The sequence below is a fragment of the Natrarchaeobius oligotrophus genome (genome assembly GCF_003841465.1).
Classification (GTDB): domain Archaea; phylum Halobacteriota; class Halobacteria; order Halobacteriales; family Natrialbaceae; genus Natrarchaeobius; species Natrarchaeobius oligotrophus.
In genome coordinates, this window is sequence record NZ_REFZ01000003.1 from 287,229 (window position 1) to 344,899 (window position 57,671).

51 protein-coding genes (2 of these 51 cut by a window edge) are annotated in these 57,671 nt (G+C 64.2%); 23 read left to right on the top strand and 28 right to left on the bottom strand.

Annotation, left to right across the window (positions count from 1 at the left end):
* Both EA472_RS06275 and EA472_RS06280 read left to right on the top strand, forming a co-directional pair.
* Window positions 1–342 carry the 3' portion of a methyl-accepting chemotaxis protein gene (locus EA472_RS06275; RefSeq protein WP_124190656.1) on the top strand. Its footprint begins 1,281 nt before the window's first position, so only the last 342 of its 1,623 coding nucleotides appear in the window; its start codon lies off the left edge, out of view; its stop codon occupies window positions 340–342.
* 219 nt (window positions 343–561) lie between these two features.
* Window positions 562–1,278: a DUF1405 domain-containing protein gene (locus tag EA472_RS06280; RefSeq protein WP_124190657.1), complete on the top strand. Its 717-nt coding sequence runs from the start codon at window positions 562–564 to the stop codon at window positions 1,276–1,278.
* Here EA472_RS06280 and EA472_RS06285 read toward each other — a convergent pair.
* From EA472_RS06285 to EA472_RS06305, 5 genes are all read right to left on the bottom strand, one after another.
* Window positions 1,275–1,634: a DUF7344 domain-containing protein gene (locus tag EA472_RS06285; protein WP_124190658.1), complete on the bottom strand. Its 360-nt coding sequence runs from the start codon at window positions 1,632–1,634 to the stop codon at window positions 1,275–1,277. The two genes, EA472_RS06280 and EA472_RS06285, sit on opposite strands and share 4 nt — an antisense overlap.
* 489 nt (window positions 1,635–2,123) lie before the next feature.
* On the bottom strand, window positions 2,124–4,952 hold the full coding sequence (locus EA472_RS06290; protein WP_124190659.1) for a valine--tRNA ligase: 2,829 nt from the start codon (window positions 4,950–4,952) through the stop codon (window positions 2,124–2,126).
* 282 nt (window positions 4,953–5,234) lie between these two features.
* Window positions 5,235–6,077: a pantoate kinase gene (locus EA472_RS06295; RefSeq protein ID WP_124190660.1), complete on the bottom strand. Its 843-nt coding sequence runs from the start codon at window positions 6,075–6,077 to the stop codon at window positions 5,235–5,237.
* Between the two features lie 118 nt (window positions 6,078–6,195).
* Window positions 6,196–9,357, bottom strand: a complete 3,162-nt coding sequence (locus tag EA472_RS06300) for an FAD-binding and (Fe-S)-binding domain-containing protein (protein ID WP_124190661.1) — start codon at window positions 9,355–9,357, stop codon at window positions 6,196–6,198.
* A 2-nt stretch (window positions 9,358–9,359) separates the two neighbouring features.
* Window positions 9,360–10,334, bottom strand: a complete 975-nt coding sequence (locus EA472_RS06305) for an NAD(P)-dependent oxidoreductase (RefSeq protein ID WP_124190662.1) — start codon at window positions 10,332–10,334, stop codon at window positions 9,360–9,362.
* A 100-nt stretch (window positions 10,335–10,434) separates the two neighbouring features.
* Between EA472_RS06305 and EA472_RS06310 the strand changes: the two genes are divergently transcribed.
* From EA472_RS06310 to EA472_RS06330, 5 genes are all read left to right on the top strand, one after another.
* A complete protein-coding gene (locus EA472_RS06310; protein ID WP_124190663.1) occupies window positions 10,435–11,799 on the top strand; it encodes an amidohydrolase in 1,365 nt (454 codons plus the stop codon).
* A gap of 67 nt (window positions 11,800–11,866) precedes the next feature.
* Window positions 11,867–13,126 (top strand): threonine ammonia-lyase, encoded by a 1,260-nt coding sequence (gene ilvA, locus EA472_RS06315; protein WP_124190664.1) that lies wholly within the window; start codon window positions 11,867–11,869, stop codon window positions 13,124–13,126.
* 286 nt (window positions 13,127–13,412) lie between these two features.
* Window positions 13,413–13,607: a hypothetical protein gene (locus EA472_RS06320; RefSeq protein ID WP_124190665.1), complete on the top strand. Its 195-nt coding sequence runs from the start codon at window positions 13,413–13,415 to the stop codon at window positions 13,605–13,607.
* 376 nt (window positions 13,608–13,983) lie between these two features.
* Window positions 13,984–14,343, top strand: coding sequence for a MarR family transcriptional regulator (locus EA472_RS06325; RefSeq protein ID WP_124190666.1), 360 nt, complete (start codon window positions 13,984–13,986; stop codon window positions 14,341–14,343).
* The gene (locus EA472_RS06330; protein WP_124190667.1) at window positions 14,344–14,673 is read left to right on the top strand and encodes a type II toxin-antitoxin system PemK/MazF family toxin; all 330 of its coding nucleotides are present in this window, start codon (window positions 14,344–14,346) and stop codon (window positions 14,671–14,673) included. It abuts the gene before it with no gap.
* Window positions 14,674–14,754: 81 nt separating this feature from the next.
* On the opposite strand, the gene aglF is transcribed toward EA472_RS06330, so the two are convergent.
* Window positions 14,755–15,486: a UTP--glucose-1-phosphate uridylyltransferase AglF gene (aglF, locus tag EA472_RS06335; protein WP_124190668.1), complete on the bottom strand. Its 732-nt coding sequence runs from the start codon at window positions 15,484–15,486 to the stop codon at window positions 14,755–14,757.
* A gap of 226 nt (window positions 15,487–15,712) precedes the next feature.
* Between aglF and EA472_RS06340 the strand changes: the two genes are divergently transcribed.
* A complete protein-coding gene (locus EA472_RS06340; protein ID WP_124190669.1) occupies window positions 15,713–16,675 on the top strand; it encodes an NAD-dependent epimerase/dehydratase family protein in 963 nt (320 codons plus the stop codon).
* A gap of 51 nt (window positions 16,676–16,726) precedes the next feature.
* Here EA472_RS06340 and EA472_RS06345 read toward each other — a convergent pair whose 3' ends face one another.
* Window positions 16,727–17,710, bottom strand: a complete 984-nt coding sequence (locus tag EA472_RS06345) for an SDR family oxidoreductase (protein ID WP_124190670.1) — start codon at window positions 17,708–17,710, stop codon at window positions 16,727–16,729.
* A 70-nt stretch (window positions 17,711–17,780) separates the two neighbouring features.
* On the bottom strand, window positions 17,781–19,235 hold the full coding sequence (locus EA472_RS06350; protein WP_124190671.1) for an oligosaccharide flippase family protein: 1,455 nt from the start codon (window positions 19,233–19,235) through the stop codon (window positions 17,781–17,783).
* A 120-nt stretch (window positions 19,236–19,355) separates the two neighbouring features.
* Here EA472_RS06350 and EA472_RS06355 point away from each other — a divergent pair, with 120 nt between their 5' ends.
* Both EA472_RS06355 and EA472_RS06360 read left to right on the top strand, forming a co-directional pair.
* Window positions 19,356–20,618: a hypothetical protein gene (locus EA472_RS06355; protein ID WP_124190672.1), complete on the top strand. Its 1,263-nt coding sequence runs from the start codon at window positions 19,356–19,358 to the stop codon at window positions 20,616–20,618.
* Window positions 20,619–20,744: 126 nt separating this feature from the next.
* On the top strand, window positions 20,745–21,998 hold the full coding sequence (locus EA472_RS06360) for a CDP-glycerol glycerophosphotransferase family protein (protein WP_165874834.1): 1,254 nt from the start codon (window positions 20,745–20,747) through the stop codon (window positions 21,996–21,998).
* On the opposite strand, the gene EA472_RS06365 is transcribed toward EA472_RS06360, so the two are convergent.
* Window positions 21,995–23,029 (bottom strand): sulfatase-like hydrolase/transferase, encoded by a 1,035-nt coding sequence (locus EA472_RS06365; protein ID WP_165874835.1) that lies wholly within the window; start codon window positions 23,027–23,029, stop codon window positions 21,995–21,997. The two genes, EA472_RS06360 and EA472_RS06365, sit on opposite strands and share 4 nt — an antisense overlap.
* A gap of 398 nt (window positions 23,030–23,427) precedes the next feature.
* Between EA472_RS06365 and EA472_RS06370 the strand changes: the two genes are divergently transcribed.
* Window positions 23,428–24,681 carry a CDP-glycerol glycerophosphotransferase family protein gene (locus tag EA472_RS06370; RefSeq protein WP_165874836.1) on the top strand — a complete coding sequence of 418 codons (1,254 nt, stop codon included), beginning with the start codon at window positions 23,428–23,430 and terminating at the stop codon, window positions 24,679–24,681.
* A 28-nt stretch (window positions 24,682–24,709) separates the two neighbouring features.
* Here the strand turns inward: EA472_RS06370 and EA472_RS06375 are convergent, their stop codons facing one another.
* Window positions 24,710–25,834, bottom strand: a complete 1,125-nt coding sequence (locus tag EA472_RS06375) for a glycosyltransferase family 4 protein (RefSeq protein WP_124190676.1) — start codon at window positions 25,832–25,834, stop codon at window positions 24,710–24,712.
* Window positions 25,835–25,987: 153 nt separating this feature from the next.
* On the opposite strand from EA472_RS06375, the gene EA472_RS06380 reads away from it, so the two are divergent.
* From EA472_RS06380 to EA472_RS06390, 3 genes are all read left to right on the top strand, one after another.
* On the top strand, window positions 25,988–29,071 hold the full coding sequence (locus EA472_RS06380) for a PEP-utilizing enzyme (protein WP_124190677.1): 3,084 nt from the start codon (window positions 25,988–25,990) through the stop codon (window positions 29,069–29,071).
* A 140-nt stretch (window positions 29,072–29,211) separates the two neighbouring features.
* A complete protein-coding gene (locus EA472_RS06385; protein WP_124190678.1) occupies window positions 29,212–29,853 on the top strand; it encodes a type 1 glutamine amidotransferase in 642 nt (213 codons plus the stop codon).
* On the top strand, window positions 29,853–30,614 hold the full coding sequence (locus EA472_RS06390; RefSeq protein WP_124190679.1) for a phosphocholine cytidylyltransferase family protein: 762 nt from the start codon (window positions 29,853–29,855) through the stop codon (window positions 30,612–30,614). The genes EA472_RS06385 and EA472_RS06390 overlap by 1 nt, the downstream gene beginning before the upstream one ends.
* 29 nt (window positions 30,615–30,643) lie before the next feature.
* Here the strand turns inward: EA472_RS06390 and EA472_RS06395 are convergent, their stop codons facing one another.
* Window positions 30,644–31,384, bottom strand: a complete 741-nt coding sequence (locus tag EA472_RS06395; protein WP_124190680.1) for a CDP-alcohol phosphatidyltransferase family protein — start codon at window positions 31,382–31,384, stop codon at window positions 30,644–30,646.
* A gap of 155 nt (window positions 31,385–31,539) precedes the next feature.
* The gene (locus EA472_RS06400; protein WP_165874837.1) at window positions 31,540–32,538 is read right to left on the bottom strand and encodes a CDP-glycerol glycerophosphotransferase family protein; all 999 of its coding nucleotides are present in this window, start codon (window positions 32,536–32,538) and stop codon (window positions 31,540–31,542) included.
* 433 nt (window positions 32,539–32,971) lie between these two features.
* Here EA472_RS06400 and EA472_RS06405 point away from each other — a divergent pair, with 433 nt between their 5' ends.
* A complete protein-coding gene (locus EA472_RS06405) occupies window positions 32,972–34,117 on the top strand; it encodes a glycosyltransferase (protein ID WP_124190682.1) in 1,146 nt (381 codons plus the stop codon).
* A gap of 77 nt (window positions 34,118–34,194) precedes the next feature.
* On the opposite strand, the gene EA472_RS06410 is transcribed toward EA472_RS06405, so the two are convergent.
* Window positions 34,195–35,439 (bottom strand): RNA-guided endonuclease InsQ/TnpB family protein, encoded by a 1,245-nt coding sequence (locus tag EA472_RS06410; protein WP_124190683.1) that lies wholly within the window; start codon window positions 35,437–35,439, stop codon window positions 34,195–34,197.
* A 255-nt stretch (window positions 35,440–35,694) separates the two neighbouring features.
* On the bottom strand, window positions 35,695–36,834 hold the full coding sequence (locus EA472_RS06415; RefSeq protein ID WP_124190684.1) for a glycosyltransferase family 4 protein: 1,140 nt from the start codon (window positions 36,832–36,834) through the stop codon (window positions 35,695–35,697).
* Between the two features lie 264 nt (window positions 36,835–37,098).
* Here EA472_RS06415 and EA472_RS06420 point away from each other — a divergent pair, with 264 nt between their 5' ends.
* Window positions 37,099–40,071, top strand: coding sequence for an oligosaccharyl transferase, archaeosortase A system-associated (locus EA472_RS06420; RefSeq protein WP_124190685.1), 2,973 nt, complete (start codon window positions 37,099–37,101; stop codon window positions 40,069–40,071).
* Between the two features lie 134 nt (window positions 40,072–40,205).
* On the top strand, window positions 40,206–40,550 hold the full coding sequence (locus EA472_RS06425; RefSeq protein ID WP_124190686.1) for a DUF7471 family protein: 345 nt from the start codon (window positions 40,206–40,208) through the stop codon (window positions 40,548–40,550).
* 35 nt (window positions 40,551–40,585) lie between these two features.
* Here the strand turns inward: EA472_RS06425 and EA472_RS06430 are convergent, their stop codons facing one another.
* The 7 genes from EA472_RS06430 to EA472_RS06460 all read right to left on the bottom strand — a co-directional run bounded on the left by EA472_RS06430 (window position 40,586) and on the right by EA472_RS06460 (window position 46,199).
* The gene (locus EA472_RS06430) at window positions 40,586–40,987 is read right to left on the bottom strand and encodes a hypothetical protein (protein ID WP_124190687.1); all 402 of its coding nucleotides are present in this window, start codon (window positions 40,985–40,987) and stop codon (window positions 40,586–40,588) included.
* A 93-nt stretch (window positions 40,988–41,080) separates the two neighbouring features.
* Window positions 41,081–41,818 carry a 3,4-dihydroxy-2-butanone-4-phosphate synthase gene (gene ribB / locus EA472_RS06435; RefSeq protein ID WP_124190688.1) on the bottom strand — a complete coding sequence of 246 codons (738 nt, stop codon included), beginning with the start codon at window positions 41,816–41,818 and terminating at the stop codon, window positions 41,081–41,083.
* Entirely contained in the window at window positions 41,815–42,522 is a 708-nt protein-coding gene (locus EA472_RS06440; protein WP_124190689.1) for a DUF120 domain-containing protein, read from the bottom strand. The genes ribB and EA472_RS06440 overlap by 4 nt, the downstream gene beginning before the upstream one ends.
* A 305-nt stretch (window positions 42,523–42,827) precedes the next feature.
* Window positions 42,828–43,655 carry a histidine kinase gene (locus EA472_RS06445; protein WP_124190690.1) on the bottom strand — a complete coding sequence of 276 codons (828 nt, stop codon included), beginning with the start codon at window positions 43,653–43,655 and terminating at the stop codon, window positions 42,828–42,830.
* Window positions 43,656–43,902: 247 nt separating this feature from the next.
* Window positions 43,903–44,946 (bottom strand): 4-demethylwyosine synthase TYW1, encoded by a 1,044-nt coding sequence (twy1, locus tag EA472_RS06450; RefSeq protein ID WP_124190691.1) that lies wholly within the window; start codon window positions 44,944–44,946, stop codon window positions 43,903–43,905.
* A 183-nt stretch (window positions 44,947–45,129) separates the two neighbouring features.
* Window positions 45,130–45,429 carry a hypothetical protein gene (locus EA472_RS06455; protein WP_124190692.1) on the bottom strand — a complete coding sequence of 100 codons (300 nt, stop codon included), beginning with the start codon at window positions 45,427–45,429 and terminating at the stop codon, window positions 45,130–45,132.
* An 86-nt stretch (window positions 45,430–45,515) separates the two neighbouring features.
* Window positions 45,516–46,199: a hypothetical protein gene (locus EA472_RS06460; RefSeq protein WP_124190693.1), complete on the bottom strand. Its 684-nt coding sequence runs from the start codon at window positions 46,197–46,199 to the stop codon at window positions 45,516–45,518.
* Between the two features lie 130 nt (window positions 46,200–46,329).
* Here EA472_RS06460 and EA472_RS06465 point away from each other — a divergent pair, with 130 nt between their 5' ends.
* Window positions 46,330–47,010, top strand: a complete 681-nt coding sequence (locus tag EA472_RS06465) for a VOC family protein (RefSeq protein WP_124190746.1) — start codon at window positions 46,330–46,332, stop codon at window positions 47,008–47,010.
* A gap of 7 nt (window positions 47,011–47,017) precedes the next feature.
* Here the strand turns inward: EA472_RS06465 and EA472_RS06470 are convergent, their stop codons facing one another.
* Entirely contained in the window at window positions 47,018–47,197 is a 180-nt protein-coding gene (locus EA472_RS06470; RefSeq protein ID WP_124190694.1) for a DUF7470 family protein, read from the bottom strand.
* Window positions 47,198–47,351: 154 nt separating this feature from the next.
* Between EA472_RS06470 and eif1A the strand changes: the two genes are divergently transcribed.
* Window positions 47,352–47,642: a translation initiation factor eIF-1A gene (gene eif1A, locus EA472_RS06475; protein ID WP_124190695.1), complete on the top strand. Its 291-nt coding sequence runs from the start codon at window positions 47,352–47,354 to the stop codon at window positions 47,640–47,642.
* Between the two features lie 272 nt (window positions 47,643–47,914).
* Here eif1A and EA472_RS06480 read toward each other — a convergent pair whose 3' ends face one another.
* A complete protein-coding gene (locus EA472_RS06480; protein WP_124190696.1) occupies window positions 47,915–48,661 on the bottom strand; it encodes a CPBP family intramembrane glutamic endopeptidase in 747 nt (248 codons plus the stop codon).
* Window positions 48,662–49,585: 924 nt separating this feature from the next.
* Here EA472_RS06480 and EA472_RS06485 point away from each other — a divergent pair.
* The gene (locus EA472_RS06485) at window positions 49,586–49,828 is read left to right on the top strand and encodes a hypothetical protein (protein WP_124190697.1); all 243 of its coding nucleotides are present in this window, start codon (window positions 49,586–49,588) and stop codon (window positions 49,826–49,828) included.
* 59 nt (window positions 49,829–49,887) lie between these two features.
* Here the strand turns inward: EA472_RS06485 and EA472_RS06490 are convergent, their stop codons facing one another.
* Complete coding sequence (locus EA472_RS06490; RefSeq protein WP_207891130.1) at window positions 49,888–50,052, bottom strand: HVO_A0114 family putative DNA-binding protein; 165 nt, start codon at window positions 50,050–50,052, stop codon at window positions 49,888–49,890.
* A 75-nt stretch (window positions 50,053–50,127) separates the two neighbouring features.
* Complete coding sequence (locus tag EA472_RS06495; RefSeq protein WP_124190698.1) at window positions 50,128–50,385, bottom strand: hypothetical protein; 258 nt, start codon at window positions 50,383–50,385, stop codon at window positions 50,128–50,130.
* A 153-nt stretch (window positions 50,386–50,538) separates the two neighbouring features.
* Here EA472_RS06495 and EA472_RS06500 point away from each other — a divergent pair, with 153 nt between their 5' ends.
* Together EA472_RS06500 and EA472_RS06505 are read left to right on the top strand one after the other, a co-directional pair.
* Entirely contained in the window at window positions 50,539–50,811 is a 273-nt protein-coding gene (locus EA472_RS06500) for a hypothetical protein (RefSeq protein WP_124190699.1), read from the top strand.
* 153 nt (window positions 50,812–50,964) lie between these two features.
* On the top strand, window positions 50,965–52,152 hold the full coding sequence (locus tag EA472_RS06505; protein ID WP_394341338.1) for an MFS transporter: 1,188 nt from the start codon (window positions 50,965–50,967) through the stop codon (window positions 52,150–52,152).
* Between the two features lie 39 nt (window positions 52,153–52,191).
* Here EA472_RS06505 and EA472_RS06510 read toward each other — a convergent pair whose 3' ends face one another.
* The 3 genes from EA472_RS06510 to EA472_RS06520 form a co-directional block, all read right to left on the bottom strand.
* Window positions 52,192–53,304 (bottom strand): pyridoxal-phosphate-dependent aminotransferase family protein, encoded by a 1,113-nt coding sequence (locus EA472_RS06510; protein ID WP_124190700.1) that lies wholly within the window; start codon window positions 53,302–53,304, stop codon window positions 52,192–52,194.
* A gap of 198 nt (window positions 53,305–53,502) precedes the next feature.
* A complete protein-coding gene (locus tag EA472_RS06515) occupies window positions 53,503–54,525 on the bottom strand; it encodes a DMT family transporter (protein WP_124190701.1) in 1,023 nt (340 codons plus the stop codon).
* Window positions 54,526–54,866: 341 nt separating this feature from the next.
* Window positions 54,867–55,340 carry a plastocyanin/azurin family copper-binding protein gene (locus EA472_RS06520; RefSeq protein WP_124190702.1) on the bottom strand — a complete coding sequence of 158 codons (474 nt, stop codon included), beginning with the start codon at window positions 55,338–55,340 and terminating at the stop codon, window positions 54,867–54,869.
* Window positions 55,341–56,094: 754 nt separating this feature from the next.
* Between EA472_RS06520 and EA472_RS06525 the strand changes: the two genes are divergently transcribed.
* Window positions 56,095–57,671: the 5' portion of a right-handed parallel beta-helix repeat-containing protein gene (locus tag EA472_RS06525; protein WP_124190703.1), read on the top strand. 238 nt of this gene lie beyond the right edge of the window; the window shows 1,577 of its 1,815 coding nt (coding positions 1–1,577); its start codon is at window positions 56,095–56,097; the stop codon falls past the right edge of the window.

Genomic DNA, 57,671 nt, shown 5'->3' on the forward strand with positions numbered 1-57,671 from the left:
GACGCCGTCGAGACGGTCGTCGACCGCCTCGAGGAGATCAAGACGGCCATCGACGAGACGAGTTCGGGAACGGCGGACGTCTCCGCGACCGTCGAGACGCAGGCGAGGGACGTCCAGCGGGTCAGCACCCTCGTCGAACGGACCACCGAACAGTGCGACGAGTTCGACGCGAGCGCCCAGCAGATCGTCGCCGCCATCGAACAGCAGTCGCTGGCGATGGATCAGGTCACCGAGATCTCGAGCGCGCTCAGTCAACGCGTCGACGCGCTCAACGACCAGATCGAACGGTTCAAACTCGAACGCGGCGAGACGGCAACCGTCGGCGCCGTCGGTGACGACTAGCCGGTCCGGACCTTTTCCGCCCGCGCAGGTCCGGATTTCAGGACTGAAGTTTTCCAGAAACGTCTCGAGTCGACGGCCCTCCGACAGACGCCGTTCGACGTCCTCGAGCGGAATCCGGGGGTGTCGCGCTCGCCAAGGTCGGCCGCCACTCGACGCAAACGGACCACGGCGACAACCGCTACTGTTTTGCGGGTGACGTTCGTCACGCCGGACGAGACGATGTCCGAGACGTCGCGGCTGCCCGAGCGCGACCCGCTGCCGAGATACCTCGCGCCCGTCCCGAAGCGACTCGAGGACCTCGGGTTGCGGTTCGCGTGGCTCGTCGTGGCGATCAACCTCGCGGGGACCGCCTTCGGCTTCTGGTACTACTCCGGCCAGTTCGCCCGGACGCCGGCCGTGATGTGGCCCTGGGTCCCAGACAGCCCGGTGGCAACGCTGTTGATCGCGCTCGCCATCGCCTGCTGGAAGCTGGGCTACGAACAGCCCTGGCTGACGGCGCTTGCCTTTTTCGGAAACATTATTCTGGGCCTCTGGACGCCGTACACCCTGCTGGTCTTTCACGAAACGTACGCGGCCCAGACCCACCCGCTCATGTACCAGTTCCTCTTTTGGAGCCACCTCGGGATGGTCGTCCAGGCGTTCGTCCTCCATCGCATCACCGACTTTCCCGTCCGGGGGGTCGCCGTCGCGCTCGCGTGGTACGCGAGCAACCTGGTCGTCGACTACTTCGTCCCCGTCGTCGGCGACCTCCACCACACGACGATTCCCGTCGCACGCGAGACGCCGATGTTTCTCGGCGCGGACGCGCTGGGCGTGGTCGCCGCCGGTGAAGTAACGTTCACGCTGCTGGCGGTGTTTCTCGCGCTCGCGACGCGGGTCAAAAAGTGCGAACGAACCCTGGATCGAGTCGAACCGACGGGTCGGAACGGGGGTTAACGGTTGATGTCCTCGACGAACGCCAGCTCGAGGTGCGGATCGAGCGACCGGGCGGCCGGTTTGCGTTCGACGGTGTCGGTCGCGGGGTCGTATCGCAGGACGTCCGAGTCGACGAGTTTCCAGAGGTGGTTGTGCTGGAACTCGAGGCGGATCTCCGCCGCGCGGATCGACGTCGGCGCCTCCTCCCTGTCGGCGACGTACTCGGCCAGTTCGTCCAGACTCACCGGGCCGACCTTGTGCGACAGGTAGTACAGGACGCGTCGCCGTCGCTCGTCGGCCAGGAGGTCGAACACCACGTTCGACGAGAGTGTGGCATCGCGCTGTGTGGGGTTTCCGTTTGTAGTGTCGGTCTTCATAGTGCTCTGTACTCGGCTTACACGACGACGAACGACAGCACGGCTCGAGACGACTTCAGCAGAGCACGACTATCAATAGGTCACTACCAGCATAAACATTCTCTTAAATGCGGGCAACATTGCGTATTCATCCAGTAAGTACTGCAAAAGATTGTATTTTATTCAGTACAGTAGCGATTTCCGTGATTGATCGGAAACTCGGACGGACGGGACCGGCGGACGGCGCAGGCGATCGGCTGCCCGACGGTTCGGACGAACTAGTACTCCGCCAAGCGTCGACTGCAGAGTCGAACCGGCCTGCGGCGACGGATTCGACCCTGCAGATCAGGCTTGCCAAAGCACTAGTGGCCGTCAGTTCCGGTGCAACTCGCCGTCTGCGGGCACGCCGACGCGGGGGCGACGGCCCCGCTATAGGTCTGTTGTAACGGTGTACCGGTGGAACCGCAGGACGGTCACGATCCCGCCGGTTACGACGGGCTGTTGTCCGTGTCAGTCGTCCTCGAGGACGACGACCGCCGACTCGGTCTCGATCATTCGGCCGTCGCCGGAGTACGTCCGCTCGAGGTCGACCTCGAAGAGCTCGTCGGCGAGTTCTTCGCCGGCGACGCGCAGGACGCCGGCGTCGTCGTCGATCTCGTACTCGCCGGCCTCGATGCCGGCGTCGATCTCGCCGACTTTCGCGCCGTACTCCGGCCCGAGCGTCGCGTAGTCGAGGTCGATCGAGGCGACCTCGGTCGTCACCTCGGGTTCCTCCTCGAGGACCTCGAGCGTTCGAACGTGCATGACGTTCTGGATCGCGTCCTCGAAGCCCTCGACGGAGCCGTAGACCGACACCGACTCGAGGGCTTCGTTCAGCGGAAGCTGGTTCTCGCTTTTGTACCGGCGCAGCGCGGAGATAACCTCCATCGCGGTCTCGCCCGCCTCGAGGTCGGCCTCGTAGCCCCGCGGCACCGGCCAGTCGCGCGTGTGGATGCTCTCGAGAGCGTCTCGGGGCTGGCCGTCCGCGTAGAGGGCCTGCCAGATCTCCTCGGTGACGTGCGGGAGAAACGGCGCCCACAGCTCGAGGAACGTCCGGTGTGCAGTCCGCAGCGCGTACCCCGTCGAGGGGTTGTCCTCGCGACCCTTGGCGATCTCGAGGTAGTCGTCGCAGAAGGTGTTCCAGAAGAACGTCCGCAGCCGGTCGCGGGCCTTCGCGAACTCGTAGTTCTCGAAGTAGTCGGTGAGTTCCGCGATCGCGTCGTCGAGTTCCGCCAGCAGCCAGCGGTCGATCGCCTCGAGTTCGTCGGGCTCGTCGGGATCGGCAGGTGCGAGCGTATCGACCAGCTTCGAGGCGTTCCAGAGCTTGCGCAGCAGCTTCTCGCCGGCGCGGAGGTCTTTCTCCTGGTACGGGAAGTCGTCGCCGACGGCGGCGCTGGCCGCCCAGAAGCGGACGGCGTCGACGGGGTACTCCGCGAGCACGTCGTCAGGCTCGACGACGTTCCCCCTCGATTTGGACATCTTCTCGCGATTTTCGTCGAGGACGTGGCCGTTGATCAGCGTCGCGTCGAAGGGCACCTCGCCGGTGTGTTCGTAGCACTTGACGATCGTGTGGAACAGCCAGAACGAGATGATGTCGTGGCCCTGCGGCCGGAGGTCGAACGGGTAGAGTTCGGGGTGGTCCATGACGAACTCCTCGCTCTCGTCGTCCCAGTCCCAGCCGGCGTTGATCAACGGGGTCAGCGAGGAGGTCGCCCAGGTGTCGAAGACGTCCTCTTCGGCCTCGAAGGCGTCGTGGCCGCACTCCGGACAGGCGTCAACCGGCGGCTCGTCGCTCAGGGGATCGACCGGGAGGTCCTCGCGTTCGGCCATCACCGGATGATCGCACTCCTCGCAGTACCAGACCGGGAACGGGATGCCCGAGTCGCGCTGGCGGGAGATGAGCCAGTCCCACTCGAGGCCCTCGATCCAGTGGCGGTACCTGGTAAACATCTTCTCGGGGTACCACTCCATCTCCCGGCCGGCCTCGAGGTACTCCTCCTTGTGATCGAGGATTTCGACGTACCACTGCTTGGAGACGCGGAACTCGACGGGCGTGTCACAGCGCTCGTGGACGCCGACGGCGTGGGTGATCTCCCAGCGGTCGCGGAGGTAACCCTCCTCGTCCAGGTCCTCGACGATGGCCTCGCGGGCCTCCTCGGTGGAGAGGCCCTCGTACTTCCCGGCGAGTTCGGTCATCGTCGCGGACTCGTCGATGGCGACGCGAAGCGGCAGGTCGTGGGCCTGGTACCACTCGATGTCCTTCTGGTCGCCGAAGGTACAGCACATGACGATGCCGCTTCCCTTCTCCATGTCGACGCGGTCGTCCGCGATGATCGGCACCTCGTGTCCGAAGATCGGAATCCTCGCGCTCTCGCCGACGAGATCCTGATTCTCGTCGTCGTCGGGGTGGACGAAGACGGAGACGCAGGCGGGGATCAGTTCGGGTCGCGTCGTGGAGATGACGAACTCCTCGCGCGGCGGGTCTCGCGGATTCTCCGCTCGACCGTCCGAGGAACGTCGTTCCTCGCTCTCTCCCCCGACGACCTCGAACGCGATGTCGTTGAAGTGGCTGTGGCGCTCGTCGTCTTCCATCTCGACCTGCGAAATGGCCGTCTCGCACTCCGGACACCAGATCGCGGGCGCTTTCTTGCGGTACTCCCGGCCCTGCTCGTAGAGGTCGAGAAACGAGAGCTGGGAGATGCGCTGGACCCGCGGCTCGATCGTCTTGTACGTGTTCGACCAGTCGATCGAACAGCCCAGATCCTGCATCTTGTCGGTGAACTCGGCCTCGTACTCGGTACAGACCTCGCGACACAGTTCCTGGAACTCCCGTCGCTCGTAGTCCTGGTGGCGGATGTCGAGTTCCTGCTCGGTCAGCCGTTCGCTCGCGATCCCGTTGTCGTCGTAGCCGAACGGAAAGAGGACGTCGCCGTCGGCCATCCGCTGGAAGCGCGCGGCGAAGTCCTGGAGGGTGTGGCCGTAGAGGTGGCCCATGTGCAGGCTGCCCGAGACCGTCGGCGGCGGCGTGTCGATCGCGTAGACGGTGTTCGGGTCGCGCTCGGGATCGCTCTCGTAGGCGTAGGTCCCCTCGTCGACCCAGCGGCGCTGCCAGCGGGACTCGATCTCCGTGGGATCGTACGAGCCCTCGAGCGTCGGGTCGTCGCTCGCTCGCTCGGGTGTCTCGGTGCTCATGCTCTCACCGCCCTGGACGGGCGTCGTCGGTGCGTCGGTCGCCGGAGTCGAGTTCGGTCGATCATGGCTGCGACTGGTCGTTGCTCGGTGAATACTGGTCGGTGACAATACATCCGTCGAAACGGGGTTGGTGGTGTGGGCCTAGGAGGCCCCTACGAAAACGGCGTCGGGCGACCCCGCCTCCCGGCCGGAGACGACGACGGCGTCACTCATACGACGAGATACTGGCGGCAGCGGTGTTAGGTGTTTCGTCGGCGGTCGGCGGCTCGGGGCCTCCGCTCGCGATCGGCAGCGCTCGCCTTCGTCGGAGTGGACGGGTCCGCTCGCCGGGCGGCGTGGTCAGCACGCGTCAAAAGAGCCGACGTCTTTCGCCGTCAGGACGTGACCCTGCTACCGCAACATCGCGCCCGCGGGGTGGGTCGCGCAGACGGCGGGGTCGTAGCCCGCGTCCGAGAGTCCCGTGCCGAGCGCGAAGACCGTGTCGCCGAGCATCGCCATCGACGCCTGGCCGCCGGCGTCGGCGACGTCCTCGATCGCCGCCGCGACCCGGTCGGTCAACAGTCCCGCCTCACGGGCGAACGCCCGTGAAGCGTAGACGAACGAGAGCAGCGTCGGCTCCTCGACGACCCTGCTGAGGGCGGTCGTTCCCGCCTCGGTCAGCCGATCCGTGTCGCCCGACAGCACCGCCGCCGTCGAGAGTTCGCCGAACGCGACGTACTCGACGCGCGCTCGAGCGGGGATCGCGTCCAGCTCGTTCACCTGGGGTCCGCCCGGCTCGAGCCTGATGGGCACGCCGCCCTGGGCCTGGGCGACGACGTCGCCGAGTCCCGTCTCCGCTCGGACCTCGGCGCCGTGGGCGATCGTGACGAGTTCGTTCTGGGAGAGTTTTCGGTCGAACGCGCGGTTGGCCGCCAGCGCGGTGCCAAGCGCCATCGCGCCCGAGACGCCGAAGCCGGCGCCGAGCGGGAGGTCGGCGTCGGCCTCGACGCGGGCGGAGACGCCGAGCGCCTCGAGGACGGTCGCCACGGGCTCGACGGCCGTCTCCTCGCCGTCCAGGACGATCGTCGGCGGTTCGTCGGCCGACTCGGAAACCGGTCGGACGGTCACCTCGACGCCGTCGGTGAGCGTCAGTCCCGCACCTCGAGAGCCGGCTTTCGTCGGATCCTCGTGGGGGTGGGCGCTGAAGAACCCGGTGACGTGACCGGGAACGAACGCCGTCGCCTCCTCGCGCATTGCCCACCCTTGCGACTCGGCCGGTATAACGTTGAAGATTCGCGAGTCCGCGCGAGAGGCGTCGTGTCAGCGGTCGAAGGGGCTCCGGGGTGTGGAACCGGTGTTCGATCGGCGCGCGTCAGCGCCCGAGCGCGGCGGCCACCGCCTCGATCGGATGGGGCGGCTCGGCCACGCCCTCGGAGTCCGCCAGCTGCGTCCGACAGGACGCGCCGGGGGCGACGACGCGCTCACCGTCGCTGTCGTCGATCTGCTCGAGGAGGATGGCGGCGACGTTCCGACTCATCGAGTAGTGTTCGGCCTCGTAGCCGAACGAGCCGGCCATCCCGCAACAGCCCGAGTCGAGCGCGTCGACCTCGTAGCCGACCGCCTCGAGCACCGACGCGGCGTGGCCGTCTTTCTTGGTGGCCTTCTGGTGGCAGTGACCGTGGTAGGTCAGACGCTCGTCGGGTTCGGCGGCCGGCAGTCCCGCGGCGAGGTCGAACCGGTCGAGATACTCGCAGACGCCGTAGGTGTTGGCGGCGACGCGTTCGACGTCCTCGCCGGCGAGCAGGTCCAGGTAGTCCGACTGGAGCATGACCGCGTCGGAGGGTTCGACGAGCACGACGTCCCAGCCCGCCTCGACCCGCGGTGCCAGCGCCTCGACGTTCGTCCGCGCCCGATCGCGCGAGACGTCGAGAAAGCCCTTCGAGTGCGCCGGCCGTCCCGTCGACGTCACGCCCTCGGGGAGCCGGACGTGAACCCCCGCCGTCTCGAGCACCTGGACGGCCGCCTTCCCCGCCCGCGGGTGGTTGTAGTTCGTGTGCGTGTCCGGAAAGAGCAGCACGTTCCGCTCGGCGTCCGCGAGCGGAACTCGCGGTCCGCGGGAATCGAACCAGTCCGCGAAGCTCTCGGCGGCGAACGGCGGCAGATCGCGCTCGCGGGCGATGCCCAGCGTCTTCTCGGCGAGCAGGCCCGACCCCGGCAGGGAGGTCAGCCAGTTCGAGACCGGCGCGAGCGCCGAGCCGACGGCGTTCAGTCGGTCGACGTTCGCGAACAGCCGATCGCGCGGGCTCGCGCCGACGTCTCGATGGCGGGCGTGTTCGACCTCGGCTTTCAGTTTGGCGACGTCCACCTCGCTCGGACAGTCGCGCGCACAGCCCTTGCAGCCGATACAGAGGTCGAGCACCTCCGCCATGAACTCCGGGTCGGTCGCGTCGACCTCGAGGTCGCCGGCCATCGCGGCCCGGAGTGCGTTCGCCCGCCCGCGGGTGGTCGCACTCTCCTCGCCCGCCGCCCGGTAGGTCGGACACATCACGCCGCCGGTCGTCTCCTGGCCGCCCCGACAGCCGCCACAGCCGTGACAGAGTTCGACCATCCCCTGGAACCCGTTCTCGCACTCCCACTCGAGGGCGGGCTCGAAGCTCGGGTCGTGATCGTAGTCGGGATCGAACCGCAGGTGCTCGGTCATCTCGTGGTCGCCGCAGACGGTTCCGGGGTTGAGCAGCCAGTCCGGATCGAACGCGCTCTTCAGGTCGCGAAAGAGCGTCCAGACCTCCTCGCCGTACAGTTTCCGGTTCCACTGCGTTCGCGCGCGGCCGTCGCCGTGCTCGCCGGAGACGGAGCCGCCGTACTCGACGACGAGGTCGGTGACCGCGTCGGCGATCCCCTCGAACGTCTCGAGGCCGTCGACCGTCTTCGTCTCGACCAGCGGCCGCATGTGCATACAGCCCGGCCCCGCGTGGGCGTAGAAGCTCGCGAACGTGTCGTAGGACTCGAGGACGTCCCGGAAGTCGGCGACGTACGCCGCCAGGTTCTCCGTGGGAACGGCGGTGTCCTCGATGAACGAGACGTGTTTCGCGTCGCTGGTCCGCGAGAGCAAAATCGGCGCGGCGCTCTTTCGCAGCTTCCAGAGGCGCGCCCGCTCGTCCGGGTCGTACGCCTCGAGAGCGTCGAACGCGCGCACCGGTTCGTCGGGTTCGCCTTCGACCGAGTCGCCGCTCGAGCCGTCTCGACCCGAGTCGCCGGTCGAAACGTCACTCGAGTCGGGAAGCCGATCGGCCAGCAGGTGGTCGACCTGCCGTCTCGCGTCGGCGTCGCTCTCCGCGTAGAACTCGACCAGCAGCGCCGTCTCGGTCTCCTCGGGGAGCAGCGCCGCGACGTCCGCGAACTCCTCGGTGTCCCGGGCCAGCGCCAGCAGGACGTCGTCGATCGCCTCGATCGCCGCCGGCTCGTGGCGGCGGACGATCGCGTCGACGTCGGCCATCGCCTCGAGCAGGTCGTCGTACGCGAGCATGGCGACCGCCTTCGTCTCCGGGACGGGCTCGAGCGACACCGTGGCCTCGGTGACGATGCCGAGGGTGCCCTCGCTGCCGGCGAGGGCGCGCGCCAGGTTGACCGTCGCGTCGGGGTCGATCTCGAGGTCGCCCGCGTCGGCGCGCTCGTCGAAGGCGTCCGGCTCGCCCGCCGCCTCCGCGACCAGCCGATCGAGGTTGTAGCCGGAGACGTTGCGCTTCAGCTGCGGGTAGGCCCCGCGGATCGCGTCGGCCTCCTCGTCGATCACCCGCCACAGGGCGTCGTAACTCCGCTCGAGGCGGTCACCGTCGGGGTCGGCGCGCTCGCGCAGGTCGGCGACAGTCACTTCGCCGAACTCGGCGACGGTGCCGTCGGCGAGGACGACCTCGCAGGAGTCGACGTAGGCGTCCGTCTTGCCGTAGGCCAGCGAGTGCGCGCCCGTCGAGTTGTTGCCGATCGCGCCGCCGACGGTGCTACGGTCGCCCGCCGCGGGATCGGGCGCGAACTTCAGCCCGTGGGGGGCGGCCGCCCCGTTCAACTCCGCGAGAACCGTCCCGGCCTGGACGGTCGCGAGCCGGTCGTCGGGGTCGATCGCGAGGACGTCGTCCATGTGAGCGGTGAAATCGAGAACGACGGCCTCGTTGACCGCCTGACCCGCCAGGCTCGTCCCGCCACCGCGGGGCAACACCGGAATCTCGCGTTCGGCGCAGTACCTGACGACGCTCGCGACGTCGGCCGTCGAGCGCGGGAGGACGACGCCGATCGGCGTCACCTCGTAGGCGCTGGCGTCCGTCGCGTACAGCTGTCGCGAGTAGGCGTCGAAGCGGACCTCGCCGTCGATCCGCTCGCGGAGGTCGTCGACGAGCGCCGGTCGCTCGACGTCGCCGCCGACGTAGTCGTAGTCAGCCCGCGGGTCGGCCGCGGGATCAGCGTCGTCGGTCGCGGAGTCCTCGGCGTCGTCGGTGGCGGAATCGGCGTCGTCGGTGGTGGGATCGTCGCTCGTCGCCATCCTCACTCCCCGCTCGAGTCGGGCGCGAGCACGACGTTCTCGAGGTCGTCGCCGGTCTCGAGCGCCGCGAGGTTGCGGGCGACGACATCGGCCAGCCGGTCCCAGTGTTTCGGCGTGTGCCCGCCCGTGTGGGGCGTGATCAGGCAGTTCTCGAGGTCCCAGAGGGGGTGGTCGCCCGGCAGCGGTTCGGGGTCGGTGACGTCCAGGGCGGCCCCGCGGATGCCCTCGGTCTGCAGCGCCGACACCAGCGCGTCGGTGTCGACGATGCCGCCGCGGGCGGCGTTGACGACCACCGCGTTCGGCGGCAGCGTCGCCAGCTCTTGCTCGCCGACGAGCCCCCGGGTCAGGTCGTTCAGCGGACACGCCAGCACGACGTAGTCGCTGCGGGCGAACGCCTCGTGGACGTCGTCGTCGTCGAAGCCGAGCACCTCGTCGGTCGGCCCGCCTTTCGACGGCGTGTACCGGATGCCGATCGTCTCCACCTCGAACCCCTCGAGGCGCTGGGCGATCGCGCGCCCGATCGAGCCGAGGCCGACGATCGTCACCGTGCTGTCGGTAAACTCGAACGACTGGAAGTGTCGCCACTCGCCGTTTCGCTTCCTGCGCCAGCCCTCGTGGAGGCGACGCGCGAAGACGAGCACGTTCCCGATCGCCTGCTCGGCGATACCCGGCGCGTGGATGCCGCCCGCGTTCGTCACCGCGACCCCGTGGTCTTCGAGGGCGTCCATCGGGACGTGGTCCGTGCCGGCGAACGTACAGGCGAACAGCTCGAGGCGCTCGGCGCGCTCGAGCAGCTCCTCCTCGATCGTGATGCCGGTGACGACCCGCGCCCGCGGGACGAGGTCGCGCTCCTCGCGGGGCGTCCGCGCCAGCGCGACGGTCGCCTCGGGCAGGCGCTCGCCCAGCGCCTCGGCGTACGATTCCATCGACAGCCCTTCCGTCCCCTCCCGCAGGACGACGACGTCTGGATCGGTCATCTCACTCGAGGATTGTCACGGGTCGACTTATCCCTTTTGTGTACCCAGTGTAAACGGCAATTGTGTACAGTTAAGTCGCTGGACCGCGTCACTTACTCGCATGACCGAACCGATCCGCGATCGACTCTCCACGGTTCGCAGACACTTTCACCGCCACCCGGAGCCGGCGTGGCGGGAGTTCTACACGACGGCCCGGCTCGTCGAGGAGATCCGGGCGATCGGCGTCGACGAACTCGCCGTCGGTCCCGACGCGTACGATCCGGGCGACCGCATGGCGGTCCCCGACGACGACGAGATCGAGCCCTGGCTCGAGCGCGCCCGCGAACGCGGTGCGGACGACGCCCTGCTCGAGCGGATGGCCGGCGGCAACACGGGAGCCGTCGCCGTCGTCAACCGGGGCGAGGGGCCGGCGATCGGGCTGCGGGTCGACGTCGACGGGCTGTTCGTCGAGGAGGCGACGGGCGACGGCCACGTCCCCGACGCGGAGGGGTTCCGGTCGGAGATCGACGGGACGATGCACGCCTGCGGCCACGACGTCCACATGACCTGGGGGCTGGCCGTCCTCGAGGCCATCGCCGACAGCGGTGCGGGACGCCACGAGTCGCGGTCCTCGTCGGAACGGGGGTCCGACGGAGCGTTCGGAGGCCGGCTGGTGGTCTTCTTCCAGCCCGCAGAGGAGGTCAGCGGCGGCGGCTGTCCGATGGCGAAGAGTCGGTTCGTCGACGACCTCGACTACCTGCTCGCGGTCCACGTCGGCCTCGACCACCCGACCGGCGAGGTCGTCGCCGGCATCGAGAAGCCCCTGGCGATGTGCCACGTCGACGTGACCATCGAGGGGACCTCCGCCCACGCGGGCAAGGCCCCGAACGAGGGGGCGAACGCCATGCACGCGATGGGGACGGCGATCGAGAACGCCTACGGCATCCCCCGCCACGGCGACGGGATGACCCGGGTAAACGTCGGCCGCGCGGAGGCCGGCACCGCGAGCAACGTCATCGCAGAGCGCGCGCACATGGAAGCCGAAGCCCGCGGCGAGACGACTCACCTGATGGAGTACGTGAAAGCGCGCCTCGAGCGCGTCGTCCGGTCGGCCGCGCGGATGCACGACTGCGAGGCGACGTTCGACGTCGTCAGCGAGTCGCCCCGCGCCGACAGCGATCCGGCGCTGGTCGAGGTCGTCGCGGACGTCGCGAGGGAGGTGCGCGGAACCGAGCGCGTCGTCCCGACCGCCGACTTCGGCGCGAGCGAGGACGCGACGTTCCTGATGGAGCGCGTCCAGGAGACGGGCGGCCTCGCCTCCTACCTGATCGTCGGCACCGACCACCCGACCAGCCACCACACGCCGACGTTCGACGTCGACGAGGCGAGCATCGAACACGGCGTATCGGTGCTCGTGGAGACGATCCGGGAACTCGAGCGCCGCCACCCGGTTCCGCGAAGGGACGGCGCGGAGGCGGACGGATGAGCGGGGACGTGTGCGGAACGCGCGGGCGCGGAGGGGGATCGACGAACGAAATCGCGGGGAGCGAAGAATGAGCGGGGAGCCGCCGGTCACCGCGGCGGACGTCGAGGCGGCCCGCGAGCGCATCGGGGGCGTCGTCCACCGGACGCCGCTCGACACCTCCCGGACGTTCGCCGACCTCTCCGGCGCGGCGTCGGTCGGGCTCAAACTCGAGAACGTCCAGCGGACGGGCTCGTTCAAGATCCGCGGCGCGTACAACCGGATGGCCCAGCTCTCGCCGGCCGAGCGCGAGGCGGGCGTCATCGCCTCGAGCGCGGGCAACCACGCCCAGGGCGTCGCGCTGGCCGGCCGGCTGCTGGACGTCGAGACGACGATCGTCGTCCCCGAGGTGACGCCCGCGGCGAAGATCGAGGCCACCCGCGGCTACGGGGCCGACGTCGTCGTCGAGGGCGACATCTACGAGCGATCCTACGAGCACGCACTCGAGCGCGCCGACGAGACCGGCGAAACGTTCGTCCACCCGTTCGACGACGAGGCGATCGTCGCCGGCCAGGGGACCGTCGGCCTCGAGCTGCTCGAGCAGTTCCCCGACGTCGACACCGTCCTCGTCGCGATCGGCGGCGGCGGGCTGATCTCCGGCATCGGCACCGCGGTGAAGGCCCACGAGCCCGATACTCGCGTGATCGGGGTTCAGCCGGAGGGCGCGCTGCACGCGAAGCCGTCGCTCGAGCGCGGCGAGATCCACGAACTGCCGGACGTCGACACCGTCGCCGAGGGCATCGCCGACACGCGGCTGCTCGAGACGACGTTCGCGGTGGCCCGCGAGGTGGTCGACGACGTCGTCGGGGTGACCGACCGGGAGCTCGCGACGGCCGTGACCCTGCTGGCCGAGCGCGCGAAGACCGTCGCCGAGAGCGCGGGCGCGGCCCCGCTCGCCGCGGCGCTCTCCGACGAGGTGGACCTCTCGGACGAGCGCGTCGCCGTCGTGATCTCCGGGGGCAACGTCGACCTCACCGAGCACGCGGAGCTCACCCGGACCGGCCTTTCGGAACTCGGGCGGTACGCCGAGGCCCGACTGGCGCTCGAGGGGTGGCCGACGACGGTCGGGGACGTCGTCGAGGCCGTCGAGCGTGAGGGCGCGAAACTCGACGTCCTCGAGCGGGCGCGCCGCGGCCCCCGCGACCCGCCCAACCGAACGCCCGTGACGGTCGGCCTCGAGGGAAGCGGCCCGGACCACCTCGCGTCGGTGCTCGAAACGATCGGCGGGCTGTCCGGGGTCGAGGTGCTCGAGTCGCCCGGCGGCAACAATATCCACTCGGAAATACAGTAGATATAAATATCTATTCGACGAATTGATCTCTGGAAGCTAGCTCCAAGAAGGCGCGGGGGCGTGCGCTGAAACGCCCCGGGTGCTGGAACACCCGAAGCTGGCTTCCAACCCATTACGGCTATAAAGCCACGGAAGCCATGTTTGCATTCCTGCCCGCGAGATATAAACGTCTCGCACGACCACAGTACCGTTCACGAGCCAGAAGCGACCGCCAGCGGGCCGGAACGGCCTCTCGACCGACGGGATCGCAGCCGCCTCGAGCGGCCGGCCGAGTCGAGGGGCGGCGATGACGGGCTGTTTCTGGGCGGACGACCCGTTCGAGTCCGTCGACCCCGACGGCGACGACGACGCCCCGACGCGCTGTCCGCGCTGTGGCACTCCCATCGCCATCGTCTCGAGCACCGGCCCGACCACCCACGTCGCCACCCCCTGTGGCTGTCGAGTTCCCGGCGACGTCCTCGAGCGCGACGGCTCGCGGTGAGGGTTCGGGAGCGGCCGCGAAATCCAGTTTTTCGGGTCGAAATCGCGGCGCGTGCGGTACCGGCGTCTCGAGTGCGAGGTACCGGTATCGCGAGTGAGAGGGACCGGCGTTTCGAGTGCCGGGCGCTCAAGTCGAACGTGAGGCACGCTCGAGGTCGTCGGTGGATCACGACCGCTCGAGATCAACGGGTCGACGCGTTGCAGTTCTCGAACGGAAGGGAACGGCGTCTCGAGCGGGACGATCGGTTCGTCGACCGCGGTTGCAACGCCGGAGGCCGGTATGGAATCGTTCGTCTGGGAACCCATCACTGGAGTCGTTCTCGGTATGTCGATTACATTCGATTACGCTTATTACACTAGATTACATAGCGTCGGGTATGCCCATCGACATCGAGCGTTTCGAGGAAGACCCGGTCCGGGAACTTCGAGCAAGCGGGCAAACGAACGCGGAAGAAATCCTCTCCTTCCTGGCATCATCGCCAGATCGTGCGTTCACACCGAAGGAAATTCACGAAGCGACCGACGTCGCACGCGGTAGCGTCGGCGTCGTCCTGTCTCGGTTAGAAGACCGCGGACTCGTCCGTCACCGCGGAGAATACTGGGCAATTGCCGACGTCGACGATATCGAGAAGACACTCAACGCGATGGCGACCGCGCGTGCGGCGACCGATCGACTCGGTCCGGAAGATCCCGATGAGTGGGGTCCCGGTATAGAGACGACCACCGAGGACGAGTAAATGGCCGGAAAGCAAGGGGAGGTCTGGTGGGGTCCAGCGCCACACAAAGCTAATTCTGCCTATCGGCCGTGGCTCGTCGTAAGCGATACGTCACACCCGTTTGGATCCGAAGAGTGTATCGCCATCGGGATGACGACACAGGATCATCCAGACGGAATCGCCGTTCCCGACGAGGCGTGGGTTCGGGGCGGATCAAAGAAGGACGCATTCGTTTCTCCCTGGTACGTGACGACGATCAAGCAAAGAGACCTCGACAACCAACAAGGAACGCTCGCGAACTCACTCGTCGCAGACGCTATCGAAGCTCTGCACGGGTACACGTCGCTCTGACGAACGCCGACGTCGTTCTCGGATGAGCGATAGAATCGGACGAGACCGCGATCGCTATCGTCGGTGAGCGAGTCGAGACGGTCACTCGACCGTCGCCGCCGCCCTCTCCTCGAGTCGATCTTCGGCGCGCTCGCGGTCCGCCGGGTAGCCGACGTCCACCCGCCAGCCGTCCATCCGGATCGCGTCGATCGTCCGCCCGGACTGGATGAGCAGGTCGATCGCGTCGGGCAGTTCGTACTCGCCGCGGTCGGAGGGCTGGACCAAGTGGCAGGCGTGGAAGATCGCCGGCGTGAACGTGTAAAAGCCGGTCATGACCAGGTTGGAGGGCGGGTCGTCGGGCTTTTCGGTCACCTCGACGATCTCGCCGTACTCGTTCGTGTCGAGGACGCCGTAGCGCGACGCCTCCTCGTAGGGCACCTCCTCGACGAGGAAGGCGGCGTCCGCGCGCTCTTCGCGCTGGCGGTTGATGACGTCCGCGAGGTTGGCCCGGAAGATATTGTCCCCGAGCATGAGGACGAAGTCCTCCTCGACGTGCGGTTCGGCCTGGAGGATCGCGTGGGCGAGCCCCAGTTGCTCTCGCTGGTGGGTGTAGGTGATCGGCACGCCCTCGTAGGCGTCGCCGTAGCGCTCGATGATCTGTTCCTTGCGGTAGCCGACGACGACGATCAGCTCCGTGACGCCGATCTCGAGGAGGTTGTCGAAGACGTCCTCGAGGAGCGGTTTGCCGTCGACCTCCACGAGGACCTTCGGCTTGTCCTCGGTGAGCGGCCGGAGGCGGGTGCCCTCGCCCGCGGCCAGCACGACTGCTTGCATAGCAGTAGTGCGGCGCGTGGATCATATAGGTTTTCGGGCACGAAGCCGTGACATCGACGGTTGCGGGTCGCGTGTGCGCGGCTTCGGCGGTCGCGGGTCGCGTGTGGCTTCGACGGTTGCGGGTCGTGCGATTGGAGAAGACGACCGGCCGAGGAACCACGGAGACGGCGACCGAGTCGGCGGGGCGACCAGAAGACCTTTTTCGGCGACTGCCAACGTGAACCGTATGAATCTCGGCGGGAAACGCGCCCTCGTGACCGGCGGCGCGGGCTTCATCGGCTCGCACCTCTCGGCGCACCTCCTCGAAACCGGTACCGAAGTCGTCGTCGCCGACGACTACTCGAACGGACGCGACGAGTGGATCCCCGACGGCGCCGAGCGGATCGAAGGCGACCTCACCGATCGCGAGGTCGTCGCGGACGCCGTCGGCTCCGACGTCGACCTCGTCTTTCACCTCGCCGCGCGAAAGGACCCCAACGACCAGGACCCGCGCGGGCAGTTCAGCGAGAACACGACGATGACCCACCTGCTGCTCGAGGAGTCGCTGGCGGCCGGCGTCGAGGGGTTCGCGTTCGCGTCGTCGTCGACGGTCTACGGCGAAGCGCCCCGGCCGACGCCCGAGGACCACGCGCCGCTCGAGCCGATCAGCGTCTACGGGGCCGGCAAGCTCGGCGAGGAGGGTCTCGTCTCCACGTACGCACACTCCCACGGCCTCCCCGCGTGGACGTTCCGCTTTGCGAACGTCGTCGGGCCGCGGCTGCGCGGGGCCGTCGTCCCCGACTTCGTCGAGAAGCTGGTCGACGATCCGGAGCGGTTGACCATCCTCGGAGACGGCCGACAGGAGAAGTCCTACGTCCACGTCACCGACTGCGTCGACGCGATGTGTCACGTCGTCGAGCGCGCCGAAGAGGAGAATCCGGACCGGCCGATGCACACCTACAACCTCGGAACGTGGACGACGACCTCGGTCGACCGGATCGCCGACGTCGTCTGCGACGTCCTCGGCGTCGATCCCGACTACGAGTACACCGGCGGCGACCGCGGCTGGACCGGCGACGTGCCCCGAATGCGCCTCTCGATCGACAAACTCGACGCGCTGGGCTGGGAGCCGACCCTCGAGAGCGACGAGGCGGTTCGACGCGTCGCCCGCGAGGTCGCCGACGAGATCGCTTCCGAGACGTCGCTCTGAGCGTGGGGTGGTCCCCGGTCGACCAGAAAAGAGCGGCGTAGCGCCGCGATCTCACGACCGACGAACCAGCGGCTCGTACCACTCGCGGTTGTCCCGGTACCAGTCGACGAACCGCGAGACGCCAGCGCGGATCTCGGTCGTCGGCTCGTATCCGATCAGTTCGCGCGCCTTCGAGACGTCGGCGTGGGTGTGGCGGGCGTCCGCCGCTCGAGCGTCCTCGTGGACGGGCTCGACGTCGGCGTCGGTCACGTCGACGACGTGCTCGGCGAGTTCCCGGATGGTGATGGTTCCGGTGGAGCCGACGTTCAGCACCTCGCCGTCGGCGGCGTCGGTTTCGAGCAACGCGAGATTCGCCTCGACGACGTCGTCGACGTACGTGAAGTCGCGGGTCTGTTCGCCGTCGCCGTAGATGATCGGAGCCTCCCCGTTGAGACACCGCGAGGTGAAGTTCGTGATCGCCATGTTCGGCCGCATCCGCGGGCCGTAGACGGTGAAGTACCGGAGGCTGACCGTGGGGAGATCGTGGATCTCGTTCCAGACGCGACAGTAGTGTTCCGCCGCGAGTTTGGTGACGCCGTAGGGACTTTTCGGCGTGTTCGGATGCTCCTCGTCGTAGGGGAGATACTCGGGGACGCCGTAGACGGACGACGAGGAGGCGTTGACGAACCGGCGGACGTCGCTCTCGACTGCGGCCTCGAGGAGGTGGACGAGTCCCGTCGTGTTGATCTCGTGGACTTTCTTCGGTTTCTCGACGCTGGTCCGAACGCCCGCCTGTGCCGCCTGGTGGTAGACCGCGTCGGGGTCGTGGGTCTCGAAGACGTCCTCGACGAGGGATCGGTCGGTGATCGAGCCCTCGACGAACGAAAACCGGTCCGGAGCCGCCTCCCGACAGCGCTCGAGGTTGCGTTCTTTGATTCCCAGGTCGTAGTACGGGTCGAGAACGTCGAGGGTGACGACGCGGTGGCCCTCCTCGAGGAAGGCCTCGGCGAGGTGCGAGCCGATGAAGCCCGCGCCGCCGGTGACGAGTACGGTCATGCTCGACCAATAACCCGGAGGTGGTTAGTCCGTTTCGGAGTCTGGATGGAGGTGCTCTCGATCGAACGAGCTAGAACCGACTGTCGGAGTTTCGTACCCAGGGAACGTCGAACGGAAGGTTGTCGAACACGGTGGTGCGGAAGTTCCTCGAAATAGCGATCAGCGTGGTGAAAAACGCACCGGCACCGACGCCCGCGAGGAGGATCGCGACCGGAATCGTCACGGGCTGGTCCACCGCAGCGAGCCCCTGGATGATGGCGGCGACGAGAAGAGCCATTACGAGTGCGGCGATCCACTGTTTTCCGAGCTCGAGGGCCGGCACGTCGAACGACACTGTTTTTCGCACGTACCAGTACCCGACCACCAGTCCAATTGCCGCCGAGCAAGCGGTCGCGACTGCGGCACCGATCCACCCGTACGCCCAGATCATGCCGACGTTCAGCGCGAGGTTGGAACCGACGAAGACGACGTTCACGCGAAACGCGAGATCGGGGCGATCGATGGAATTCAACGTCGTCGTGAATTGTCGTTGATACGAGTAGATCAACCGAGCGAAGATGAGCAACGTGAGAATGTATACGCCCTGGGTAAACTCTTCGCCGTAAATCGCTAAAATTTGCTCGCCGATGAGAACGCTCCCGAACAAGCCCGGAATGAGAAAGAGACCACAGTATGTAATTCCGTCACGAAGGTACGAAGAAACGGTGTCGAGTTGCTCGTCACTCGAGGCGTCACTGATTTCGGGAAAGAGCGTCTGGCTGATAGCGATACTAAATATCGCCATGAAAGAGGCGATGTTCCAGGCGATTTCGTAGATGCCGATGAGTCCAGCTGAGACGAAAAATCCAAGTACAATGGTGTCCATCCAGGAAAATGTCTTTCTCTGGAATCCACCGAGCCACGCATATTTTGCGTACGATAATAAACTGACAAAGTGACGTTTCTGCGGTGTGTGGACTCCAACTGAGATTGCAAAGAGTGAAAGAACGATAATAATAGCTGTTCCGGCAGCATGTCCGATGAGCAGACCTGTTAAGCCAAATCCGGCAGCAACGGCACCGAGTTGGAGTATTGACCGACCAGCATTGCCACCAATATCGAGGATTGCGTAGGTATGGACCCTATGAGACCCCTTCAAAACCCCTCCTATGAAACTAAACAGGATATTAGCAGCTAAGATGAAGACGGCGAGTTCAGCGACCGTTGCGCCGATGTATGCTTCAATGTACTCTCGGAATAGAAAGATAATTCCAATAAGACCGCCGAGAATAGTGAACTGGAGGGTCAATCCCGCAGTAACGAATTCGGATGCTTCGTCGCCTTCACTGAGTCGTTTAATAACAGCCTTTGTTAACCCGAGGGTAGCAATCAACTGAAACCAAGTGACCACAGCCAAGACGAGAAAATAGATTCCAAGTGTTTCGGAACCAAGCAAACGAGCAAAATAAACCATAGCGAAAAAGCTCAGAAGAGACGAGGCTAACTTCGAAATGAAGAAGATAACAGAGGTTTGGCCGATTCGCATCGTCTACCCGTTATCCTTTTCGCTGCTTGCGTAACTCTTTCCATATACTGCTTTATGAAGCTGAGAGTCGGATCAGCTATCACCGACAATTTATATATAATCAGCCGATTCTAAAGAACCATGTGGCTGCAAATCGGCTTTGTGATTGCTCTATCGATAATTCTCTTTGTATGCCTTGAATCCTTAGCAAAATATCTTCTGGTTAGACTTTCATTTGCCCCTAAAGCCGAATTCCCGGAAATAAAGCCAGAGTCAATTGAAAAATTTGACAGCTTCGACTCCGAACTCGGCTGGGAGCGACAGCCGAATGAACAAAGAAAAAAAGATACAGGACACTCATCACCGAATGATCCGGAAGCTGACCGGGTCACTTATTCAACAGATGAATATGGAAGTCGAATTTGTTCAAAGGATCGAGAGTCATCCGGACCAAACGTCGCTACATATGGTGACTCGTATTGCTTTTGCCGCGATGTTCAAGATAACGAGACATTCCAACACTATCTTTCGGACGAATTAGAAACACATGTCAGCAACTACGGCGTCGGGAATTACGGGGTCGACCAGGCATTGTTGCGGTTGAAACGACGATTTGACGATGATCCAGCCGATTATGTGGTGATGGCGGCGTTATCCCACTCAATTCCTCGAATTCTCAGTGTTTGGAAACATTATTCGGAATTTGGGAATACTTTCGCTGTTAAACCACGATTTTGCTTCAGCGGAGACTGTCTTGAAAAAATACCGTGTATAGCTAATTCACGGGAAGATATTCTCCAATTAGAAGAGCAGGCCGAATTCCTTCGTTCGAACGATTACCATTATGAAAATTGGTTTCATCCTCGACGGCTGTATCGGCCGTATACACTCCGGTTCTGTCGAAACCCTGCAAATATTCCACACGCATTGACTAGCATAGCTAACTTTGCTCTGGATTCAGTCAATATCCCGATCACGATACCTCGAGATCGATGGGATCATATGCGGAAAATGGAACAGTATGAGTATCATGAACAGGTAATCATAGAGTGTGAGGATCTCTATTGTGAGATTATTGGAGAATTTGTTGAGTTTGCTTGTTCTCGCAATGCTGTTCCATTGTATCTGCCACTCTTCAGTGGAAAATACATTGAGTATGAATTAGAGCATGGCTCAATCGATCAATCAATTAATGATCGTCTCCGGTCGGAATATCCTCGTCTACATGTACTTGATACGAGATATGAAATTGTTGGACATATCGAGGATATTAGTGAATTATATTCAGGTGAAGGTACAAATGGACACCATAGTGCAATGGGGAATAAATTGATTGGTGAATCGGTAGCAGCAAAAATTCGTGAATTGGAGGAACAAAAGGGATTTGTAACACTAACCGATTAAGATACTACAATAAAGCATGCATGTCATGGAACCGCCTACGCCATAAATCATCTACTATCGAAGTGAGTATATATTAGAATGGGATAACTCAAGAATATGCTCTCTCTCATTCAACGTGGTTTTAACGTGCTGCGTGAGGATGGCTTATTAGATTTTATTTTTGAAACGACAAGATACGTTAAGCAGTATCCGGGAAGTGTTTACTTCTTTTTTAATGATTTCAAAATAGATGTCGATTCAGGAACCACACTGATAGACCTCAGGTCATCAACACTTGGCGCAGATAGCTTCGCACTGATCCAACAACTCGAGAAAGATGAATCATTTTCAAGGCTGTATCTCACCGTAACCGATCGAAGCGAATTCGAGGAACTAAATAACGATATTATCCACGAATTCCGCAATCTTGATCTCGAGATTGAAGTCGTAACTGCACACAGTAAGAGATTCTGTGAAGCATTGGCCGCTTCGTCGCTAATCTATCTCTGTAACCGATCGTCGCTAGCTACGTATCGACTTCTCGATCGAAATTCGAACAGAACGTATACCTCGAGTTTTCACGGCGTGATCGCGAAAGCGTACGGAACGCTTCGACCGTCGAAAACCGAACAGAAACGCTCTGATCTACTCTCGCGCTTCAGGCGCGAACTCGACGTACAGTCTGTCGAATCCGACGTCGAACTGTACAGTAGGGCAACAGCAGAAACGTTCCATCCCGACAGGTTACAGAAGTTCGGATATCCGCGGTTCGACCGAATACGCGAGCTAGAGGCCGGCGAGGAAGAACCCGTTCTCCCCGAGGAAGCCAAACGAGAGCTACAAGACGACGTATTCACCGTACTCTACGCACCGACGCAGCGTCACGGATACTACGAGCCGCCGTTTCTCGCGTCGTCGGAGACGGCTATCGAACAGATACGCGAGTTCTTGTCAGAACGTAATATCCGAATTTACGTGCGGACGCACGTCAACGACGAGCGACGAGGGCTGTACGACGACGTCGTAGACGGTGAAACGATCAGGTACGCAGGGCACTCGTTCGCACCGATGTCCACCGAGCTGCTTCCGTTCGTGGACGTCCTCGTAACGGATTACTCCTCGATATACTTCGAGTTCTTACCGTTCGATCGTCCGATCGTGTTTTTCTCTCAAGATCACGAGCGGTTTATGCGAACGATAGGGGTTGCGTTCGACTACGACCGGTACTTTCCGGGGCCCAAGATACAGAGCACGGAAGAGTTTCTCGAGGAGCTAGAATCGCTTTCGGGCGGTGATGACGGCTATCGAGATGAGCGTGAGTTCGTTCGACGGACGTTCCTGCCACCACGATCAAAGACCTTTCTCGAGAACGTACTCAACACGAGACCCGCTCGGAATTAGTAGTCGAGTGATGGAATGGAGAGATCGTCCGGGGTGAAGTTCGGGTCACCAAACGTGAGTTGGTTGCGACAGTGGATCTCGAGCATCCGTTTGTGATTGCCGGGCGTCCAATTCTTCCGGGTGAGAGATGCCGGAGGGGAGCCAATCAGTTTCCAGTACTGGCTCATGACGAAGCGAACGAGAGCGTTATTTTGATGGAACACGTATCCGCCTGATCGATCCCAGAACGAAACCGCAGAGTAGGCCGGGACTGGTCGCGGAGCGATGCTGTCGATCACACCTCCCTCACCGAGTTGGATCGTTTCAGATCGAACGATGCGATCCATTTCGGGTGCCGTATCCCACAGGTTATCACCGTCCATATAGTCGGGAACGGATTTTCCCATAGCGGCTAGTAACGTCGGCGCGATGTCGACTCCGGAAATTATCGGTTCGTACTGTTCGTTTTTTGGCAGCCCCGCTCCGAGAAATACGACTGGAACGGTCACAACTTCGGGAACCAACGGAGAAGCGTGACCGTAGAACCCGCCGTATTTCACCTCACCGAGAAGTTCGCCGTGATCCCCGAGAAAAACGACCAACGTTTCTTCCAATACACCCATCGCAGAAAGCGTGTCAACTAACTCGTGAAAACGCTCTGTAGATTTCTGTACCCCCCTTTCGTACAATTTCTTCAGCTCTTCGTTCGATCTGCCTCGCCAAAACGTCTCGTCATCGGGTTGTTCCTCGAAGGGAATTCCGTACGGACTGTGTCCGCCTTTATCGAGTTCTACGTATACGAACGGCGGTTTCAGATCCGTAACTCTTGTTTCTCCATTTAGTCGATGTACTTTGACGATCGGCTTTTCAGAGGAATCGAGAAAAACCCAGCTCGTATCCGCACCAAGTCCATAATTTGGCCTCGACTCAAACAGTTCGGGTCGTTTAGCGAGCTGCTCTCGATCTTTACGCCACAACTTGTGTCGGCTGGGGTATTGCCCAGTCGTTATCGCTGAAACGCTTTGGAGCGTTCCTGTCGAGGGCGTAATCATCTTTCCAGCGATACCTGACCTCCCGACCCGTTTTGGAAGATGGTCAGATCTCAGCGTGTCTGAAATGAATAAGACAACGTTCTCGACAGTAGTTCGATTCGATAACGTTCGTAAGGAATCGGTTGATGATATACTCATGAGATTATACTTCTTCAATTTGATCGAATCCGCCCCCCGCTGTCGATTGTCTCAGAGGGTAAATCTCATTGGGTACCCTCTCGGTAGATGGCGGTTTCAAATTCATAAGATACATATCGATTTCCTACCACTAACAATAGTAGATGCGCAATAGTGCGTCGCGATATTCATAATGTGCTTTCTCTATACTCTGTATGTATCCCGGAAAGTATTTTCTACTCGGTTGAATCTACTTCTCGACGCAGGACTTGCAAGGTGACTTGAAATTGCTTGATCGATCACAGAAGATCTACGATGCAGTAGCGTTCCGTGTTCAGGAAACGCGACAGAGTGGGCCTCGCAATGATACGATTGCGGTAACGTTGCGGGAATCGACGTTAGATGCGGATACACTATCACTCGTTCTTTTAGCCGAGAATCATCCCGCAATTACAACAGTATATTTGGTCGTAGAATCTCTCGACCGATTCCATCAGACGCACGAAGAACTCGTGTCTCAATTAGATTTACTTAATTTGAATATTGAAGCGGTTTCGTATCGGAGTGAATTACTCCAAACAGCGTTAATAGAATCGTGGATAACGTTTATCCGAAACTCGAGAGATTTGCTCTATCACCGATTCCTAAACAGTGATCCAAAACGAAACTTCGTACAGATCTATCACGGGCTTGCTAAAGGGAGCGGTAACTTACGGAGAGATTCTCAGGAAAAACAGCGTGAAAAGAGACTCAATAGCCTCTCCTATCAAAAGCCGTTTTTGTCGAGGATATCCACAGCCGTCGATCTCTATACTGTTTCCACTGATATTGAGCGATTCTACCGGTCTGCAGCGGACGGGATACAACCAGCACTTATTCAAAAGTGTGGCTATCCAAAATACGACCGGCTCTACGAACTGATAGACTCAGAGGGCGCAAAACCAATCGTCCCGAAAGAAACGCAACGGACACTAGAAGCAGACGATGTTCAATACCGAATTCTATACGCACCGACTCACAGAGGTTCGTATGGATTGACGAAACTGTTTCCGTTCGATGATTTCGATATCAAAACGCTTCGTGCGGAATTAGCTTCTTGGAACGCCGAACTCTACATACGAACGCACATTTCCGAAGAACGGGCTGGAACGTACGATGACGTGGTTGACGGTTCCGTGATCAAGTACGCAGGACACTCGTTCTCACCCTCATCTACCGAAATTCTCCCATATTTTGACGTGCTCGTAACGGATTATTCGTCGATATATACAGAATACCTCCCACTCGATAGACCAATCATCTTTGTTAAGGATACAGGTACGGACTACTTTCGTAGTAAGGGGTTGGCACTCGATTACGGAACATACTTCCCCGGTCCAAAAGTCGATCGTCTTAATGATTTGACCACTGAGTTAGAGTTGAGTCTCAACGACAACCAGTATTATGCAGATGATCGCGAATTTGTAGCAAAAGCGTTACTTCCTGATCCAGACCAACAGTTCCTTGCAAGCGTTATGCAAAATTTATCGCAGTAGAATAATAAAAAGCCATTTCAGAATCTACTCAGACACGTATCGAGGAAGAATCGAGGTATTTGTCAAAATATCTTCTCGCAGTTTTCTCTAGTGTGTACTCACTCGTGACGAGGGATTTTGCTTCTCGAGCTATGTGATTTCGATAATCGTCGTTCTTCACAAGTGATACTATTTTTTCACTGCAATGTTCTGGATTATCGACCTCGTGAAAGGACGCAACATCCTCGAACGGGCTTCGAAATTCCGGGATATCAGAGAAGACGCACGCGTTCTCTACTGCGAGTGCCTCGAGTGCGGCGACGCAGAACCCCTCCCATCGAGACGGCATCGCGTAGATGTCGATCTCGTCCATCATCTTGTATACCTGTCGCCGTTCCTCGAGGAATCCCAGTAAGTGGAGACGAGAGCTGTGTTTAGCAAGAGAAATCTGTCGCTCGAGTTCGGAACGGAGCGGACCATCGCCCGAAATGACGAGTTCGATCGGTCGATCGTAGTTCGCGTTCGCTCGGTCGACGGCGTCGATCAACACGTCGTGAGCCTTCTGTTCGGTGAGCATTCCGGCCGACCCGACGACAATTGCGTCGGGATGGATGTCTGCAACGTCGTGGATACTCCAGTCAGTTTCGCGGGCACTTTCGAGCCGCTCGAGGTCCACGCCGTTTTCAACCACGGATACGGACGAGTTCGAGACGAGACGATTTTCCCACCACGCGAAAGAGTCTCGAACGGATTCAGAAACGCAAGCGACCTCGTCGGCCAGCGCATTTGTGAGTCCGTTCGCGATTCGACCTTTTCGCGTAAAGCCGCCGTGGTTGTTGTGCTCCGTTACCACGATCGGTTTGCCGAGCCGGTTAGCGATGAGCTTCGCGTAAAATCCCGAGTGATTGTGATGAGTGTGGACGATGTCGTACTCTTCTAGCACGGACCTCGCCTCACGATACTGTGTAGGAGTAACTCGATAGGAACTATCGGAAACGTCGAGGTTGTGAATCTCAATCGAGTCCATGTTTCGAAACGGTTCGACGCCTTTCCAGGCGAGAATGCCGACGGTTTCAATTTCGTCGAGCGTCGCCTGCGTCGTCGCAAGATCGCCTGGCATGCTGGTGTCCCGAACGACGTTCACGACGTGACACACGCTAATCTCTCCGGCCATTCGATTACCATCTCCTATACAAACTCACCTGATAGATGTTTTGACCTCGGACTCGCCAAATTGTGCACCGGAACAATACGAGTCGTAATAGAATCGACCTGACACGCAGAAGGAGTGCTTATTTATTTCAGTAGTTCATCTCCCCCGCTGTCAATGCAGCCTCCAGTTGTCGTTATTCTCGGTGCCGGCCAACCCTTCTCCGGCACCGACCCCGCCGCGCTCACGCGAACGTCCGGCGACAGGCGCGCTCTCGACTGGCTCCTCGAGAGCTTCCAGCACGAACTCGAGGAACCCGAGATCCACTTCGTCGGCGGGTATCGGATCGACGAGGTGATCGAACAGTATCCCGACATTCACTTCTCGCGAAACGAAGACTGGGAGGAGTCCGGCACCGTCGGCTCGCTGCTGTCGGCGCCGCTGCCCGACGAGCGGGAGCTGTACGTCTGTTACGCCGACACCGTCTTCCAGGCGGACGTCGTCGAGTCCCTCCGCGAGGACGCGGGGGACGCCACCGTCGCCGTCGACACCGAGTGGCGGACTCGATACACCGACCGCGACGAGGAGAGCCTCGAGCGCGCCGAGAAAGTGCGACTCGAGGGCGGCGAAATCGCGGCGATTAGCACGGAGGTGCCGCTCGCGGAGACCGACGCGGAGTTCACGGGCCTGTTGCGTCTCTCGCCCGACTGCATCGAGCGGCTGCTCGAGCTGGCGAGCGCGGGCGTGGTCGACGAGACGGACGACCTGCCGTCGCTCGTCAGACTGCTCAACGTCGACGTGGACGTCGCTCCGGTCGACGTACGCGGCAACTGGGCCGAACTCGAGACCGCGGACGACCTGGCGCGGTTCGTCCTGGATACGAAGGCGAACACGCTTCGGCGACTGGAGTCGGTCGTCGAGCGCAGCGTCATCGAGGATCAGTACACGTTCACCGCGGGCGAGTGGGAAGCGGACCCGGACGCCGTCCTCGGGGGGGTTCGGGCGACGTTCGACGACGACGTCATCGTTCGCAGCAGCGCGCTCGCGGAGGACACCTGGGACGAGTCGAACGCCGGCAGGTTCGAGAGCGTCCTCGACGTTCCGGTCGACGATCCGACCGCGCTCGAGGGGGCGATCCAGCAGGTCGTCGACTCGTATCCGAACGGAAACCCGGACGATCAGGTCCTCGTCCAGCCGATGCTGACCGACGTCGACCACAGCGGCGTCGTGATGACCCGGTCGGTCGAGACGGGCAGTCCGTACTACGTGATCAACTACGACGCGGCCACCGGGAGCACCGAGTCGGTCACCGACGGCAGCGGCGAGGCCATCCGAACCGCCATCGTCCGCAAAGCACAGCTCGATGGGGCGACCGACGTCGAGGACGTCGTCACCAGCCACGCCCAGGCGCCGGCGGGCATCTCGCTCGAGGACGTCCTCGCCGCCGTCCGCGAACTCGAGGACGTGATCGGACACGACAGCCTCGACGTCGAGTTCGCCACCACGGCCGACGGGACGGTCCACGTGCTGCAGGTCAGGCCGATGGCGCTCGACCCCGCCGACGAAACGGTGGACGACGGGGCGATCGCCGAAACCGTCGACGAGGCCCGACGACGCTTCCACGAGGCGCAGGCTCCATCGCCGTTCGTCCTCGGCGAGCGGACGATTTTCGGCGTGATGCCCGACTGGAATCCGGCGGAGATCATCGGTCGCAAGCCGAAGCTGCTCGCCGACTCGCTGTACCGGTATCTCGTCATGGACGAAGTCTGGGCCCGCCAGCGCGCCGAGTACGGCTACCGCGACGTGCGACCGCAGCCGCTGATGCGAAGCTTCGCGGGCCAGCCGTACGTCGACGTCCGGGCCGTGTTCAACTCGTTCGTTCCCGCCTCGGTTCCGGACGAACTCGCCGAGCGACTCGTTTCGTACTCCCTCGACCGCCTCGAGGCGAACCCCGAACTCCACGACAAGGTCGAGTTCGAGATCGCGATCACGTGTCTCACGTTCGACTTCGAGACCCGGGCCGAGCCGATGCTCGAGGCCGGCTTCACGCTGGACGAACTCGAGCCGCTCCGGGAAGGATTGAAAGGGATCACCCACACCGCGTTCGACCGCGTCGACGACGACTACGAGCGGGTGGATCGACTCGAGGAGCGGTACGCCGAGATCGACGGGAGCGAGCTCCCGCCGCTTCGGAAGGCGCGAGCGCTCCTCGAGGACTGTCGGCGGTTCGGTACGCTCCCGTTCGCCCACCTCGCCCGGTCCGGATTCGTCGCCGTCTCGCTTTTGCGCTCGCTCGAGCGAAAGGGGGTCCTCGAGAGCGAAGACGTCGCCCGGTTTCTCAACTCGCTCAACACGGTCGCACGGGAGTTCGAACGCGACGGCCACCGCGTCGCGGCCGGCGAGCTGGCGTGGGAGGCGTTCGTCGAGCGCTACGGCCACCTCCGGCCGGGAACCTACGAGATCACGTCGCCGGCCTACGCGAACGATCCGGAGACGTACCTCCGGCCGGTGGCCGAGTCGGCAGAGAAACCTCCGTCCCACCCGGATCCCGGTGACGCGTGGGACGAGGGGACGCGAGCCGCGATCGAAGACGAACTCGAAACGATCGGGTTGCCGGCCGACTGCGATCGGTTCGTCGAGTTCCTCACGAGCGCCATCGAGGGACGGGAGTACGCGAAGTTCGTCTTCTCGCGGAACCTGAGCGAGGCGATCGAACAGCTCGCGGCGTTCGGCGAGCGCCACGGCCTCGACAGGGAACAGCTCTCGCACGTTCCGCTCGAGGACCTCTTCGAACTGTCCGCGAACCACCCGCCGGGCGAAATCGGAGCGTGGCTCGCGAACCGGGCTCGAGAGGGACGGCGTCGTCACGTCGTCGCCCAGTCGGTCGAGCTTCCGCCGCTGTTGCTCGACGACGCCGATTTCGACGTGTTCGAGCGACCCGCCCGCGAGGCGAACTTCGTCACGGACCGGACGATCAGGGCGGAGGTCGTGGAAATCGAGACGATCGACGAGACGACGACGGACCTCGACGATCGGATCGTGCTCATCCCGCAGGCCGATCCCGGATACGACTGGCTGTTCGGCCACGACATCGCGGGGCTCGTCACGATGTACGGCGGGGCGAACTCCCACATGGCCATTCGCGCCGCCGAGTTCGACCTCCCGGCCGCCATCGGCGTCGGCGAAAACCGGTACGAACAGCTGCGCGCGGCCGACGTCCTCGAGCTCGATTGCTCCGGACGGACGATCCGGGAGCGCTAACGACGTCTCGGTCGACGGCCGGCCGAACGCGTGTCGGCGATGCTCCCCGACCGTCGAACGACCGCCGACGACTTCGCCCCGGATACCGAACCGGAGGATCTTTCGCTGTATTCAATTGAGTGGAGCGCCAACTCCCGTCGATGGGACGTCTCGGCATCACCCAACGCGTCGAGGTCGTCGAGGAGTACGACGAGCGACGCGACTGTCTCGATCAGCGCTGGGCCGAACTCGTCGAATCGATGGGACACGTTCCGATCCCGTTGGCGAACCTGGTCGACGATCCGGCCGACTACCTCGAGGCGCTCGCGGTCGACGGCCTCGTCCTCACCGGCGGCAACGATCTGCGTCACCTCGCGGACGCCGAGAACGTCGCCCCGGAGCGCGACGAGTTCGAGGCAGCCGCCCTCGAGTACGCGCTCGACGAGGAACTCCCCGTCCTCGCCGTCTGTCGCGGGATTCAACTTCTGAACGTCCACTTCGGCGGATCGCTCGGTCGGGTCGAGGATCACGTCGCTCGCGACCACCGCGTTCGGTTCGAACGCGGCGTCGATTTCGCGCCGGAGGAGCCGATCACGGTCAACAGTTACCACGGCTACGGAATCGAGCGCGAGGACGTCGCGGAGCCGCTCGAGACGATCGCCGTCGCCGAGGACGGATCGATCGAGGGTCTCGCCGTGCCGGACCGGCCGATCGTCGGCGTGATGTGGCACCCCGAACGCGACTCGCCGGCGGCCGCGGTGGATCGCCAGCTTTTCGAGCGTCTGTTCGGTGGTCGGTACTGATGAAAGCCGTTCACCTCGCCGCCGGGGAAGGAACCCGGCTGCGACCGATCACGGAGGATCTCCCGAAACCGCTCGTCGAGCTTGGCGGCCGGTCGCTGCTCGAACGAAACGTCGACACGCTCGAAGCGGCGGGCGTCGACGAACAGGTCGTCGTCACCGGCCACTGCGCCGACGAGATTCGAGACCGCGGCTACGAAACGGTGCACAACCCGGTCTACGACGAGACCGACATGATCTACAGCCTGTTCTGTGCCGCCGACGCGTTTCCCGAGGACGACGACCTCGTCATCTCGTACGGCGACATCGTCTACGAGGAGGCGGTCGTCGACGCGCTGCTCGAGTGCGACGCGCCGCTGTGCGTGGTCGTCGACCGCGAGTGGCGGCGGCTCTGGGAGCTTCGGTTCGACGATCCGCTCGACGACGCGGAGACGCTCTCGATGGACGACGACGGCCGAATCCACGAGATCGGCGGCGACACCGACGACTACGACGAGATCGACGCCCAGTACACCGGCCTGCTGAAGGTGCGCGCGGATCACGTCGACGAACTCGTCGAGGAGTACCGGTCGCTCGAGGCGGGTGCGGACGGCTACGTCTCGATCGACACGACGGCGTTTTTACAGCGGTTGATCGACGGCGGCTGGAACGTTGAAGGGGTTCCCGTGGACGGGAAGTGGCTCGAGGTTGACTCGACCCAGGACCTCGAGACCTACCGCGAACTGTACCGGTCGGGAGAGCTGTCGGAGATTCTGTCGCTGTAGGGCGCAACGATCGCTCGAAACACGACGGGTCACCGACTCCGATCGTACCGAGAGAGGCGTCGAGCGTGGATGAGCAGTTCGGGTCCGAAGATCGCGACCGTGTACGCGGCGTAGAGGAGCAACCAGAGGTCGATCGCGCCGAGGACGACGCCGAGAAAGAGTAGTGGGGCTTTGAAGCTCGATACGACGCCGGCGAGCATTCCGGGGGTGATCTCGAGATCGGTGGACGGCTCTTCGTCGGTCGCCGGCAGCAGCTGCGTCGTCTTGTACAGGACGAGCCATCGGACGAGGCGGAAGACGACCTCGACGGTGGCGACGCCGAACCAGAGTATTGCACTCACCTCGAGAAAAGCGAACGCGTCCGTTCTGTAGAGCGCAACGGCGACGACGAACGGGGTCGCCACGTGATAAATCACGCCGACGAACCAGTCCAGAAACGCGCCGAACGCGCTCGAAGTTTCGTTGTATCTGGCCACGACGCCGTCGACGAAGTCGAGAAGGTACCAGAGGTTGAGCAGTACGGCACCGAAAGCGAGCGCGGTGAACGACGTCCCGGTTGCGATCGAGACGAGCCCGACACACAGAACGACCGCACCGATCGCGGTAACGTGATTGGCCCCGAGCCCGAATCGAAGGAACAGCGGTGCGACGTAGAACGAGAGCGGGCGAACGACGAGAAACGCCCAGAAGTGGTTTTGAAAGTCCGACTGACGTTTCTCGTCGGGGTGTTGCCGTTTCAGCTCGCTCGGCGAAACCGACGAATCAGACATCGCTCGGTGGTTTCGTTCCTCGTACCAAAGGTCATTCGACTGGCCAGCACGGACGGCTGCTCCCGGCTTCCGAGAGGGATTGAACGGGTATCGGACGGTCGTCCGCCGTTCGATCGAGAGCGGTGGCGCGAACCCGAACGAGCGCTGCTACCGTCTCAACGATCCGAGTGAAATTCGTCGAAAACAGCCTCGAGAAACGTATCGTCTCGCTCGGGCAGAAACGTGTCTCTGACGAACGCTCGTCGATCCTCGTACCTTTCCTCGCCGGCGAGACAGCGCTCGAGGTGAACGAAGAAGGCTTCGGAGTCGTCGATCTTCTCCCCGGGGAAGTATCGGTCGTAGTCGAACGCGAGGCCACGGGTTTCGAGAAACGCCTCGTGATCGTCCGTGAGGAAGACGATGGGACCGTCGAACGGAAGAAAATCGACGTAGATGGAGGAGTAGTCGGTGACGAGCGCATCGAAGTACGGGAGAATTTCGATGGGGGACTGGGCGAACGTCGTTCCGGCGTATCGAATCAGTTCGCCGTCGATGTACTCGTCGTAGATACCGTCGTCGTCCTCGAGCGGATGCATTCGCACGTAGAGGACCGCGTCGCGTTCGGCCAGAAAGTCCCGAAACCGGTCGACGTCGAACCCGTCGAACGGAAACAGGGTCGTCTCGTACGCGCCGTCCTTGTGCGTCGGTGCGTAGAGAAACCGATACGATGCACCGTCGTTTTCGAGTTCCTCGCGCGACCGTTCGGGAACGATCGGTGTCGCAGTCCCCGATCGCAACGCGCGGATCCGATCGTACCGGGGATATCCAAACGTTCGAAAGAGAGACGGCTTCTTGCCCTCGGCCGTTACCCTGAAGTGTCGCTCGACCTCCGATTCGATCGACTGTGCGTCGACGCCGACCGCGGAAAGCGACATCAGTCGACTCGGATACGACAGCTCGTTCGAACGTGAGCGACGCTGGCGCTCGAGCTGTTTCGTTCGAAGGTTTCCGTACGCCTTGGTGATGATTCCGTGATGGATTCTGATAAACGTCCGCGACGGCGTGCGGTTGCACAGCCGGTAGTTCCAGAGGTCGTACCTCGTCGTGAAGAAGACGAACGAGGAGTCGACCAGCCCTCGAACGAACGCCCTCGAGTGCTCTTCGACGACGGTCACGCTCGCACCTCGTTCCTCCAGGCACGGGACGATACGTCGAGACGTCTTCTCGAAGATTTTCGGAGACCGTACGACGAGGTAGATGTCCCAATCGGACAACGAGCGGGAGATCTGTGCCACGAGCGAAAGCGTATCCGGCCCAAACGATGAGCCCCTGAGGTAGATCGTCACGGCAGTACCGGGTCGTTCCCGACGCAGATCGGCCGAAAGAAATCGAAGAGGGGCCGTCGTCAGATACTCCCGAAATCCCATACGAAACGAAAGATCGCTAGAGGAGCATAGTCGTTGCCGTCTACGACGAACGAGCGACACCGACGATACACGGATCTCGAGGCCGTCGAAATATCACATGGCAGATGTATATATCGCCGAACGCTGACGTTCGAAGTTCGAGTTCCGCAGTAGTTTTCACGATCCCTTCCAACCATGGGTCATGGCGCTGTTGATCACTCTCGCGGCGGTCTTACTCGCAGTTACGGCTCTGCCGTACGTATGCTATCTCGTTCTGTACGCGATCGTCGCGCCGTCGGGTTCGCCGGCGGCGAAGGAATCGATCGAGCCGACGGTCAGCGTCGTTCTGCCGACGTACAACGAGTCCGGCATCGTCGAGCGAAAGCTCGAGAACCTGCAGACGGTCGACTACCCCGCGGAGAAGATGGAGCTGGTCGTCGTCGACTCGAGCGACGACGAGACGCCGGCGCTCGTCCGGGAGTACGCCGAGACGCACGACGAGTTCCCGGCGCTCACGATCATCGAAGAAGAGGAGCGTCGCGGGCTCGCGCCGGCGCTCAACGACGCCTACGAGGCGGCCGAGGGCGAGATCGTCGTCAAGACCGACTGCGACTCCATGCTCGACGAACGAACCGTTCGGGAGGCGATCGCGAACTTCGCGGACGAAGACGTCGACGCCGTCACCGGCCAGAACGTCGAGATTCCGGGCGGAAGCGACGTCGAGTCGAGCTATCGCGGCGTGCAGTCGCACATTCAGAGCCTCGAGTCCCACCTCGATTCGACGCTCATCTTCCACGGGCCGTTCTCCGCGTTTCGCAACGAGTCGATCGTGGCGCTCGATCCGAACTCGCTCGCCGACGACACCGAGCTCGCCCTGAAGATCCGGCGCAGCGGCGGTCGGGTGATCTTCGATCCGGCGGCCCACTACAAGGAGGCGGCTCACTCGAGTTTCCGGAAGCGGCGCACCCAGAAGGATCGACGGGCGATGGGACTGATTCGTCTGCTCGTGCAGCACCGGGACGCGCTCTTTCGGTACGGACGGTACGGACGGATCGTGCTTCCGTTCAACTGGTGGTTCATGATCGCATCGCCGTGGCTGTTGCTCGCGAGCGTGCTCGCGGTTACCGCGGCGGCCGTCTCGGTGGCCGGGATCGCGGGCGCGAGCGTGCTCGTCCCGCTTCTGGCGTTCGTGTGGCTCGGCCAGGCGGATCGGCTGGGGCCGATACAGCCGGTGTACGCGATCTTCGACACGCAGGTGTCGCTGCTGCGAGCGAGCGTCGAACTCGTCCGGGGAGAGAGCGACGGGACGTGGGAGGTCGACGCCGAACTGCGAGAGGCGTACGAGTAAACTACCCTACCCTACTTCGCTCACCCCATACGGGATTCGCTCGTTGAGGGGAGGGCTTTGATGTGGACTCCCGACAATCAGCCGCCAGCAATAGGCTGGTGACTCTCGCCGTTCAACGCCCCACCATTCACACGCACGTCTACTGGTGCGTCTCCGCTCCCCGACGTGGGCGAGGAGCGGAGTCTGTGTTTCCGTTTTCGAGCATACCGTAGTCCGATATTCTTCGCTGCATTGTAGTCCGCGTTCACCTCGTAGCCGCATTTCTGGCACTCGAAGTGTTCTCCGTGGCGGTTGTTCTCATGCGTGAACTCACAGTCTGTCCGAGAACAGCGTTGGGACGTGTGGTTCGGCTCGACTTGCTCCACGGAGACGCCCTGTTCGGGCGCTTTGTACTCGACGTACTCGACAAGGCGTCGGAACGCCCAGATGTGGTGCCACTTCGCCTGTGGAAGCCGCTCGCGGATGTCCGTTAGGTCCTCGAACGCGATCACGTCGCAGTCGTGTTCGACGGCTTCCGAAACGATCTCGTTGGCGACGATGTGGATGTACTGTTTCCGCCACGCTTCTTCGCGTTTTCCGAGGCGAAGGAGCGCGTTGTGCGCGGCTTGTGTCCCGCGCTGTTGCATCTCACCACGTCGCGTCTCGAACTCGCGGCACCAGTGATCGTATTCGTCGCCCTGCCAGAACGTGCCGGTCGAAGCTACTGCGAGGCTGTTAAGGCCGAGGTCGATACCGAGGACTGTTTGGTGCCCGGTATCTGCCGAAACCTCGGACTCGTCGTCATCGGACTTCCGCGTTGTGATGTGGAAGTGGAACTCGTCGGTTGCCTTGTCGTATTGGAGTGTACTCGCCCGGAACTCGTAGTCCTTCGAGAGAACGTACTGTTCGTAGGGCGTCGGGCTGTCCGCTGGGAGTTCAAAATCACACTCAACATGCCCGTTGACAGTTGAGAGCGAGACGTTGTTCCGGTAGAAGGTCGCACTCCGCTTGTCGTAAAGCATACTCCACGACGTGAACTCCGGTTGGCTCACACGTTTGCCCTGTTTCCACCGTTCGACGCACCCTTTCGTCGCTTGGACGGCGCGTCGGATGGCTTCTTGAACGAGGTTCGCGGTGAGGTCGGTTTCCTCTCGTAGTTCCTCGTAGAGCGCGTCCCGCGCGGTCGTGTTCGCCGTAACGCAGTTCGTGTAGGAGTCGTCGTCCCAACAGAACTCGGCGGCACGGTTCGCGCAGTGAAGAAACTGTCGCGCGGATTCGTGGAGGTCGTCGCGGCGCTCATCGGGCACGACGAGTTTGACCGGCGCGGTTCGACGCACCACCATATTTCAGAGTACTACTCGACGGTACTTATACATTTGAGAGTCGGGTAGCTACCGTCGTGCGGTTGCACCGTCCTTCGTCGGTTTCTGCTTACGGGCCGTAGGCCCGTTCGCACGGCCCGAGGGATCTTCGATCCCTCGCTGTCCTCTCCGACCGACTCGCTCGCTACGCTCGCTCCTTGAGGTCGGAGGCTCCATCTCGAATTATGCTGAACGGCCGTCGCGGAGCGTCACCTGCCGTAGAACTGTCGCGAACACTCAGTTCGCTCGCGCGGAGACCGACTCGAGAATCCGTTCGTACCTGGCGACCGCCGCGTCGAAGGTGAACTCTCGCTGGATGAGCGCTCGACAGTTCCGACTCATCTCCGACAGCGAGTCGTCGTCCAGCAGGTTCGCGAGTTCCGTCGCGATTTCGTCCGGATCTCGAGTCCGCATCAGCGCGCCGGTTTCGCCCTCGCGGACGACGTCGGGAACGCCCGAAACCGGCGTCGCGTAGACCGGCGTTCCGCACGCGAACGACTCGAGGATGGTCGTCGGGAGCCCCTCCGTGGGATGCGACGGGAGGACGAGGAGGCGCATCCGGGAGAGTTCGTGCGGGACGCGGTCGTGGTCCACCCAGCCCTCGATTTCGACCCGGCCGTCTCGTACCTCGTCGGCTACCTCCGCCGAAAGCCAGTCCGACAGCGCGCCACCGCCGACGAACCGGAACGTCACGTCGGACGGCAGCCGCGTCGCGACGGCAGCCAGCGTCCGAACGCCTTTCTCTTCGTCCATCCGTCCGAGGTAGCCGACGACGGCGTCGCGATCGTCGTACGCCACGCGAGGTCCGAACTCGTCCGCGTCGATGAACCGGGCACCGTTGGGATACAGCTTGTGCTCGTAGCCTTCGAGTCCGAGTTCGGTCGCCATCGCGGGCGTGTACGTGACGATCGCGTTCGACAGTCGGTAGCCGATCCGCTCGAGCAGCCAGACGCAGCCGGCGAGAGCCCTCGCGACGATCAATGGAACGCGACGTTCCCACCGAATGCGAAGCGCCAGCGGGACGTTGGCTCGAGGCTCGACGATCACCGTCTTTCCGGAGAGGCGAGCGACCAGAATCGGGAGGACGTACGCGACGGGTCCGAAAAAGAGGACGATCTCTTCGTCGCGTCGTCGAACGGCGCGACTCATCCGAAGCTGCATGAAGAGAAAGTAGATCGCGGCGATCGGGATACTGTCAGGGAAGTCGCGATCGCTCAGTTCGGTCACGTCGTACGCCGCTCGCAACCCCGCGTCGGAGAGCGCGATCGTTACTAGCGAAACACTCGTTATCTCGGACAAAATCTCGAGAAGTTCGCCGGTTGCCGTCGGATCGGCCTCGCCCAGCGGCTGGGTGACGACGCAGATGTCTTCGTCCATCGATTCCAGCATTTAGTGGAAGACTCAAGTAGTTCATCGTTTTCACCGTCCTCGAGCGGGTTTTGAACGGCTTGCTGTCGCTACGTGGCGGCGGGCCACTGACCGTTCGCGGTCGGATCGGGCTGGCGGACAACACCCCATATTGCAGGATCCGATCGATCCGTCCCGACGTTCGCGTTAGACCGACAATCGTGATCGGGTACCGTTTTGTGAGGCGTCCAAAGATGACAAAGTTTATTCGCCGCTTAGCACTGGTGGGAGCTAATGAGTACAGACACCGAACGCGTCGACGGGGAAACCGAGACGTCCCCCTCGTTCCTCTCGACGTGGGAAGAGTGGTATCACGTCCCCGTTATCGGGGTCGTGATGCTGTTTATGTTCTGGGTGCGGACCCAGTCGTACGATCGGTTCGGCATGGAAGACGGCGTGCCCTCGCTGGCGGCCGTCGACTCGTGGTACCACTGGCGGACGGTCCAGTGGACGGCGGAGAACTATCCGCGGACGATGCCGTACGAAATCTGGACGGGGTTTCCGACCGGAGAGTACGTCGGGCAGTTCGGCACGCTGTTCGACCAGATCATCGTGACGATCGCGATGATCGTCGGGCTCGGCGATCCGTCGCCCGAGACGCTCTACACCGTCTCCCTCCTCGCAGTGCCGGCGATGGCCGCGCTCGTCGCCATTCCGGTGTTCTACATGGGTCGACGCCTCGGCAGGACGATCGGCGGAATCGCCTCCGTCATCCTGCTCGCGCTCGCGCCCGGCCAGTTCCTCTCGCGGACGGTCACCGGACAGCTCCAGCACCACGTCGCCGAAGTGCTGTTCATGGCGATCGCCGTGCTGGCGATGATGGTCGCGCTCCGCGTCGCCGAGCGCGAACGTCCCATCTACGAGCTGGTCGCTGACGGCGACTGGGACGCCCTTCGAACGCCGACGATCTACAGCGCGCTTGCAGGCATCGCACTCTCGCTCTACGTCTGGGTCTGGCCGGCGGGCGTCGTTCTGATCGGCATCTTCGGCGTCTTCTTCGCCGTGCAGCTCTGTCTCGACTACGTTCGCGGCGTTTCGCCGGACCACGTCGCGTTCGTCGGCGCGGTCAGTTTCGGTATCACCGCAGTCGCGACCCTCCTGTTGATGGAACGGCCCGAGTTCGGCAGTCCGTCGAACTTCGGACTGCTCCAGCCCGCGACCGCGGCGCTCGTCGCGGTAGGCTGTGTCTTCATGGCCTGGCTCGCCCGCCAGTGGGACGGCCGCGAGATCGACCGACAGTACTACCCGGCCGCGATCGGCGGTTTGATCGTCGCCGCGTTCGGGGTCATGTGGCTCGTGCTCCCGGACCTCTACAGCACGCTGATCGGCAACCTCACCGGCCGGCTGTTGCCGATCGATCCGAGCGCCACGACGCTCACCATCCAGGAGGCCCAGCCGCCGGCGGACTTCACCGCACACGTCTTCAACGAGTTCGGCGCGGCCTTCTACACGATGCTCGTGGGGCTCGGACTGCTGATCGCGCGACCGTTCCTCGGGCGCGAGTACCGCACCGAGTACACGCTCGTGATCGTCTGGTCGCTGTTCCTGACGAGCATGGCCGCGACCCAGGTCCGATTCTCGTACTATCTGCTGCTCGCCGTCGCGGTCGTCAACGCGGTCGTCGTCGCGGAGACGCTGCGGTTCCTCGACTTCGACGCCTCCGTCACGGACGGGATCGACTCGCTCAGGGGGGTCGAAGCCTACCAGGTGATCGTCCTCGTGATGGTCGTCCTGTTGCTGTTCGCGCCGCTGCTGCCGCCGGTCGCCGCGGCTGGAACGACCGCGTGGGACCGCGGCGGAGCCGCACAACCGCACCACTCCTCGACCGCGTGGGAGCCGTCGAACCAGTGGCTCGCCGAGAACACGCCCGAGCCCGGCGACTGGGGCGGGGCTGACAACGCGAGCGAACTCGACTATTACGGCACCTACGACTACCCGGAAGACGGGGACTTCGATTATCCCGTCGGCTCGTACGGCGTGCTCTCGTGGTGGGACTACGGCCACCTGATAACGGTCCAGGGCGAGCGGATTCCCCACTCGAACCCGTTCCAGCAGAACGCGCGCTCGTCGTCGGCGTTCCTGACCGCCGACTCCGAGGAGCGATCGGAGCTCATCCTCGACGCCATCGCCGCGGGCGAGTCGCCCAGAGATCACACGAACGAACAGCTCGAGGCGATGATCGCGGAGAACGAGGACGCCCACGAGGAGATCCGGTACGTCATGATCGACCACGAGATGGCCGGCGGCAAGTTCGCGGCGATCACCCAGTGGACGGGGCCGGAGTACGCCCACTACACGACGCCCGAGGACTTCGAGCCGGGCGAGCAGATCGACCGCGACGAGGTGGCAGAACGGTTCGCGCACGTGCCGTACGACGACACGACGCTGTCGCGGCTGTACTTCGACGACGCGGCCGGGATGGAGAACTACCGGCTGGTTCACGAAAACGACGAGGATATGGCCGGGTTCGTCAGTTACGCCATCGTCGACGCCGACACGGACCGGGTCCTGCTCGACGAGAACGGCGAGCCCGAGGTGTTCGTCAACCGGATGGTCACCCCGCAGGTCCAACAGGAGCTGGCGTTGTTGCAACAGCACCCGCAGTACGAACACGTCGACGTCGAGATCTTCGACCAGCGAGAGGGTCCCGCGGTCAAGACCTACGAGCGCGTCGAGGGCGCGACGATCACCGGCTCGGCGGACGTCTCGGACCACGAGGAGGCGACCGTGACCGCCGTCGTCGAGCTCGAGTCGGGAGCCGACCGCGGCACGTTCGACTACGTCCAGGAGGCCGAACTCGACGAGAGCGGCGAGTTCGAGCTGACGGTGCCGTACGCGACGAACGACGAACTCGGCGTCGAGGACGGCTACACGAACAGCGCCGTCGAGGCGACCGAGGAGTACACCGTCACCGTCACCGCACCCGCCGCCGACGACGACGGCTTCGAGGTGTACGAGGGCGAGACGGCCGTCCCCGAGACCGCCGTTGTCGCGGGCGAGAACGTCGACGTCACCCTCGAGGAGGTCGCCTTCGAGGACAGCGAGGCGGCCGACGACGAGGAAGAAGGCGAAACCGACGACGCGAACGAAACCGACGACGGGACGGACGGTGAGGCCGTGGATCCGATCGGCGATCAGGACGCGACCGGTGAGAACGGAGAGGACGAGGCCGCGGCCGGTTCGGTCGCCGCCGAGGCGGCGGGCTAGCGGCCGCGCCCGGACGGCCGCACCCTCGAGTCGCCGCCTTTCGATCCGTCGCGTCCGATTCCGGTCGCCGCGTTCGCGACGTTCCGACGACCGAAGCACATACGTGAGTCTCTCACCGACGTAAAGTCGCGCAGATGCACCACACGAGTCCGTTCGAAATCGGGTGGCTGGATCCGCAGCTCGCGCCCGTTCTCCTGGGCGTGATCGTCCTGGCGGCCGTCGGGACGGCGATTCTGTTCGGCTGCGGGGTCGTGGCGTACTCGCGGCGGCGCTCGAGGCGGTACCTGCTGATCACGATCGTGCTCGGGTTGCTGGTCGCCCGGTCGATCGTCGGCCTCGGAACGGTCTTCGGGCTCGTGCCGATGACGGTTCACCACCTCGTCGAACACGGGATGGACTTCGCGATCGCGGTGCTCATCCTGTACGCGGTCTACCGGAGCGGACCGACCGGGGGCGACGGGTTCGTCGGGAGCGAGTGACGGGGAACGGTCGAACGACGGGCGGCCGACGTCCGTCAGTCGTCGGCGTCGAGCTGGCGTTCGCACTCGAGTCGCTGGCAGCCGACGACGAGCGAGTCCGGGACCGCCGACGCCTGTGAGTGCAACGCCTCGAAGACGGCGGCCACCTCCCCGAATCGCGAGCCGCGGGAGGCGACGAACGGCTCGGTCGACCACTCGACGAACTCCATCGACGAGAGCATCGGCAGGTGGGTGTGATACAGCTCCTGGCGGAGCGCCTTCGGATCGACGGGAACGTTCGGATTGAGCGCGCTCTCGGGTAGCGCCACGGTGTCGCCCTCGTCGACGTCCAGCAGGGAGACGATCAGCTGACGGCGCGGCTCGGCCGACGCGGCTCTGAACACGCGATCCCATCGCTGGATGACCCGTTTTCCGTTTTCGAACCGTACTTCGGACATGGGAACGATTTCTACGCGTTTTTCAAAAAGGATATCCCCCGACCGGGACGATCGTTCGGCGAGAGGGGAGCGAACCGACGACTCGGCCGACGATCAGCCGAGTCGCTCGAGCACCTGCCGACCCTCGAGGTACGGAAAGTCGTGGCGGCTGGCGTAGGCGCGCGCATCGACGGGCGACAGCGCCTCGCCGGTCTCGTCGTCGAGCATCTCGCAGACGACGACGGCCGGGGGAAGGTCCGCCGCCTCGGCGAGGGCGACGCCGAGTTCGGTGTGACCCTCTCGCTGTGCGAGCAGGTCGGGTGCGGCTTTCAGCAGGTGGACGTGACCGGGGGTCCGGAACTCGGCGGCGAAGTCGACCTCGTGAGGGGCGGCAGCCGCGTCCGCGAGCGCCCGGATGGTCCGCGATCGATCGTTGTCGGTGATGCCGGTGTAGGTGTCGCGGTGGTTGACCGTCAGCGAGAACGACGAGCGTTCGTCGTAGCCGAGGTCGTGGTCGGTCGTCGCCGGGTGGTCGATGACCTCGGTGTAGAACGGGAGGTCGAACGCGTCGGCGACCTCGTGGCCGAGCGCCGCACAGACGAGTCCGCCGGCGTCGTTTCGCATCCTGGCGACGGCGTTCGGCGTGACCGCGTCGGCGTGGTAGATGACGTCCGTCTCGCCCTCCCGATCGGCGGCGTCGTGGACGAGCACCGGTTCGCCCGCCTCGAGCGAGGCGAGCGCCTCCTCGAGCGAGTCGGCGGATCGGTCGACGTCCGGATCGGCGTCGGCCGACGGCGTCGCGTTCGTTCCGCCGTCCGCGGCCGTCCGCGTCTCGCCTCGGCGTCCGCTCATCGTCGATCACCGACCGAGACGGTGACGTGGTCGTCGTCCTCGAGATCCAGTTCCTCGCGGAGTTTCACCGGCGCGATGAGCTCGAGCTGGTCGTCGTCGTGGTGGGTCCGCTCGGGTGCGATGACGTGGGCGTCCTCGTAGCTGTCGCCGTCGGCGGTCTCGACCGACGCGCGGTGACAGACCGCGGGGCCGTAGGTGCGCTCGTCGTCCTCCCAGCCGTCGATCGGGATGGGTTCGAGCGAGGAGACCGCGCCGCGTCGGCGGACGCTATCCTCCCGGAGGTCGACGTTCAGCGTGCCGGGAAACGGCTCGTAGCCCAGGCGCGTTTCGAACTGGCGTTTGTACCCCGACAGCGAGATGTAGTGGCGGCCCTCGCCCATGCCGCTCGTGACGGTTCCCTCGAGGGTGACCTCCGCGTCCGTCTCGAAGATCCGGCGGTAGTCCTCGTACTCGGCGTGAAGCGCCCGTTCGCCCTCGTCGGTCACCTCGACCCACTGGCCGTCGCTGACGGTGTCGCGCTCGAGCAGGCTCGCGCTCTCGAGTCGCTGGAGGCGACGCGAGGCGGTCTGGTTCGAGGCGTCGAGCCGGGTCGCGAGATCCGAACACGAGATTTTGACGTCGCCCTCGAGCCCGCCCTCGAGCGCGAGCAGTTTGAGAACCGCGAGTTCGTCGTATCCGACGGCGGAGTCCGCTGTCGCTGACATACACTCGAGTTTCGCGCCCGTCGGCAAAAGCGTATCGGATGTGGCATGCATAACAGTATCGTTATGCAGGTCGCGCGAGCGTCGGCGTAAACCCACCTTGGAGTAGCGAGCTAAAAACCCACCGGTGTCTCCCACGAGCGGCGGACGCCCCCAGACGGCGGTGGAAAGTGACGTCGGGAGTAACTGCTACGTGGACCCCGTCGGTCGGGAACGACCGGCCGATCGTACTGACCGCCGGATGTCGGTTCCGGAGCCACCGCGAGCCGTCCGGCGGTCGTTCCGGTACGTCGGTACGACGGGCCACATCAGAGACCGGTCGCGATCGCGTCGTCGATCGCCGCGACGCGGTCCGGCTCGAACGTGAAAAACCCTTCCCAGATGCGGGGTTCGACCTCGCGACAGACGAGCGCGCCGCCCTCGGCTGCGACGGCCGATCGGTCGACGTCGAGCGCGTCGGAGCCGGCCGGTCGGAAGACGACGAACCACGAGTCGCGATAGGCCGGTCCGTCCCCGAGGTGTGTCGTCGCCTCGAGATCGGGTCTCGCCCCGTCGTCGACGCCGTAGAGGTGGACGTCGACGTCGGTCCGCTCGAGTCGCTCGTACACCGCTCGCGTCCCGACCTCGTCGTCGATTCGCGACAGCGACTGGAACGCAGCGCGGAGCGTCCCGACGCCGATCGCGAACGCCGACTGCTCGAGGTACCGCGAGAGCAGGATCAACAGCAGTTTCTCCCTGTGAGCGAGGGGATAGCCGCGAAGCCGTAACCTGGTATCCGCGAGGCCGGCGAGGACGTCCGGTAGCTCGATCTCGCCGAGTTCGCGAGCGCCGGTGACGAACAGGTCCGAGTTGATCGCGAGCAGCGAGTCGTACAGCGTCGCCATCGACGACGCCGCGGTCGGTTCGCCGTCCTCGAACAGGACGGCCGTCGAACCCTCGCTCTCGAGCGCCTCGGCGATCCCCGGACGGTCGTCGGCCAGAGCCGCCGGAGAGTGACTCCCGTCGAGGTCGACGTCGATCCGTTTCCCGTCGAACGCGTCCGCGAGCATCGACACGAGCGGGTCCGGTCCGTCGACGACGACGACGATCTCGAGGTCGGAGCCGTCGACGTCCTCGATGAGCGATCCGACGAGCACTGTCGGGGGTTCGGCCGGCCGAGTGGTAAGCGTTGTCGCCGCGGCGATCGCCTCGAGTACGGAGAAGCCGCGGTCGATCGCTCGAGCGGCGGGTGGAACCCGGGCGAGGCGCATCCGATGGTAACGGGGCCGGGAGCGGGCGGAACGTCCGGAAGACCGAGCCGTCTCGAGAACCGAGGTCGATGGAGGTCAAGGCGTCTCGAGAACCGGACGTGTGGATTCGAAAACCGCGAACTGCGGACGCGGGTCAGTCGCCGGTGACGGGATCGCGCTCCCAGAACTCGCTGTCCTTGCGCAGCTTCGGGACCCAGGTGTCGCTGGTCTTCGAGAGCAAGGCGACTCGCGAGGCCGGCACGTCCTTGCACTCGGTGAACTCGGGCATGTACGCCATGACCTCCTCGGCGAACGCCACGACGTCGTCGTGGTCTGGCATCGACGAGCGGTCGAGCCGACCGCGGGAGTGGCCGACGTGCATGTACGCCTTCAGTTCGACGAAATCGGGGTCGGCCTGTCGGTAGAAGCCGGCGTACCAGTCGGGGTGGTGCATGTTCTCGCCGTCGACGAGCGTCGTCCGCAGGACGGTCCGGGTGTCGTCTTTCTCGGCGAGAACGTCCATCGTCTCGAGCAGCCGCTCCCAGGCGTCGTCCTCCATCGCCTTGACGACTCGATCGAACGTGTGGCGCTCCGGCGCGTCGACGCTGACGTACAGCTGGGTCGGATCGCACTCGCGTAACACCTCGGGGCGGGTGCCGTTCGAGACGAGGAACGTGGTGATATCGCGGTCGTGAAACGCCTCGATGAGTTCGGGGAGATAGGGGTACAGCGTCGGCTCGCCGTCGAGCGAGATGGCGACGTGGCGGGGCTCCATCGACTCCTCGAAGACCTCGCGGGGCACCTCGTCGTTGCCGCCGAAGCCCGAGAGCAGCTTCGTCTGGAGCTCGATCGAGGCGTCGACGACGGCTTCGGGGTCGTCCCACTCGACGTCGTCCATCTCGTAGGCGTGGCCGTTGTGATCGCGCCAGCAGAAGACGCAGCGCTCGTTACAGCGGACGACCGGCGTCATCTGGATGCACCGGTGGGACTCGATCCCGTAGTAGATGTTCTTGTAACACTTGCCCTCCCCGCGCAGGGCGTTCGCGGTCCAGCCGCAGGTCTGGGCCGCCGTGTGGTTCTCGCTGTGGTAGTCCGGACTCGAGACCTGGGCCGGGCCGCCGTCGGTGTCGTCGGTTTCCGCGGCGTCCTCGCGGCCGCTCGCCCGCGCGTCGACGCCGGAGTCGGCGGAGTCGCTCATGTTGACGTCGCTTGGACGGGGGCGGACAAAAGGCGTGTGGTGTGTCGCGTCCGCGAACCGAGCGTCGGCGACGGGAGAGCGATTCGGCGACTCGAGCGCGACGGGAGTCGAATCACCAGCCGGCGGGTGCGGGTCGACGAGCGCTCGGGCGAACCGACGGCACCGCGCCGGCGGACCCGCCGGTCACTTTCGGTGCGGTAAGGTACCCGGCTCGGCCGGATCGTCGTCCTCGGTCGTGACCTCTCGTTCGAAACCGTACAGCACCGGACCCGTGTTCGCGGTCAGGAGGACGCCGGTCAACGGTGCGGTGGGGACGAAGAGGTACAGTCCCACGCCGACCGCGCAGGTTCCCGCCGTGATCGTCGCCCACAGCAGCGGCCGCGCCATCTCGAGGCGCGTCGCGTCCCAGTAGACGGCCGCGAAGACGGCGGTCGTAAGCGCCAGTCCGAGAAGCGCGGCGACGGGCTCGGCAACCGGACTCATACTCGAATCTGGGTCGCTCGAGGCAAAAGCGTTCTGAGAGCGCCGCGACCTCGAAGCGGCGATCCGAAGCGCGAACCGGAATCGACTCAGAACGGCAGCGCTTCACGTGCCGCTTTCGCGTACAGCCGCGGCGTCCGCCTGCGGGCCCCCTCGAGGGCGTGTTCGAGCGTCGCGGCGACGTGATCGTGGACGCCTGCGCCGTGTCCGACGAGGACGCGGTCGGGGTCGAACCGTCCCAGGGTCGATCGGGGCGGAAACGGCCGCAGCGCGGGGTGGACGCCGAGCCGTTCGGAGCCGGCGAGAAAGTAGTCGACGGTGCCGAGCGCCTCCGGGACGAGCAGGGTGTCGGTCGCCGGGTCGTAGAGCGCGACCTCCTGCCAGAGGCGGTTGTCGGCAACCACGTGGGCCTCGATACCGGAGTCCGAGAGTTCGTCGCTGAATCGGGCGACCGGGGCGTCGATGTCGTCGGTGACGCCCTCGAAGATCCGCGGGAGGTAGACCGGGACGTCGTGGCGGTTCGCCACGCGCTCTCCGTCCCGGACGTGCCTGTCGAGCAAGACGACGACGCCCCGAACGTCGCCGAACTCCGCCAGGAGCTCGTCCAGGCCCTCGGCGTCGACTGGATCGACGACCCAGACGTCACCGTCGACCGCGAGCGCGTGGCTCGCACGCTGCATCCGCTCGTCGGGGTGGGCGATCCAGCCGACGCCGTCGTCGTAGCGGTCGATCTCTCGAAACTCGCTCGCTCGTTCGTCGACGCGAAACCCCATACCGAACGTACGGATTTCCGACCCTTAAACGATCGCGTCGGTGCGAACGCGGCGAGATCGCGGGCCCGACCGCCGGGACGACTCGTCGAGGAGACGGGGTTCTATGCCGCCGGCCGACGTAGCCGACGACATGCTCACCGGCCTCTCCTGGCTCGCCCTCGAGGCGAAGTACCTCGAGCCCGCCGAGCGGTTCTACGCCGAGACCCTCGAGATGGACTGCGAGCGCCGCGAGAACGAACTGCGCTTTCTCGCCGGCGAGACCGACCTGATCTGTCGACGGCCGACGTCGACTCCCCGCGGCGGCCTCCACACCCACTTCGCGCTGTCGATCCCCGCCGAGGAGTACGACGACTGGTGGGATCGCCTGAGCGAGGCGTACGACCTCGAGGAGGCGCGATTCGGGCCGTCGAAGTCGCTGTACCTCTACGATCCCGACGGCAACTGCGTCGAACTCGGCCAGCGCGACGTGGCGGGGCCCGGAGTCGACGGGATCTTCGAGGTCGTCCTCGAGGTCGAGTCGATCGACCGCGCCGGGTCGTTCTACGCGGATCTCGGATTCGAGACGGTCGACGTCGGCGACGGGCGAAAGCGAATCCGGATGGACGGGCCGATGGCACTCGAACTCTGGGAGCCCCACCTCGGCATCGCCGACGCGCGCGGCGGCGTCCACGTCGACCTGGGGTTCGAGACCGCCGATCCCGACGCGGCGGTCGAGGCGGTCGCCGACCGCGCCCGCCGACTCGAGGCGGTCGCCGAGGGGAGACGCCTCCGGGACCCGGACGGACACGTGTTGACGTTCGTGACGAGCTAGTCGAGCGTTAAAACATCCCGAAGCTCTGGAGGACGCTCGTCACGAGCGACTTCACGACCAGCCCGAGGCCGGCGAGCACCAGCGCGATCCCCGCCGCGATCACGATGTTCGCGTACGCGATCACGCCGATTCCGGCGAGCAGCGTCACGATTCCGACGATACCGAGCGGCCCGAGTTTGTCCAGCATACACTCCGTGCTCGAGGCGAGGGTGATAAAACGACCCGATTTTCGTCCCGACGGTCGCGTCGACGAGCGGTTTTCGGAGAACGTTACCGAAAGACCGACAGTCCCACGATCCGATCGATAAAGGGTTAAACGGCTCGGACGCGAACCTCGCGGCATGAGCGACGACGGAGAGGGCGGTCGGAAGAACCTCCGGATGCCGGACGGCGACGAGGTCTTCGCGACCGTCACGAACATGCTCGGAGCGAATCGCGTCAAAGTACGCTGTGCGGACGGCAAAGAGCGCACCGCGCGGATCCCCGGCAAGATGCAAAAGCGCATCTGGATCCGCGAGGACGACGTCGTGCTGGTCGAACCCTGGGACTGGCAGGACGAGAAGGCCGACATCACCTGGCGCTACGAGAAAAGCGACGCCGACCAGCTCCGCCGCGAAGGCCACATTCAGTAACGACGACTCGTTCTCGCGTCCGTCCCCGACCGCGAGCCACGGCGCCGACAGGTACGACGTTCGAGTGACCGTCGCGGCGGTTCGTCGACGCGTCGAACCGCTCGAGACGCGTTCCGTCGCCGCGGCCGGCTCCCGGCGTTCGAGCGGAGACGGTGGCTCCCCGAGTTCGGTTCGAGTGGAAACGGTCCCCTCTCGAGTTCGACGCGAGACGACACCGGAACGGCGACGGGATCGCGAGCGCTGCCGGTGGGGGTCGAGGCTGTGAGAAGGCGTCAGGAGACGAACGCGACGAACAACACGTAGGCGTAGACGTTGTTGAGCAGGTGCAACAGCCAGGGGCCGACGATGCTGTCGAAACGCAGGCGCAGGATCGTCGGAAAGATCGACCAGCCGGCGATCGCCAGCACGCCGGCGACGCCCAGGTGGGGGTAGTGCAACGCGGCGAAGAGCGCGATCGTGGCGAGGCCGGCGGCGACCGGCGACCAGCCGCGACCGAGGAGGGTGCCGAGCAACAGCCCCCGGTACAGCGCCTCCTCGACGACGGGCGCGAGCAACACCGCCCCGAAGACCACCGCCGCGAGCGTCGCGGGGTCGGTGACGTCGTACGCGAACGGCTCGAGTCCGAAGCCGGCGAGCGCGGCCGCCTCGAGCCCGGCGACGAAGCCGCCGACGCCGAGCGGGACGAACGCGAGCGTCCAGCCGAGTTCGACCGGGCTCGGGCGGGAAACCGGAAACGCCGCTCGCCGTTCCCCGGGCTCGAGGCGAACCCAGACGATCGCGAAGACGACGAGCAGCGACGCGCCCGAGGACGCGTAGAGGACCGACGCCGGGATCACCTCGACGTCGCCCCCCTGGAATCCGATGTAGGCGGCGATCAGAACGAACAGCAACGCGATGACGCCGACGGCGGAAGCGAGGCCGAGCGCCAGCCGGTCGGCCAGCACGTCGACCCCGTCGGCGAGCGAGTCGTGGACGAACGCCGACGACCACACGGAGGACGAATCGCTCGAGTGTGCCATACGTGCCGTTTCGGGTGACGATAGATAAACACGTTGGATAGTTGAACGAATCGCGCGTCGGGTCGTCGACCGGAGCGGCCGCGCCATCGGCGTCCCCGGCGTCACCGAACACGCGGCGCGCCGGCGCGGCGTCCGAGCGACCGCGAGGTCGCCGCGTCGACTCGCGAGGGACGAACGAGCGACGCGAGTGAGTCGGCTGGGGAGGGCGTGGCGCTGGAGAGAACGTGGCGTCGGCGGAGAGTCGGCGGAGTGCGACGCTCGAGCGTCGCGGTCACCGCGCTCGAGCGGGCTGGCCGACCAAGTGCTCGAGAAACGATCCCGTTCCGTCTGAACGAACGTTGCGGGCACGTTGTTCGAGCGTACGCCGGCCGGCTCGAGCGTCGCGAACACGGTACTCGAGCGGACACCGACACACTCGAGCGGACACGGTGCGTCACCGACACACTCGAGCGGACACGGTAGTCGAGCGGACGCGATCGACTCGATGGCCGGTCGCGCGCCGCGTTCGCCGGCAGGACCCGCAACCGGCGGCTCCGAAACCGTCACAGCGGGCGATCGGGCGGGGAAGACGGCCGCCCCCTCGAACGACCCTCCAGCGACGTTCCTTCAGGACATTCCAGTAATTATATTATCGTTCAGTTCGTCTGTCACGATGGAAGCCGCTCGCCCCGACGGAGAACGCGGGGGCATGCGTACGAAATGCCCCGGGTGTAGGAGGCACCCGAGGCGGGTGGCTTCCAAACGATCGCGTTTGGCTGCCATGCTTTCGTTACTGCCACCGAGACAAAAAGGTCTCGCACGACGGTTCAGTATCGCCATCGATCGATCACCGACTCGAGCCGGTGACCGCGACAGCGCGCGTCGCACGTGCTCGAGCTGCTTCGAACGTGGACCACGGGGACGACGACTCGAGGGGCCGCGCCGATGAGTTCCGGGCGCGAGTCCGCCGACGCGGCGAGCGACGGCGCTCCCGAGTTCGTCTGCGACCGCTGCGGCGACGTCCGCCCGGCGGATCGGGTGATCCGCCTCTCGAGCGAGCCCTGTCCGGCCCTCGCCGACCGGTACGACCCCGTCGTCCGGACGTGGTGTGCCGACTGCGTCGCGGGGATCGGACTGCTCGCGTTCTCGGTCGAGACTCGAGCGCGTCCGCCGGTCGAACCGGAGTGACGAGCGCTCGAGAAACACCGCTTTCCGACCTCTCGAACGGCGACGTCGGTCGCGTCCGATCAGGCCGACGCGACGTCGTCGTTCGGGCGCGGCGTCGTGATCTCGAGGGAGATTTCGATGCGCTCGTACGGGACGAACGGCCGTTTTGCCCGGCCGGCGCGCTCGAAGTGAACGACGTCGTACTCGGCGAGACTCGAGGTCGTCGTAGCGACCGACGATCCCATCGAACCACCGATGTTGGTGTATACACCAACGACGAGTCGAGCGATCCACCGCGATCGCCGCGCACGCGACGACCGTCAGTCCTCGACGAGTTCTGCCTCGATTCGCGACAACGTGTCGTGGATTCGATAGAGGAGCGCGAGCGCGACGAGCAGAGCCGCGAGCACGAGCAGCGAGAGCAGTTCGCCGTTGCCGATGGCGTACAGTAGCAGGTACGGGAGGGACAGCGCGCCGAGGACGCCACCGACGATCACCCAGTGTGAGTCCGTGTTCACCATCCGTAATCGGACGGTTCGCTCGAGGTGGGGTAAGATTGCACGATTCGCTCCCGACATCGTCCCACCTTCCCGGTTCCCCGATACCGCGCGACTCCCCTCGAGCGACCCGGACGCGCCAGATACCGGTCCGTTCTTCCCCGATAAAAGCGTCATTTTGTGCCGGAAGATAGCAATCAAAATGTATCCACGGTCAAAATAAAATGGCGCACCGTGTCGAACTCGAGCGAACCGAAGCCGTGGTTGCAAACGGAGTGGGTAGTGCCGACCGTGGCGGGCGCGAACGTGGCCGCGTTCGGGGCGTTGAACGCGAAAACGATGTACGTGGCCTTCGGCGCGAGTCTCGTCTGTTTCGGACTGCTCGCGTTCGGTACGTGTCGTTCGCCGCGATTCGAGCGCTGGGCGAACGCGAACTCGCTCGAGCACAAACTCGGCGCCGCGATGCTGTTCGTATTGCTCGCGTATCTGCTCCGGACGGGATCCTAACGTCCTCGCCGCCGGGCCGTGCGAATCGGCTTTGAGGGCCGAAACCGAACCGCGAAACCGACGCGTCCGACTCCGGTGGCCGACCGATCCACCGAGCCGGCGTCGAGTGCCGGATTCAGTGCGTTTTTCACTCGATGTGCGCGAGTTCGAGTCGTGGACACGGAGAGTGCAGCGCGTCCCGACGGGACCCGCAGCTGGATCGTGGCCGTCGTCGGCGCGGTCGCGATGGTCTTTACGTTCGGAACCCCGATGTCGTACGGGATTTTCCGCGATCCGTTCAGCGACGCGTTCGGCGCGTCGCCGATTTCGCTCTCCGTCGCGTTCGCGATCATGCTGTTTGCCTTCTACATCGGCTCCGGACTCGTCGGCGTCTTCGGCGTCCGGGCTCCCGCGCGGGCGTTGCTGTTCGTCTGTACGCTCGCGTTAGCCTGTCTGGCACCGTCGCTGTACCTCGTCGACTCGGTCGTCGCGCTGACCGTCGTGTTCGTCGTTCTCGGCCTCGCGCTGGGGACGGGATTCGTCGTCATCGCGTCGGTCGTCCCGCGGTGGTTCGAGGTGCGACGCGGGACCGCGACGGGGCTCATCTTCGCCGGCAACGGGTTCGGCCTGTTCGTCGTCCCGCCCACCTGGCAGTACGCGCTCGCGGAGTTCGGCGTGCGTCGGGGCTTTCTCGTCGTCACGACGGTGACCGCGTTCACGTTTCTCCTCGCGACCGCCGTCTGCGAGCGTCCCGCGTGGGTCGAGCGCTCGAGCGCGAGCGCGGAGGAGCTGCTCGAGTGGCTCGGTCGCCTGGCGGGCACCCGAACGTTTCGGCTGCTGTTCGTCGGCATGGCGCTCTCGTTCGCGTGGTACCAGCTGCTCGCCGCGTTCGCCGTCGACCTCTTCGCCTATCGCGGGCTGACGCAAACCGGCGCCTCGGTCGCGTTCGGACTCATCGGCGGCGTCAGCATCGTCTCCCGGATCAGCGGCGGCTACCTCGGCGATCTCGTCGGTACCCGCAGCGCGTTCCTCGCGTCGCTCGTCTGCGTCAACTTCGGCGTCGTCCTGCTGTTTTTCCCGGGCGTTCCGACGATGCTCGTCGCGGTGTTCCTGCTCGGTCTCGGGCTGGGCGGCTCCGCGACGCTGTACATTCCGCTCGTGATGAACATCTACGCGTCGGAGATGGACACCGCCATCGTCGGCGTCTTCACCGGATCGGGCGGGATCGCAGCGCTGGCGATGCCGCCGCTCGGAACCGCCAGCGTCGCCTACACCGACGGGTTCACCGTCGCGATCGGACTGACGCTCGCCACCATCGCCTGCGGAACGTGGGCGGTGACGGCCGGCACGTCCGGAACGTAGGCGGTCGATCGAAGCCCCACACCGGCGCTCGAGCCCACGCTACAGGTCGGCGACGTCCTCGATGGCGTCGGTCAGCGCCTCGATGCTCTCGAGGTCGTGTTCGCCCATGTGGCCGATGCGGAACGTTCGCTCGCCGAGTTGCGAGCCGTAGCCGTTGGCGAAGACCATGTCGTACTCCCGGCTTACGGCCTCGATGGTCTCGGCGACGTCGATTCCCCGGGTGTTCTCGATGCAGGCGACCGTCTGCGATTCGTAGCCCGCTTCCGGGAACGTATCGAAGTGCTCGCGGGCCCACTCGCGGGTGTACTCGGCCATCGCGCGGTGACGTTCGTCACGGGCGTCGTGGCCCTCCTCGAGCATGTGTTTCATCTGCGTGCGGTAGGCAAGCATGACGGGAATCGCGGGCGTCGAGTGGGTCTGGCCCTTCCGGTCGTAGTAGTCGATCGTCCGCTGGAAGCCGCCGTACCAGGAAGCCGAGTCGCTCTCGAGTTCGCGCTCGTAGGCGTCGTCGCTGACGACGCAGACGGCCAGACCGGGCGGCATGGCGAAGGCCTTCTGGACGGAGGTGAAGATGACGTCGATGCCGTGGGCGTCGATGTCGACGTAATCGCCGCCGAGCGAGGAGACGGCGTCGACGACGAAGGAAGTGTCCGGGTACTCGGCGACGACGTCGCCGATCTCCTCGACGGGGTTGCGGACGCCGGTCGAACTCTCGTTCATCACGCAGGTGACGGCGTCGTACTCGACGTCCGATGTCTCGAGGGCCTCGCGGACGTCCTCGGGTTTGACCGCCTTGCCCCACTCGTACTCGAGGGTATCGACGGTCTTGCCGAGGCGTTCGGCGACGTTCGCCTGGCGCTCGCTGAAACTGCCGCAGGTCGTACAGAGGACGCGCTCGTCGACCAGGTTCAGAATCGAACTCTCCATGAACTCGGTCCCCGAGCCGGTGAGGACGACGACGTGGTTGTCGGTGTCGAGAAACTCCTTCGTGTCCTCGACGACCGTCGTGTAGAGATCCGTCATGCGGTCCATCCGGTGGCCGAACATCGGCTCGCACATCGCCTCGATGACGTCCTCGCGAACCTCGGTCGGACCGGGGATGTACAGCGTCTTGTCTGGATAGTCGTCTTTGTATTCGCGTTTCGTGGGCACGGAAACCACCTGAGTACGCCTTACTGTGCGGCGAGGCGGTATGGTACTTTTGATGCGCCTCGAACGCGAGAACCGCCGAACGGGATCGGCGCGGTCGCGAAGTCGAGAGGGTGGGCTCGTTCAAAGCAGGGTGAACGGGACGCCCGCCGACGCGAAGAGGCCGCGACGAACCGCGGACCGAAAGACTCGATGCCGGCGTCAGTCCGCACACTGGTGGCTGGACGCGCCGTCCCGTCGATCGGTCGACGAGTCGGCCACGTAGGCGTTGCCGCCGACGACGACGCCGGACGAGGGCGTCCCGCGACGGCACGGGCCGTAGCCGAGTCGCGGCCCGACCGTCCGCCAGAGCGCGTCGATCTTACAGAGCGCGAAGCCGACGACGATCAGGACGAATCCGAGGATCGTCGCGGCCGTGATCGACTCGCCGAGGACCGCCCAGCCGAACAGCGCCGCGACGACCGGTGCGGCGTAGTTGACCAGGCTGATCTCCGCCGCGCCGACGCGCTCGAGCAACACGAAGTACAGCAGGAACCCGCCGGCGGTCGAGACCAGGCCCAGGTAGGCGAGCGCGCCGATCGTGGCCGGCGTGATCTCGAGGCCCGTGGCGCGTTCGGCGGGGTGGGCGACGCTGAGCGCGTGCAGGATGGCCGCGCCGAGGACCATCGCCCACGCCTGCAGCGAGACGACCGGCAGCGTCCCCTCGAGGCGCTCGATCAGCACCGAGCCGAGCGCGAACGAAAGCGCCGCGAGGAACAACAGCGCGATGCCGAGACCGTGACCGTCGAGCGAACCGCCCGATCGGGCGATGACGACGATCCCCGCCAGACCGACGACCAGGCCGACGACGGCCGGCGCGCGGACCCGCATCCGGGGAAGCAACGCCAGCGCGAGCGGCGGCGTCAGAATCGGAATGAGGCTCATCACGATCGCCGCGACCGCGCTCGAGACGTACGACTGTCCCACGAAGAGCAGTCCGAAGTGGACGCCGACGAGCAACACGCCGCCGACGCCGATGCCCAGCCAGTCCGCGCGCGTCTTCGGCCGCCACTCCGCGCGGAGGCCGAGGACGAGGAGCGCGAACGCGATCGCCGCGACGTCGAAACGGAGCGCCGCGAACAACAGCGGGGGCAGCGTCTCGAGGCCGATTTCGATCGCGCTGAACGCGGTCCCCCACGCGACTGCGAGGGCGACGAACAGCACGACGTCTCGATTCAAGGTCATATACATTCAGACGATCCCGCGACTACTTGTGAGTTGGGATTTGGTACGCTCGAGACCGCTACCGCCGGAATTCATCGAGAAGTGGTAACACAGGTCATTGGTGATTGATGGTGTGTTACTCAGTCGTATGATACACTACGGCGATCGCCGAGTCGGACGGACGCGGCGGGGTTCGAAGGACGGAGGGACGATCCGAGCCGCTCGAAGAACGGAACCGTATCCAGGCCGCTCGTGAAACGGAGACGCGAACCGCGGGGCTCGAGGACCGGACGCCGAGAACGAAAACCGAACGACGGGACGGCCCCGTCGAGAGAAGAACCGCCGTCGAAGAGGGGTGCGTCTTACTCGACCTGAATGTCGCCGACCATCGTGTTCTCGTGGGGCTCGCAGACGTAGGACGCCATCTCGCCGCTGGCGGTGAACTCGAGGATCTGGTCGTCGCCGGGGTCGTCGGTCTGGTCGGTTTCGAGGTCGTCGACGACGTCGCCGCCGTCGTCGCGGATCTCGATGTTGTGGGGCGTGCCGTCGCCTTCGGTCCAGCCGATCGTGTACTCCTCGCCGTCCTCGAGGATCAGCGTCGGGTTCGTCTCGCCCGCGATCTCCGAGGGCTCGAGGCCCTCCCAGCCGCCGGTCTGCCCGTCGAAGCGGATGTCCTCGCCGGCCGCGATGGTGACGCCGTCACCGTTGCCGTTGCCGTCGCCGTTTCCGTTGCCGTTTCCGTCGTCGTCGTTACACCCTGCGACGAGCGCGGTTGCGGCGGCTGCACCGGTGAGTTTCATCGCTGTTCGCCGCGTAACTGCGTTGTCGTGCGTCATCAGGCGACCGTTAGATATGACCACATAAAAATGGGTATCCTCTATCCGTACGTAGTGATGCGAATACATACCAAGATTTGCATTATTCCCGAGACGAGTGAACGTTTGTCTCGTTATCGGCGGAAAACGACCTCGAGCGATGGAAGAGACGAGGGCATCCGGCGGACGGCGGAGTGACTCGAGTCCGGGCCCTCTCCGCTGACGCCGCCAACGCAACTCGCGGCCGCGCCGACCCATTAGTTAGAATTTTTACACAGCCTCGCTCCAATTTCCACAATTTCCGCACGTATCCACTCTCTCGGCCAGCACCTATTTGATCGAAAGGTGATATTGATTCGTGAGTCGAGGGCGAATGAAGCGAGTCTCGGGGATCGGACGACTGCGGTCGAACTGGCGTCGCGCGTGCGCCCAGCGGGGGCACAACGGCGGGTCGAGGCGCGGTCCGGTGACGGACCGCCGGCCGCGAAACGAGAGCGAGCGCGTCGCCCGCCGAGTCGACGATTTCCACGCCGAGACCGAACGGCGGGGACGGCGATAGGCCCATGTCCGGCGTCACGGCAACGCATCTCATCTTCTTCATCGTGGTGATTCTCGTCTCGGGAGCCTTCGCCGTCGCGCTCACGTCGTCAGCGACGCGATCGAACGGCACGGATCGACGCAGATCGAGGAGATCGAAACCGACGTCGCCGTCGTCAGCGACGCCGAAAGCCCCACCGCCGTCTACGATCCGCGGGACGCGAACGACGAGATCACCGTGCTCGTCAAGAACACCGGAACGAGCCCGATCGACGTCGATAGCGCTGTCGACGTGCTGGTCGACGGCGAGTACGTCTCCGACCGGAACGTGACGATCGCCGGCGATTCGACGGCGACGAACTGGCGGCCGGGAGCGACCGCGCGGATCACCGTCGAACGCGAACTCGAGCCCGGAACCCACCGGGTCGTCGTCCGCGTGGCGTCGAACGAGGCCGCCCTCGAGTTCGAGGTGCCGGTCGTCGACGAACCTGCCGACGTCTCCTACGTGGCGGATCCGGAGAACGAGACCGTCGACGACGGGGAGACGATCACCTACGACGTGACGGTGACCGACGGGTTCGGCGATCCGGTCGACGGCGTCGAGGTCGAGGCCGACGCGACGGACGGGTTCGACGTCGATATCGACGGCGACGGGGACGTGACGACCGGAACGACCGGAAGCGACGGAACGGTGACGTTCGACGTCAGCTCCGACACGTCACAGGAGGACGTCGACGTCGCGTTCACCGAGCTGGTCAACGACCACTCGGCCACCGGCCAGGCGACCTGGGAGGGCGAGCAGGAGGACGGTACGCTCTCCGGGACGGTGACGACGAGCACGGAAGACGGCGAAGACGAGGACCTCGAGGGCGAGGAGGTGACGATCGAGAGCAGCCCGACGCGGACGACGACGATCGAAGACGACGGCACGTACGACTTCGGCTCCGTCGAGGGCGGCGAGTACGCGTTCCGGATCGACGCCGACGGCCACCGAACGTACGAGACGACGATCATCGTCGACGACGAGACCACGAAGGACGCCTCCCTGGCCGGGAACGTCGAGAACGTCGACGCGGGAACCGGCTTCACCTCGCTCGCGGCCGCGGCGGACGACGTCGGAGACGGCGAGACGCTCGAGCTCGCGGCGGCGACGTACGACGAGTCCGGCGGCGCCGCCGCGGTCGCGGTCGACGCCGCCGACGTGACCGTTCGATCGCTCGGCGACCGCGACGAGACCGTCCTCGACGCCGGCGGTGCGGACGCGGGTCTGGCGGTGACGGGCGACGAGGTCTCGGTCGACGGACTCACCGTCCAGAACGTCGACTCGTCCGGGATCGGCGTCTCGCTCGAGTCCGTCGTCGAATCGAGACTCGAGAACGTGGCCGTCGTCGGCGCGGGAACGGGCGTCGACGTCTCCGGCTCCGAGCAGGTGGAGTTCGAGGGGATCGACGTCTCCGCGAACGGCGACGGCGTTCGCGTTTCCGGGAGTCAGATCGTCACCCTCCGGGAGAGTTCCGTCTCCGACAACGCCGGCGGCGGGATCGTGGTTACGGATACCACCGACGTGACGGTGAGCGACAGTATCGTCTCCGACAACGGCGGCGACGGAGTGCGGATCGTCGACGGCGACACGATCAGCGTCGACTACAGCCGCTTCGCGAACAACGACGCGGACGGGATGCAGTTCCGCGACACCAGATACGTCGAGGTGGTCTACAGCGAGATGGTCGAAAACGGAGGCAACGGCGTTCTCGTCCAGGCCGACGAGGAGACGATCGATCCGAGCGTCGAATACTACCGAATCTGGTTCAACGA

Bases quoted from the DNA above. Each gene is read 5' to 3' on its own strand.
- EA472_RS06280 (WP_124190657.1), top strand. From the start codon at position 562: ATGTCCGAGACGTCGCGGCTGCCCGAGCGCGACCCGCTGCCGAGATAC.
- EA472_RS06285 (WP_124190658.1), bottom strand. From the start codon at position 1,634: ATGAAGACCGACACTACAAACGGAAACCCCACACAGCGCGATGCCACA.
- EA472_RS06295 (WP_124190660.1), bottom strand. From the start codon at position 6,077: ATGCGCGAGGAGGCGACGGCGTTCGTTCCCGGTCACGTCACCGGGTTC.
- EA472_RS06300 (WP_124190661.1), bottom strand. From the start codon at position 9,357: ATGGCGACGAGCGACGATCCCACCACCGACGACGCCGATTCCGCCACC.
- EA472_RS06305 (WP_124190662.1), bottom strand. From the start codon at position 10,334: ATGACCGATCCAGACGTCGTCGTCCTGCGGGAGGGGACGGAAGGGCTG.
- EA472_RS06310 (WP_124190663.1), top strand. From the start codon at position 10,435: ATGACCGAACCGATCCGCGATCGACTCTCCACGGTTCGCAGACACTTT.
- ilvA (WP_124190664.1), top strand. From the start codon at position 11,867: ATGAGCGGGGAGCCGCCGGTCACCGCGGCGGACGTCGAGGCGGCCCGC.
- EA472_RS06320 (WP_124190665.1), top strand. From the start codon at position 13,413: ATGACGGGCTGTTTCTGGGCGGACGACCCGTTCGAGTCCGTCGACCCC.
- EA472_RS06325 (WP_124190666.1), top strand. From the start codon at position 13,984: ATGCCCATCGACATCGAGCGTTTCGAGGAAGACCCGGTCCGGGAACTT.
- EA472_RS06330 (WP_124190667.1), top strand. From the start codon at position 14,344: ATGGCCGGAAAGCAAGGGGAGGTCTGGTGGGGTCCAGCGCCACACAAA.
- aglF (WP_124190668.1), bottom strand. From the start codon at position 15,486: ATGCAAGCAGTCGTGCTGGCCGCGGGCGAGGGCACCCGCCTCCGGCCG.
- EA472_RS06340 (WP_124190669.1), top strand. From the start codon at position 15,713: ATGAATCTCGGCGGGAAACGCGCCCTCGTGACCGGCGGCGCGGGCTTC.
- EA472_RS06345 (WP_124190670.1), bottom strand. From the start codon at position 17,710: ATGACCGTACTCGTCACCGGCGGCGCGGGCTTCATCGGCTCGCACCTC.
- EA472_RS06350 (WP_124190671.1), bottom strand. From the start codon at position 19,235: ATGCGAATCGGCCAAACCTCTGTTATCTTCTTCATTTCGAAGTTAGCC.
- EA472_RS06355 (WP_124190672.1), top strand. From the start codon at position 19,356: ATGTGGCTGCAAATCGGCTTTGTGATTGCTCTATCGATAATTCTCTTT.
- EA472_RS06365 (WP_165874835.1), bottom strand. From the start codon at position 23,029: ATGATTACGCCCTCGACAGGAACGCTCCAAAGCGTTTCAGCGATAACG.
- EA472_RS06375 (WP_124190676.1), bottom strand. From the start codon at position 25,834: ATGGCCGGAGAGATTAGCGTGTGTCACGTCGTGAACGTCGTTCGGGAC.
- EA472_RS06380 (WP_124190677.1), top strand. From the start codon at position 25,988: ATGCAGCCTCCAGTTGTCGTTATTCTCGGTGCCGGCCAACCCTTCTCC.
- EA472_RS06385 (WP_124190678.1), top strand. From the start codon at position 29,212: ATGGGACGTCTCGGCATCACCCAACGCGTCGAGGTCGTCGAGGAGTAC.
- EA472_RS06390 (WP_124190679.1), top strand. From the start codon at position 29,853: ATGAAAGCCGTTCACCTCGCCGCCGGGGAAGGAACCCGGCTGCGACCG.
- EA472_RS06395 (WP_124190680.1), bottom strand. From the start codon at position 31,384: ATGTCTGATTCGTCGGTTTCGCCGAGCGAGCTGAAACGGCAACACCCC.
- EA472_RS06405 (WP_124190682.1), top strand. From the start codon at position 32,972: ATGGCGCTGTTGATCACTCTCGCGGCGGTCTTACTCGCAGTTACGGCT.
- EA472_RS06410 (WP_124190683.1), bottom strand. From the start codon at position 35,439: ATGGTGGTGCGTCGAACCGCGCCGGTCAAACTCGTCGTGCCCGATGAG.
- EA472_RS06415 (WP_124190684.1), bottom strand. From the start codon at position 36,834: ATGGACGAAGACATCTGCGTCGTCACCCAGCCGCTGGGCGAGGCCGAT.
- EA472_RS06420 (WP_124190685.1), top strand. From the start codon at position 37,099: ATGAGTACAGACACCGAACGCGTCGACGGGGAAACCGAGACGTCCCCC.
- EA472_RS06425 (WP_124190686.1), top strand. From the start codon at position 40,206: ATGCACCACACGAGTCCGTTCGAAATCGGGTGGCTGGATCCGCAGCTC.
- EA472_RS06430 (WP_124190687.1), bottom strand. From the start codon at position 40,987: ATGTCCGAAGTACGGTTCGAAAACGGAAAACGGGTCATCCAGCGATGG.
- ribB (WP_124190688.1), bottom strand. From the start codon at position 41,818: ATGAGCGGACGCCGAGGCGAGACGCGGACGGCCGCGGACGGCGGAACG.
- EA472_RS06440 (WP_124190689.1), bottom strand. From the start codon at position 42,522: ATGTCAGCGACAGCGGACTCCGCCGTCGGATACGACGAACTCGCGGTT.
- twy1 (WP_124190691.1), bottom strand. From the start codon at position 44,946: ATGAGCGACTCCGCCGACTCCGGCGTCGACGCGCGGGCGAGCGGCCGC.
- EA472_RS06455 (WP_124190692.1), bottom strand. From the start codon at position 45,429: ATGAGTCCGGTTGCCGAGCCCGTCGCCGCGCTTCTCGGACTGGCGCTT.
- EA472_RS06460 (WP_124190693.1), bottom strand. From the start codon at position 46,199: ATGGGGTTTCGCGTCGACGAACGAGCGAGCGAGTTTCGAGAGATCGAC.
- EA472_RS06465 (WP_124190746.1), top strand. From the start codon at position 46,330: ATGCTCACCGGCCTCTCCTGGCTCGCCCTCGAGGCGAAGTACCTCGAG.
- EA472_RS06470 (WP_124190694.1), bottom strand. From the start codon at position 47,197: ATGCTGGACAAACTCGGGCCGCTCGGTATCGTCGGAATCGTGACGCTG.
- eif1A (WP_124190695.1), top strand. From the start codon at position 47,352: ATGAGCGACGACGGAGAGGGCGGTCGGAAGAACCTCCGGATGCCGGAC.
- EA472_RS06480 (WP_124190696.1), bottom strand. From the start codon at position 48,661: ATGGCACACTCGAGCGATTCGTCCTCCGTGTGGTCGTCGGCGTTCGTC.
- EA472_RS06485 (WP_124190697.1), top strand. From the start codon at position 49,586: ATGAGTTCCGGGCGCGAGTCCGCCGACGCGGCGAGCGACGGCGCTCCC.
- EA472_RS06490 (WP_207891130.1), bottom strand. From the start codon at position 50,052: ATGGGATCGTCGGTCGCTACGACGACCTCGAGTCTCGCCGAGTACGAC.
- EA472_RS06495 (WP_124190698.1), bottom strand. From the start codon at position 50,385: ATGTCGGGAGCGAATCGTGCAATCTTACCCCACCTCGAGCGAACCGTC.
- EA472_RS06515 (WP_124190701.1), bottom strand. From the start codon at position 54,525: ATGACCTTGAATCGAGACGTCGTGCTGTTCGTCGCCCTCGCAGTCGCG.
- EA472_RS06520 (WP_124190702.1), bottom strand. From the start codon at position 55,340: ATGACGCACGACAACGCAGTTACGCGGCGAACAGCGATGAAACTCACC.